51 protein-coding genes, 1 tRNA gene, 3 pseudogenes and 1 riboswitch (1 of these 56 only partly in view) are annotated in these 56391 nt (G+C 62.2%); of the genes and pseudogenes, 34 read left to right on the plus strand and 21 right to left on the minus strand.

The genetic code is table 11. The features are described from left to right. Positions 1-156 precede the first annotated feature (156 nt). The 5 genes from gfa (at position 157) to NKJ28_RS10650 (ending at position 3735) form a co-directional block, all read left to right on the plus strand. Positions 157-726, plus strand: a complete 570-nt coding sequence (gfa, locus tag NKJ28_RS10630; RefSeq protein ID WP_352451333.1) for an S-(hydroxymethyl)glutathione synthase — start codon at positions 157-159, stop codon at positions 724-726. Positions 727-792: 66 nt separating this feature from the next. Beyond that, entirely contained in the window at positions 793-1260 is a 468-nt protein-coding gene (locus NKJ28_RS10635) for a YaiI/YqxD family protein (protein WP_352635439.1), read from the plus strand. A gap of 5 nt (positions 1261-1265) precedes the next feature. Next, a complete protein-coding gene (locus NKJ28_RS10640) occupies positions 1266-1943 on the plus strand; it encodes a DUF1345 domain-containing protein (RefSeq protein WP_352454436.1) in 678 nt (225 codons plus the stop codon). A gap of 102 nt (positions 1944-2045) precedes the next feature. Continuing rightward, positions 2046-2924, plus strand: a complete 879-nt coding sequence (locus tag NKJ28_RS10645) for a cytochrome b/b6 domain-containing protein (protein ID WP_352454437.1) — start codon at positions 2046-2048, stop codon at positions 2922-2924. A 1-nt stretch (position 2925) separates the two neighbouring features. Next, positions 2926-3735 (plus strand): molybdopterin-binding protein, encoded by an 810-nt coding sequence (locus NKJ28_RS10650; protein ID WP_352635441.1) that lies wholly within the window; start codon positions 2926-2928, stop codon positions 3733-3735. 23 nt (positions 3736-3758) lie between these two features. On the opposite strand, the gene NKJ28_RS10655 is transcribed toward NKJ28_RS10650, so the two are convergent. Continuing rightward, entirely contained in the window at positions 3759-4361 is a 603-nt protein-coding gene (locus NKJ28_RS10655; protein WP_352635443.1) for a DUF3011 domain-containing protein, read from the minus strand. 86 nt (positions 4362-4447) lie between these two features. On the opposite strand from NKJ28_RS10655, the gene NKJ28_RS10660 reads away from it, so the two are divergent. Beyond that, positions 4448-5275 (plus strand): transporter substrate-binding domain-containing protein, encoded by an 828-nt coding sequence (locus NKJ28_RS10660; RefSeq protein WP_352635445.1) that lies wholly within the window; start codon positions 4448-4450, stop codon positions 5273-5275. A 12-nt stretch (positions 5276-5287) separates the two neighbouring features. On the opposite strand, the gene NKJ28_RS10665 is transcribed toward NKJ28_RS10660, so the two are convergent. Continuing rightward, positions 5288-6286 (minus strand): hypothetical protein, encoded by a 999-nt coding sequence (locus NKJ28_RS10665; RefSeq protein WP_352568820.1) that lies wholly within the window; start codon positions 6284-6286, stop codon positions 5288-5290. A gap of 204 nt (positions 6287-6490) precedes the next feature. Then, a riboswitch (glycine riboswitch) is annotated at positions 6491-6577 on the plus strand. A 148-nt stretch (positions 6578-6725) separates the two neighbouring features. On the opposite strand from NKJ28_RS10665, the gene gcvT reads away from it, so the two are divergent. The 3 genes from gcvT to gcvP are packed head-to-tail and all read left to right on the plus strand — an operon-like array spanning position 6726 to position 11045. Then, the gene (gcvT, locus tag NKJ28_RS10670; protein WP_352568821.1) at positions 6726-7844 is read left to right on the plus strand and encodes a glycine cleavage system aminomethyltransferase GcvT; all 1119 of its coding nucleotides are present in this window, start codon (positions 6726-6728) and stop codon (positions 7842-7844) included. Positions 7845-7849: 5 nt separating this feature from the next. Continuing rightward, positions 7850-8218, plus strand: a complete 369-nt coding sequence (gcvH, locus tag NKJ28_RS10675; protein WP_352568822.1) for a glycine cleavage system protein GcvH — start codon at positions 7850-7852, stop codon at positions 8216-8218. A 16-nt stretch (positions 8219-8234) separates the two neighbouring features. Then, positions 8235-11045: an aminomethyl-transferring glycine dehydrogenase gene (gene gcvP, locus NKJ28_RS10680; protein ID WP_352568823.1), complete on the plus strand. Its 2811-nt coding sequence runs from the start codon at positions 8235-8237 to the stop codon at positions 11043-11045. Between the two features lie 72 nt (positions 11046-11117). Here gcvP and NKJ28_RS10685 read toward each other — a convergent pair whose 3' ends face one another. After that, positions 11118-12287 (minus strand): GGDEF domain-containing protein, encoded by a 1170-nt coding sequence (locus NKJ28_RS10685; RefSeq protein WP_352635448.1) that lies wholly within the window; start codon positions 12285-12287, stop codon positions 11118-11120. Positions 12288-12560: 273 nt separating this feature from the next. Between NKJ28_RS10685 and parE the strand changes: the two genes are divergently transcribed. Together parE and NKJ28_RS10695 are read left to right on the plus strand one after the other, a co-directional pair. Next, positions 12561-14612: a DNA topoisomerase IV subunit B gene (gene parE / locus NKJ28_RS10690; protein WP_352635450.1), complete on the plus strand. Its 2052-nt coding sequence runs from the start codon at positions 12561-12563 to the stop codon at positions 14610-14612. Positions 14613-14654: 42 nt separating this feature from the next. After that, entirely contained in the window at positions 14655-16721 is a 2067-nt protein-coding gene (locus tag NKJ28_RS10695; RefSeq protein ID WP_352635452.1) for an FUSC family protein, read from the plus strand. On the opposite strand, the gene NKJ28_RS10700 is transcribed toward NKJ28_RS10695, so the two are convergent. After that, positions 16718-17839, minus strand: coding sequence for a DUF2336 domain-containing protein (locus tag NKJ28_RS10700; RefSeq protein WP_352635454.1), 1122 nt, complete (start codon positions 17837-17839; stop codon positions 16718-16720). The genes NKJ28_RS10695 and NKJ28_RS10700 overlap by 4 nt on opposite strands. Positions 17840-17949: 110 nt before the next feature. On the opposite strand from NKJ28_RS10700, the gene NKJ28_RS10705 reads away from it, so the two are divergent. Both NKJ28_RS10705 and NKJ28_RS10710 read left to right on the plus strand, forming a co-directional pair. Further along, entirely contained in the window at positions 17950-18441 is a 492-nt protein-coding gene (locus NKJ28_RS10705) for a MaoC family dehydratase (protein WP_502897363.1), read from the plus strand. Between the two features lie 3 nt (positions 18442-18444). Next, positions 18445-19326 (plus strand): HpcH/HpaI aldolase/citrate lyase family protein, encoded by an 882-nt coding sequence (locus tag NKJ28_RS10710; RefSeq protein ID WP_352635456.1) that lies wholly within the window; start codon positions 18445-18447, stop codon positions 19324-19326. Positions 19327-19346: 20 nt separating this feature from the next. Here NKJ28_RS10710 and NKJ28_RS10715 read toward each other — a convergent pair whose 3' ends face one another. Further along, on the minus strand, positions 19347-19931 hold the full coding sequence (locus tag NKJ28_RS10715; RefSeq protein ID WP_352568828.1) for a nitroreductase family protein: 585 nt from the start codon (positions 19929-19931) through the stop codon (positions 19347-19349). A 156-nt stretch (positions 19932-20087) separates the two neighbouring features. On the opposite strand from NKJ28_RS10715, the gene NKJ28_RS10720 reads away from it, so the two are divergent. Continuing rightward, positions 20088-21053 (plus strand): RgsD C-terminal domain-containing protein, encoded by a 966-nt coding sequence (locus tag NKJ28_RS10720; RefSeq protein WP_352635458.1) that lies wholly within the window; start codon positions 20088-20090, stop codon positions 21051-21053. Positions 21054-21212: 159 nt separating this feature from the next. Here the strand turns inward: NKJ28_RS10720 and thrS are convergent, their stop codons facing one another. The 4 genes from thrS to NKJ28_RS10740 form a co-directional block, all read right to left on the minus strand. Then, on the minus strand, positions 21213-23186 hold the full coding sequence (thrS, locus tag NKJ28_RS10725; RefSeq protein ID WP_352635460.1) for a threonine--tRNA ligase: 1974 nt from the start codon (positions 23184-23186) through the stop codon (positions 21213-21215). A 169-nt stretch (positions 23187-23355) separates the two neighbouring features. After that, the gene (blaOXA, locus tag NKJ28_RS10730; protein ID WP_352635462.1) at positions 23356-24171 is read right to left on the minus strand and encodes a class D beta-lactamase; all 816 of its coding nucleotides are present in this window, start codon (positions 24169-24171) and stop codon (positions 23356-23358) included. Between the two features lie 146 nt (positions 24172-24317). Further along, a complete protein-coding gene (gene yidD, locus NKJ28_RS10735) occupies positions 24318-24692 on the minus strand; it encodes a membrane protein insertion efficiency factor YidD (RefSeq protein ID WP_352635673.1) in 375 nt (124 codons plus the stop codon). Positions 24693-24771: 79 nt separating this feature from the next. Continuing rightward, on the minus strand, positions 24772-24939 hold the full coding sequence (locus NKJ28_RS10740; protein WP_352635464.1) for a hypothetical protein: 168 nt from the start codon (positions 24937-24939) through the stop codon (positions 24772-24774). A 91-nt stretch (positions 24940-25030) separates the two neighbouring features. Here NKJ28_RS10740 and NKJ28_RS10745 point away from each other — a divergent pair. Continuing rightward, positions 25031-25944: pseudogene (locus NKJ28_RS10745) on the plus strand (LysR substrate-binding domain-containing protein). Here NKJ28_RS10745 and NKJ28_RS10750 read toward each other — a convergent pair. Then, on the minus strand, positions 25941-26387 hold the full coding sequence (locus NKJ28_RS10750; RefSeq protein ID WP_023678879.1) for an iron-sulfur cluster assembly scaffold protein: 447 nt from the start codon (positions 26385-26387) through the stop codon (positions 25941-25943). The pseudogene NKJ28_RS10745 and the gene NKJ28_RS10750 overlap by 4 nt on opposite strands. Before the next feature lie 240 nt (positions 26388-26627). Between NKJ28_RS10750 and folE the strand changes: the two genes are divergently transcribed. From folE to NKJ28_RS10765, 3 genes are all read left to right on the plus strand, one after another. After that, the gene (gene folE, locus NKJ28_RS10755) at positions 26628-27290 is read left to right on the plus strand and encodes a GTP cyclohydrolase I FolE (RefSeq protein ID WP_023678880.1); all 663 of its coding nucleotides are present in this window, start codon (positions 26628-26630) and stop codon (positions 27288-27290) included. 10 nt (positions 27291-27300) lie between these two features. After that, the gene (gene hisI, locus NKJ28_RS10760; protein WP_352635466.1) at positions 27301-27771 is read left to right on the plus strand and encodes a phosphoribosyl-AMP cyclohydrolase; all 471 of its coding nucleotides are present in this window, start codon (positions 27301-27303) and stop codon (positions 27769-27771) included. An 84-nt stretch (positions 27772-27855) separates the two neighbouring features. Beyond that, complete coding sequence (locus NKJ28_RS10765; RefSeq protein ID WP_023678882.1) at positions 27856-28827, plus strand: patatin family protein; 972 nt, start codon at positions 27856-27858, stop codon at positions 28825-28827. 19 nt (positions 28828-28846) lie between these two features. On the opposite strand, the gene recJ is transcribed toward NKJ28_RS10765, so the two are convergent. The 5 genes and pseudogenes from recJ to NKJ28_RS10790 all read right to left on the minus strand — a co-directional run bounded on the left by recJ (position 28847) and on the right by NKJ28_RS10790 (position 35113). Beyond that, complete coding sequence (gene recJ / locus NKJ28_RS10770; RefSeq protein ID WP_352635468.1) at positions 28847-30631, minus strand: single-stranded-DNA-specific exonuclease RecJ; 1785 nt, start codon at positions 30629-30631, stop codon at positions 28847-28849. Positions 30632-30691: 60 nt separating this feature from the next. Further along, a pseudogene (gene glpX / locus NKJ28_RS10775) lies at positions 30692-31676 on the minus strand (class II fructose-bisphosphatase). Positions 31677-31878: 202 nt separating this feature from the next. Then, complete coding sequence (locus NKJ28_RS10780; RefSeq protein WP_352635470.1) at positions 31879-33192, minus strand: homoserine dehydrogenase; 1314 nt, start codon at positions 33190-33192, stop codon at positions 31879-31881. Positions 33193-33468: 276 nt separating this feature from the next. Further along, the gene (locus NKJ28_RS10785; protein ID WP_023678886.1) at positions 33469-34686 is read right to left on the minus strand and encodes an LL-diaminopimelate aminotransferase; all 1218 of its coding nucleotides are present in this window, start codon (positions 34684-34686) and stop codon (positions 33469-33471) included. A 40-nt stretch (positions 34687-34726) separates the two neighbouring features. Beyond that, complete coding sequence (locus tag NKJ28_RS10790) at positions 34727-35113, minus strand: hypothetical protein (RefSeq protein ID WP_023678887.1); 387 nt, start codon at positions 35111-35113, stop codon at positions 34727-34729. Between the two features lie 97 nt (positions 35114-35210). Here NKJ28_RS10790 and phaC point away from each other — a divergent pair, with 97 nt between their 5' ends. The 3 genes from phaC to NKJ28_RS10805 all read left to right on the plus strand — a co-directional run bounded on the left by phaC (position 35211) and on the right by NKJ28_RS10805 (position 38735). Then, a complete protein-coding gene (gene phaC, locus NKJ28_RS10795; protein ID WP_352568837.1) occupies positions 35211-37046 on the plus strand; it encodes a class I poly(R)-hydroxyalkanoic acid synthase in 1836 nt (611 codons plus the stop codon). Positions 37047-37316: 270 nt separating this feature from the next. Beyond that, positions 37317-38486 carry a YcbK family protein gene (locus NKJ28_RS10800; RefSeq protein ID WP_352635473.1) on the plus strand — a complete coding sequence of 390 codons (1170 nt, stop codon included), beginning with the start codon at positions 37317-37319 and terminating at the stop codon, positions 38484-38486. A gap of 174 nt (positions 38487-38660) precedes the next feature. Continuing rightward, positions 38661-38735: transfer RNA gene (locus tag NKJ28_RS10805), tRNA-Glu, on the plus strand. A 67-nt stretch (positions 38736-38802) separates the two neighbouring features. Here the strand turns inward: NKJ28_RS10805 and NKJ28_RS10810 are convergent. Together NKJ28_RS10810 and NKJ28_RS10815 are read right to left on the minus strand one after the other, a co-directional pair. Continuing rightward, on the minus strand, positions 38803-39591 hold the full coding sequence (locus NKJ28_RS10810) for a DUF4145 domain-containing protein (protein WP_352635474.1): 789 nt from the start codon (positions 39589-39591) through the stop codon (positions 38803-38805). A 127-nt stretch (positions 39592-39718) separates the two neighbouring features. Further along, on the minus strand, positions 39719-39913 hold the full coding sequence (locus NKJ28_RS10815; RefSeq protein WP_352568839.1) for a hypothetical protein: 195 nt from the start codon (positions 39911-39913) through the stop codon (positions 39719-39721). 217 nt (positions 39914-40130) lie between these two features. On the opposite strand from NKJ28_RS10815, the gene NKJ28_RS10820 reads away from it, so the two are divergent. Next, positions 40131-40619: a hypothetical protein gene (locus NKJ28_RS10820; RefSeq protein ID WP_352568840.1), complete on the plus strand. Its 489-nt coding sequence runs from the start codon at positions 40131-40133 to the stop codon at positions 40617-40619. A gap of 205 nt (positions 40620-40824) precedes the next feature. On the opposite strand, the gene NKJ28_RS10825 is transcribed toward NKJ28_RS10820, so the two are convergent. Then, positions 40825-41121: a DUF982 domain-containing protein gene (locus NKJ28_RS10825; RefSeq protein WP_023678889.1), complete on the minus strand. Its 297-nt coding sequence runs from the start codon at positions 41119-41121 to the stop codon at positions 40825-40827. A 294-nt stretch (positions 41122-41415) separates the two neighbouring features. On the opposite strand from NKJ28_RS10825, the gene map reads away from it, so the two are divergent. After that, positions 41416-42243, plus strand: coding sequence for a type I methionyl aminopeptidase (gene map, locus NKJ28_RS10830; RefSeq protein ID WP_352454462.1), 828 nt, complete (start codon positions 41416-41418; stop codon positions 42241-42243). A gap of 52 nt (positions 42244-42295) precedes the next feature. Beyond that, entirely contained in the window at positions 42296-43042 is a 747-nt protein-coding gene (gene radC / locus NKJ28_RS10835; protein WP_352568841.1) for a RadC family protein, read from the plus strand. Positions 43043-43130: 88 nt separating this feature from the next. On the opposite strand, the gene NKJ28_RS10840 is transcribed toward radC, so the two are convergent. The 3 genes from NKJ28_RS10840 to NKJ28_RS10850 form a co-directional block, all read right to left on the minus strand. Continuing rightward, on the minus strand, positions 43131-45710 hold the full coding sequence (locus NKJ28_RS10840; protein WP_036239064.1) for a bifunctional diguanylate cyclase/phosphodiesterase: 2580 nt from the start codon (positions 45708-45710) through the stop codon (positions 43131-43133). A gap of 350 nt (positions 45711-46060) precedes the next feature. Further along, complete coding sequence (locus NKJ28_RS10845) at positions 46061-46927, minus strand: class I SAM-dependent methyltransferase (RefSeq protein ID WP_023678894.1); 867 nt, start codon at positions 46925-46927, stop codon at positions 46061-46063. Between the two features lie 237 nt (positions 46928-47164). After that, on the minus strand, positions 47165-48259 hold the full coding sequence (locus NKJ28_RS10850) for a glycosyltransferase family 4 protein (protein WP_352451365.1): 1095 nt from the start codon (positions 48257-48259) through the stop codon (positions 47165-47167). Between the two features lie 494 nt (positions 48260-48753). Between NKJ28_RS10850 and NKJ28_RS10855 the strand changes: the two genes are divergently transcribed. The 10 genes and pseudogenes from NKJ28_RS10855 to NKJ28_RS10900 form a co-directional block, all read left to right on the plus strand. Then, a complete protein-coding gene (locus NKJ28_RS10855; protein ID WP_023678896.1) occupies positions 48754-49110 on the plus strand; it encodes an SPW repeat protein in 357 nt (118 codons plus the stop codon). Positions 49111-49241: 131 nt separating this feature from the next. Next, entirely contained in the window at positions 49242-49691 is a 450-nt protein-coding gene (locus tag NKJ28_RS10860) for a DUF2231 domain-containing protein (protein WP_352620501.1), read from the plus strand. Beyond that, positions 49691-51037 (plus strand): PQQ-dependent sugar dehydrogenase, encoded by a 1347-nt coding sequence (locus tag NKJ28_RS10865; protein WP_352635477.1) that lies wholly within the window; start codon positions 49691-49693, stop codon positions 51035-51037. The genes NKJ28_RS10860 and NKJ28_RS10865 overlap by 1 nt, the downstream gene beginning before the upstream one ends. Before the next feature lie 6 nt (positions 51038-51043). Further along, positions 51044-51236: pseudogene (locus NKJ28_RS10870) on the plus strand (efflux RND transporter permease subunit); the annotation flags it as partial. A gap of 167 nt (positions 51237-51403) precedes the next feature. Beyond that, entirely contained in the window at positions 51404-52219 is an 816-nt protein-coding gene (gene coxB / locus NKJ28_RS10875; protein WP_023678900.1) for a cytochrome c oxidase subunit II, read from the plus strand. A 91-nt stretch (positions 52220-52310) separates the two neighbouring features. Next, entirely contained in the window at positions 52311-54080 is a 1770-nt protein-coding gene (ctaD, locus tag NKJ28_RS10880) for a cytochrome c oxidase subunit I (protein WP_023678901.1), read from the plus strand. Further along, a complete protein-coding gene (locus NKJ28_RS10885) occupies positions 54077-54781 on the plus strand; it encodes a cytochrome c oxidase subunit 3 (RefSeq protein ID WP_352635480.1) in 705 nt (234 codons plus the stop codon). Before ctaD ends, NKJ28_RS10885 begins: the two co-directional genes overlap by 4 nt. A gap of 13 nt (positions 54782-54794) precedes the next feature. Further along, a complete protein-coding gene (locus tag NKJ28_RS10890) occupies positions 54795-55517 on the plus strand; it encodes a heme-copper oxidase subunit III family protein (protein ID WP_352635482.1) in 723 nt (240 codons plus the stop codon). A gap of 10 nt (positions 55518-55527) precedes the next feature. Continuing rightward, on the plus strand, positions 55528-55932 hold the full coding sequence (locus NKJ28_RS10895) for a cytochrome C oxidase subunit IV family protein (protein ID WP_352635484.1): 405 nt from the start codon (positions 55528-55530) through the stop codon (positions 55930-55932). A 144-nt stretch (positions 55933-56076) separates the two neighbouring features. Further along, positions 56077-56391 carry the 5' portion of an aminoacyl-tRNA deacylase gene (locus NKJ28_RS10900; protein ID WP_352577606.1) on the plus strand. It continues 159 nt past the right edge of the window, so the window shows 315 of its 474 coding nt (coding positions 1-315); its start codon is at positions 56077-56079; its stop codon lies beyond the right edge, outside the window.

A 56391-nucleotide genomic window follows, 5' to 3' on the forward strand; every position in this document is an offset into this window, starting at 1 on the left:
CCACACGCTGAAGCTCGAGGACATCAACAAGGGCTTTGACCTGATGCATGAAGGCAAGTCGATCAGGAGCGTGGTGGTTTACTGACGAGAAGAAAGCCGTCGGCTAACCAGCCAACGGCCGAAAAATGCAGATGTTCAACACGGGAGGAGACAAAAATGCCGGAAAAACTGCATCCTAAAATCGACAATGGACTGCCACGGGAAAAGGCCGACTTTGCCGGCGGCACGCTGGTCTGCGCCTGCACCAGCAACCCGGTCAAGGTGAAGGTCAAGGGCCAGATCGCCCACAACCATGCCTGCGGCTGCACCAAATGCTGGAAGCCGGAAGGCGCGCTGTTCTCGGTCGTGGCGGTTGCCGGTACAAACGACGTGACGGTGACCGAAAACGGCGACAAGCTGAAGATCGTCGATCCGGGCGCGCTGATCCTGCGCCATGCCTGCACCGGCTGCGGCGTCCACATGCACGGCCCGGTCGAGCGCGACCACGCTTTCAAGGGGCTGTCCTTCATCCATCCGGAACGCTTCCAGGAAGACGGCTGGTCGCCGCCGGGCTTCACCGCCTTTGTCTCCTCGATCATCGAGTCCGGTGTCGATCCGAGCCGCATGGACGGCATAAGGTCACAGCTGAAGTCGATCGGGCTCGAACCTTATGATTGCCTCAATCCAGGACTGATGGACTATATCGCCACCTGGACGGCCAAGCGATCCGGCGCGTTGCCGGCCTAGTAGCCGCTCGACTATCATCGATCGAGCCGGGCGACGCCGCCCGGCTCTTTCACATTTGGAACAACAATGCCCGCACCTGCTATTCTCGTCGATGCCGACGCTTGCCCGGTGAAGGCCGAGGTCGAAAAAGTCGCTGAGCGGCACGGCATCGTCGTCACCTTCGTCTCCAATGGCAGCTTGCGTCCGTCGCGCGATCCGATGGTCCGCAATGTCGTCGTCTCCAAGGGTGCCGATGCCGCCGACGACTGGATCGCCGAAAATGCCCGGTCCAACGACATTGTGGTGACCGCCGATATCCCGCTTGCCGCGCGCGCGGTGGCGCTTGGCGCCCATGTGCTTGGTCCGACCGGACGCCCGTTTACGCCCGAAACGATCGGCATGGCGGTGGCAATGCGCGATCTCAAGCAGCATCTGCGCGAGACCGGCGAAAGCAAGGGCTACAATTCGAGCTTCGCGCCGCAGGACCGCTCGCGGTTCCTCGGCGAGCTTGACCGCATCCTACGGCGGGCGCTGAAATCCGCGTCTGCGGACTGAAGGCCATGGCGACTGGTACCCCGACCAAAATGCCCATGCGACCCCACACGCCGTTCGCGGTGTCGGCCTGCATCGGCGTGGCAGCCTTTGGCGCCGCGCTGGTCTGGCGTGCGCCGCTTGCCTATTCGATCGGCGCCAATGTGTTCTTTGCCGCCTATCTCGTTCTTGTCATCGCCCATATGCCGCGGCTTACCGGCAGCTATCTGCGCAAGAATGCAGGCGACACGGACCTGCCGGTACTGGCCATCTTCGCGGTCACGCTGATTGTCGTCGCTATTGCCATCATTTCGTTGTTTCAATTGATCAACAGGGAGAAGAGCGCGGACACCGTCGAGCTTACGGTGGCGCTGCTGTCTATCCCGCTTGGCTGGTTGACCATCCATGCGATGGCCGCACTTCACTACGCGCATATCTACTGGTTGGATGGCGATGCGATGGATGGCGACACAAAAAAGAAAATTCCGGTCGGCGGCCTCGACTTCCCGGGCGGCAAGCGGCCGGAAGGCTCGGATTTCCTCTATTTCGCCACGGTGATCGGCATGACGGCGCAAACCGCCGACACCAACATCACGACCTCGCAAATGCGCCGTGTCGTGCTTGTGCACTCGATCCTGTCGTTCTTCTTCAACACGGTCATCGTGGCAGCCGCGGTCAACCTCGCCGTCAGCCTCGGCAGTCCGTAATAAATCCGTGATCGGGTGAAACATCGCTTAGGCTGGCGACGTATTGGGAGGAGAAGAGATCTGACGAGGCCGCGACGAACGCGCGGCCGGAGGGAACAACAAATGGAATCGCTTGCCAGAAACCAAGCCGCCGGAGCAGATACCGCCGCGCCGAGTGATGCGACGCTGATCTATCGGCAGTCGCGCTGGACGCGGCTGACGCATTGGCTGTGGGCGATCGCGCTGTTCTTCATGCTGCTTTCCGGCCTGCAGATCTTCAACGCCCGCCCGCAGCTCTATATCGGCAAGGAGTCGGGTTTTGGCTACAACAACACCGTCTTCGCCATTGGCGCCGAGAATACGGCGACTGGCCCGCGCGGCTATACCGAAATCTTCGGCAAGCGCTTCGATACCACTGGCGTGCTCGGCTGGTCGGGTCCGGCCGGCCAGGAGACCTCCCGTGCCTTCCCGTCCTGGGCGACGATCCCTTCCTATTACGATCTCGGCACCGCGCGCGTCGTTCATTTCTTCTTTGCCTGGGTGCTGACCACCACGCTGCTGGTCTGGCTGGTCGCCAGCCTGATCAACGGCCATTTGCGCCGCGATCTTGCCCCGCGCCTCGATGATTTCAGGCGCTTGCCGCGAGACATTGTCGAGCACGCCAAGCTCAGGTTCCATCACACGCGCGACTACAACACGCTGCAGAAGATGGCCTATGGCGGCGTGCTGTTCGTGCTGCTGCCGCTGATGATCATCACCGGCCTTGCCATGTCGCCGAGCATGGATTCGGTGCTGCCGTTCCTGAATGATCTGCTCGGCGGCCGGCAGACGGCGCGCACCATTCATTTCACGGTGATGCTGCTGCTCGTCGCCTTCTTCATTATCCACATCCTGATGATCCTGGCCGCCGGCCCGATTAACGAGCTGCGCTCCATCATCACCGGGTGGTACCGAACCGACCCGCCGGCGCATGGCGACAATGCGCCAGAGAGGAGTGCCTGACATGGCGAAATTCGAGATCAGCCCCAAGCTACAGATAAGCCGAAGAAAGTTCCTGACCTCGGCCAGCCTCGGCCTTTCCGGCATCATGCTGTCGGGCTGCGACGCCTTCGACAGCCAGCTTGGCGTCGGCGACAGCCTGCGCAGCTTCCTCGAAAGCGCCAATGGCCTGACCTGGCGGGCGCAGCGACTGCTTGCCGGCGCTGATGCGCTGGCGCCGGAGTTCACCGAGGCCGACATTCGCCAGCCGCAGCGGCCGAACGGTGTCACCGCACCGGACGACGATTTCTACAAGGGCCTGCTCGCCAGCGATTTCGCCGACTGGCGGCTGGAGGTTTCAGGCCTCGTCGAAAAACCGCTGTCGCTGAGCCGCGAGCAGCTGATGAACATGCCGAGCCGCACCCAGATCACCCGCCACGACTGCGTCGAAGGCTGGAGCTGCATTGCCAAATGGACCGGCACGCCGCTGTCGCTGGTGCTCGACCAGGCAGTGGTCAAGCCGCAGGCGCGCTACGTCATGTTCCACTGCCTCGATACGATCGACCGCAGCCTGGCCGGCGACATCAAATATTACGGCTCGATCGACCTGGTCGATGCCCGTCATCCGCAGACGATCCTTGCCTATGGCCTCAACGGCAAGCCGGTGCCGGTCGAGAACGGCGCGCCGCTGCGCGTCCGCGTCGAGCGCCAGCTCGGCTACAAGATGCCGAAATACCTCTACAAGATCGAGCTGGTCGACGGCTTCGCCAATATCGGCGGCGGCAGAGGCGGCTATTGGGAGGACAATGGCTACGACTGGTACGGCGGCATCTGACCGAAACCTGACCTAAGCTTCATCTAACTGTCGTCGTCGCTGTCGTCGCCGTCGCTGCGCAGGGCCGGATTCAGGTCAGGATTGTCGTCAGGGGTGACAAGCTTGCCCAGCCCATGCGGTCCCTGGTAGTTGCCGTGGGTATCGAAGTTGGGGTTGCCCTGATTGTCGAATTGCGGCGTCGGATCGATCAATTGGTCGTAACGGCGCGGGCGCGGCTTCGGATAGTAATTATCGGAATGATGGCGATGCGAATTGCCGTTGTCGAGAATGGCGCCTACCACGCCGCCGACGATAATGGCTGCGGCGACGTCGCCAGCAGAGGGATTGCGGTTGGGGCCGGCGACTGCGAATTCGGCCGAGCAACCATTGTCGACCCAGATGCCGCCGCCGTCATAGCCCCAGCTTCTACCGTATACGCAACGCGCCTTCGACAGCCTGGAGGTCAACTGCACGCCGCGGCGCGTATCGACCCCGCAATAGGAATAGCGGTAATCGGCGCTGGAGCAGACCACGCGTTTTGCCCCCGCAGCCTGCGCTGCCGCCGGCAGCAGCGAAAGCTTCGCCGGATTGCCCAGGATGCAAACCAGGAACATCATCGAACCGGTAACCGTCATCCGTGTCGACATCGCAACTCTCCATCAGGGTCCGCTATCGACAGAATGGCACCTCTGTGTAAATCTGACAACCGGACGGGCTCAGCGAGGTTATATTAATGCGCGCTAAGATGATCGCCACAACTATACTTGCCCTTTCTGCCTGGTTGGCTTTGTCGCTGCTGCCAGCCCGGGCGGACGACAGCCTCAAGCGCATCATCGACCAGAAGACACTGACGATCGGCGTGGCGCTCAACCCGCCATGGATCCTCAAGAAGGCCGACGGGAAGTTCGCCGGCTATGATGTCGACCTGACCAGTGCGCTGGCGTCTGATCTCGGCGTCGACCTGAAGCTGGTCGAGGTGCCCTGGAACGACCTCAAGACAAGACTGCTCAAGGGTGATTTCGACATGATCGCGGCGGGCTACGCCAGCACGCCGGAACGCGCACGCGAGGTGGTGTTCTCCAACCAGACCGGTACCGCCGATATCCGTATGGTTGCGACGATCGCCAGCCTTGGGAAAAGGCCGAGAAAGGCAGTGGCGGCGCCGGGATACAAGATCGCCGTGCTGTCCAATTCCACCGATGAAGCCGCCGCGAAGGAAGCTTTTCCCAAGGCGACCATCCTGTCTTTCGACAATACCTCAGATGTTTTCGCCGCGATCATCGGCGGCGACGCACAGGCAATGGTCGCGACATCGCCGACGCCGCAGATGGCCGCCAGGCTCTATGACGCGAAGTTGACGATGGTGGGCGGCCCGCTGTTGCGGACGCCGGAAGCGTTTGCGATGCGCCCGGACGATGTCCGCCTCATCCAATACGTCAACAACTGGATCGGCGCGCGCACCGCCGACGGCACCATAGGCGGCGTGCGCCGCTACTGGTTCGGCAGCTTCAAATGGATGTTGCGCTTCGAGACAGCTAAGTCCGAGCCCGCCAAGCAATAGGGTCGCGACCTGTTATGCAACCTTGTCGATCAGCGGCTTCAGCGCCGGGTGGATTTCCGGCGAGGCGTGCTTGATCAGCGTCAGCAGCGCGCGCTCGTTCTCCTGCAGCGGCCGGTCGCCTATGTGTTCAGCGAGCCATTTGGCCTCGCCGGCATCGACCGTCTCGGCGCGGCGGGCCAGTGCCTCGGCTGCCTTGTTCCTCGATTCCCATTCGGCCTCGACGTCGCCCGGTGAGAGATAGGCCTCCATAATGCCGGACAGGCCACCCGACACCATGCGGCTGAAGAACCCGCCGATCTCCGGATCGGCCTGTTCGAAAAAAGCATCCCGGCGCAGCGCCACGTCGCGCACCGGCGGTTCGTAGCCGGCCGAACACATGACGAAATTGGCGATCGCCTTGACGAACAGATCGTTCCAGGACGGATCGTTGTCGCCCGCCGCTGTCCGCTCGTTGATCTCGAACAGCACCTCGGCCTCGGCGCGGCTGATGGCGATGTTGCCATCGCCGCCGTAGGCGTAAAGGATGCGGCGCAACAGCTCGACCTCAGCCTTGGCAATCGACCCAGGGATAAGCCTGCCGCCGGTCATCAGCGGCCCCTTGCCGTCCACAACCGCATGAGCGACCTGCTCCAGCGCATAGCTGGAAAGCTTGCTCGGCGATGATTTGGCAACTTCCAGCACATGCACCAGCAGCTCGAGTTCGGTCTGGCTGTCGACCATGCCGTCGCGCGAAATCGTCCGGATCAGCCAGTCGGCATTGTCCTGCGAAACATAGCCCGCCGGCTTTTCCTGGTGGACGATGAAATCGGTGACGGCCTCGACGAAAAACTCGAGCCATTCCGCGCATTTGTCCCTCGCCGTCGCGTCGAGCGCAAACAGCGCCTCGGCCTCGCCGCGCGTTACTACGCCGTCGCCGAACACTTCGCCGCGCAGCATGACCACGTCTTCCGCCGTGATCCGATTTTTCGAGGTCAGCCCGGCCACCGGCGCGCTCATGATCAATTCGCCCATTGTCTTCCCCGCCCGCTGCCGGTAATTGCCGGCCCTTATGCGGTATATCGACAAGGTCTTGAGAAACCGGCAAGCGGCGTGGTTAGCGAAGGCTTGCCTGTAAAGAAGGCCCGCGGAAGACTTGCCAGTAAAAATGTCGCCGGCAGGTGACAAGGTGTCGTCCACGGGCTATGGATGACGAGTCGAGGGCTCTTGACCGAGTCCTACCTGTTTGCGGGAGAGAGCAGCGAGAGCTGCCGCCGAAGGGGAAATCGCCCGAAATCTCTCAGGCAAAAGAACCGTAGACGGGAAAGACACTCTGGAAAGTCGGGGCTTGCCCCCGCGCCGAAGGTGTAAGCGCTGCCGACAGAGTTACGGGGCGCGAGTCTCTCAGGCTTCAGACAGAGGGGCACGGACTGGTCGCCATTCGCGGCCGCTTGCGTGCGACTCTGGAGATGACATGACGGGCGACGACACCAAACACCTTCCCCTCGAAGATCTGCACATGGCAGCCGGTGCGCGTTTCGGCGCCTTCGCCGGCTGGTCGATGCCGCTGACCTATCCGGCCGGCGTGATGAAGGAGCACCTGCACAGCCGCGAGCATGCCGGCCTGTTCGACATCTCGCACATGAAGCTGTTCGAAATCAGCGGCCTGGGCGCAGCACCGCTTCTGAACCGCGCCTGCCCGTTCGATGCTGGCGCGCTTGAGATTTCCCAGTCCAAATACACGTTCTTCCTCAATGAGGCGGCCGGCATTCTGGACGATCTGATCGTAACCAGGCTCGGCGCCGAGCGCTTCATGATGGTCGCCAATGCCGGCAACGCCGCCGCCGACGAAAAGCATCTGCGCGCACTGGCCAAAAATTTCGGTGCAGAGGGCGATTTCGATGTAAAAGTGGATGCGCTCGACCGCGTCTTCTTGGCCATACAGGGCCCCGAGGCGTGGGCTGCCCTTTCCCGCGCCGGCATCGAGACCGGTTCGCTGGTGTTCATGCACGGCATCGAACCGCGCGAAAAATGGTTCATGAGCCGGTCCGGCTATACCGGCGAAGACGGCTTCGAGATCGGCCTGCCGGAAGCGGATGCAAGAAACCTCGTCGCCAGGCTGCTCGAGGACGAGCGGGTGATGTGGGTCGGCCTTGCCGCCCGCGACAGCCTGCGGCTCGAAGCCGGACTGTGCCTGCACGGGCTGGACATCACGCCGGAGATCGATCCGGCCAGCGCCGGGCTGATGTGGGCCATCCCCAAGGAGGTTCGCGCCTCTGGCGCCTTCATCGGCGCCGATGCGCTGCGCGCCATCCTGGAGCGCGGTCCGGCGCAAAAACGTGTCGGCCTGAAGCCGGAAGGCCGCCAGCCGGTGCGCGCCGGTGCTGCCCTTTTCGATGCTGACGGCAACCCTGCCGGCCATGTCACCTCAGGCGGCTTCGGCCCCTCGGCCGGTCATCCGGTCGCCATGGGCTACGTCCAGACGCCGCTTGCCAAATCCGGCGCAAAACTGTTCGCCGATGTCCGCGGGACGAAAATCCCGGTCGACATCCACCTCTTGCCCTTCACGCCCCATCGCTATCGCAAAGGATGATTTCAATGGCAAAGACCTATTTCACCGAAGATCACGAATGGCTGCGCGTCGAGGGCGGCATCGCCACGGTCGGCATCACCGATTACGCGCAGCAGCAGCTCGGCGATCTCGTCTTCGTCGAACTGCCGGAGCCGGGGAGGAAGCTGGCCAAGGGCGACACCGCCGTGGTGGTCGAATCGGTCAAGGCCGCATCGGATGTCTACGCGCCCGTCGACGGCGAGATCACCGAGGCCAACACCTCGCTGTCATCGGATCCTTCACTCGTCAATTCGGCAGCAACCAGCGACGGGTGGTTGTGGAAGATGAAGCTGGCCAATGAAAGCCAGCTCGACGGACTCCTCGATGAAGCCGCTTACAAAGCCCATATTGGTTGATAGCAGGACCAGGAAGATGACCGCAGCACCCTACCCCTTCTCGGCTCGCCATATCGGCCCGGGCCTCCATGACGTCAGAGCCATGCTGGCGACGATCGGCGTTCCTTCGGTCGAGACCCTGATCAGTCAGGCAGTGCCGAAGTCGATCCGGCTCGACCGGCCGCTGGCCCTGCCCGCCCCCGCAAGCGAAGCGGAAGCGCTGACCGAGCTCGCGGCGACGATGGCAAAGAACACGGTGCTGAAGAGCTTCATCGGTGCCGGGTATCATGGCGTCCACGTGCCGCCGGTGATCCAGCGCAACCTGTTCGAGAACCCGGCCTGGTATACGGCTTACACGCCTTACCAAGCCGAGATCAGCCAGGGCCGGCTGGAAATGCTGTTCAACTTCCAGACGCTGGTGACAGAACTGACCGGCCTGCCGGTGGCGTCGGCCTCGCTGCTCGACGAGGCGACGGCGGTGGCCGAAGCTGTCGGCATTGCGCTGCGCCATCATCGCGACAAGCGCACCAAGGTGGCACTGGCCGGCACGCCGCACCCACAGACGCTGGACGTCGTGCGCACCCGCGCCGAGCCGCTCGGCATCGAGGTCGACGGCGAGGTGATCGACGACAACACCGCCGCCCTGCTGGTCTCCTGGCCCGATACATTCGGCGTCTACGGCGACCACAAGGTAGCGATCGACAGGGCCCGTGCTGCCGGCGCGCTGGTCGTCTTCATCGCCGACCCGCTTGGCCTGACGCTGACCGATGCGCCGGCCAGGCTTGGCGCCGACATCGCCGTCGGCCCGATGCAGCGTTTTGGCGTGCCGATGGGCTTTGGCGGGCCGCACGCCGCCTATTGCGCCGTCTCCGACAGGCTGACGCGGCTGATGCCCGGCCGGCTCGTTGGCCAGTCGACGGATAGCAAGGGCCGTCCCGGTTATCGCCTCGCTTTGCAGACACGCGAGCAGCATATCCGCCGCGACAAGGCGACGTCCAACATCTGCACCGCACAGGCGCTGCTCGCCAATATGGCGACGGCCTACGCGATCTGGCATGGCCCTGCCGGGCTGCAGGCGATTGCCGGCCGCGTCCACACGCTGGCCAACCGCCTGGCTGCCGGCCTCAAGGCAGCGGGCGTTTCGGTGCTCGGCGACAGCCGCTTCGACACTGTGACCGTGGAAGTGAAGGGCAGAGCCGGCGCGATTGCCGCCGCCGCAGAAAAGACCAGCCGACTGCTGCGCGTCATCGACGCCGACCATGTCGGCATCAGCTTCGACGAGACCTCCACCGAAGCCGATCTGGAGGCGATCGCAGCACTTTTCGGCGCCAAGGCCGGCGTTGCCGCCAGCAGTTCCATGCCAGGAAAACCGCGCGGCAACGAGTTTCTCACCCAGCCCGTCTTCCGCGAAAACCACTCGGAAACCGACATGATGCGCTTCCTGCGCCGGCTGTCCGACAAGGACCTGGCGCTTGACCGCGCCATGATCCCGCTCGGTTCCTGCACCATGAAGCTCAACGCCGCCGCCGAAATGATGCCGGTGAGCTGGCCTGATGTCGCCAACCTGCATCCCTTCGCCCCGGCTGACCATTCGACAGGCTATCGCGCCATGATCGACGAGCTGGAAGGCTGGCTGGCGGAGATCACCGGCTTCGACGCGGTGACCCTGCAGCCCAACGCCGGCAGCCAGGGCGAATATGCCGGCCTGCTCGCCATTCGCGGCTACCACCGCTCACGCGGCGAAGGCCATCGCACCGTCTGCCTGATTCCGTCCTCGGCGCATGGCACCAATCCGGCAAGCGCGGCCATGGCCGGCATGAGCGTTGTCGTCGTGCGCTGCACCGAGGACGGCAATATCGACATGGAAGACCTGCAGGCCAAGGCGGCCGAGCATGCGCACAATCTCGCGGCGCTGATGTTCACCTACCCTTCGACGCATGGCGTCTTCGAGGAAGGCGCGCGCGATCTCTGTGCGCTGGTCCACAGCCATGGCGGCCAGGTCTATTTCGACGGCGCCAACCTCAACGCGCTGGTCGGCCTCGCCCGTCCCGGCGATATCGGCGCCGATGTCTGCCACATGAACCTGCACAAGACCTTCTGCATCCCGCATGGCGGCGGCGGCCCCGGTGTCGGCCCGATCGGCGTCAAGGCGCACCTGAAGCCATATCTGCCCGGCCACATCACCGAAGGCTCGGCCCATGCCGTGGCGGCGGCACCGTTCGGCAGTGCCTCCATCCTGCCGATCACCTGGATGTATATCCGCATGATGGGCGCTTCCGGCCTGAAGCAGGCGACCGAGACGGCGATCATCTCCGCCAACTATGTGGCGACGCGGCTCGGCGAGCATTTCCCCCTGCTTTACAAAGGGCGCAACGGACGCGTTGCGCATGAATGCATCCTCGACACCCGCGTGCTCAAAGACAGCGCCGGCATCAGCGTCGACGATATCGCCAAGCGGCTGATCGACTATGGTTTCCATGCACCGACCATGTCGTTCCCGGTGGCCGGCACACTGATGGTGGAGCCGACCGAGTCCGAGCCCAAGCGCGAGCTGGATCGCTTCTGCGAGGCGATGATCGCCATAGCCGGCGAGGCAGCCAAGGTGGCGAAGGGCGAATGGCCGTTGGGCGACAATCCTCTAGTCAATGCGCCGCACACCGCCGCCGAGGCGTTGGCCGGCCAGTGGACCCATCCCTATTCGCGCCTGGAGGCGGCCTACCCCGCCGGCGATGCCGACACGGCGGCAAAATACTGGCCGCCGGTGTCACGCATCGACAATGTCGCCGGCGACCGCAACCTTGTCTGCTCCTGCCCGCCGCTGTCGGAATATCTGGGTGCGGCGGAATAGATCATGATCCCGAAAAGTGGAATCCGGTTTTCGGACAAGATCATGGGTCTAACAAGAAGATAGAAACCTCAATCAGGCAGAACGCAAGGCCGGCCCGTCGGCCTTGCTCGCCCGGTCCCGGACGACGACGCGATTTCGCCCGGCGCGCTTTGCCGCATAGAGTGCTGCGTCGGCTTCGGCCAGCACATCGTCGAGACCGGTGCCGTTTGTTCCGCCAAAGCCGATGCCGCCGCTGACTGTGCTTCGCAACGGACCGAGTTGGGTGGCCACGACTTCCGTGCCGAAGGCGACGCTGATCTTGCTCGCAATGTCATAGGCCTTCTCTTCCGTCATCCGCGACATGACGAGCACGAATTCCTCGCCGCCCAACCGGAAGGCGTCGACGCCGGTCCGGGCGTATTTCCTGATGACGGCGGCAAAGCGGCACAGAACCTGGTCGCCGACCGGGTGACCAAATACGTCGTTCGTCCTCTTGAAATGGTCAAGGTCGAACATGGCAACGGACATGAACGGACCGAAGACCCGCTCGCCGTAGAGTGCCGTCAACGCCCGCCGATTCATCAGCCCGGTCAATGGATCGGTCATCGTCTCGGCCTTCAATTCGATCTGCGCCTGCAAATGGTGCAGGGAGAGCGTCAATGCGCCGAGCCCGGTCATGCAGGCGACGGCCACGACGGAATTCACCCGCTCGGCCCAATTGTCGGGCGCAACACCCAGCACCCATTGGCCCGTGACCAGCAGGACCGCGCCGCAAAGTCCGAACGACAGCGCACAGACGCCGCTCAGGAACGAGACGACCAGCAATATCCGGCGATCGTGACCACCCTCAATCCAGAACATCGCTCCGATGAGCGAGAGCAGCGCCGTTACCGTTGCGTAGGTGACAATAAAGCCGACACCATCAAATCCGAGATACGTCGCGCCTGTGCAAACAGCCATCGCAACCAAGGTCGGCAAGATGGCGCGCCTGTAGTCGCCTATGCCGAGATATTGCATGGCCGACAGGCAGATAATCAGGAAACCGAGGCTGAGAAGCGCAAGCACGATCTGGCAAAGCCAGGGGCTTGGATCTCTTGCGTAATGCCAAAACAACACGACATGTGCGACGAGCACGAGAATGCCGCAGGCCACCGTCAGCACAAAGCGTGCCTGTGGCGCGGTGAACCAGATCGCAAACATGGTGATGCTAAGGCACGTGCCCGACAGCGCCGCCGCGAGCAGGAGCGAACTGTAATCCAACATGCTTAAGCGACAGCCTCTTGAGGGTTCCGCTGCATTCTAGGTCAGCGACAGTCCGCAAATACCGTTTTTTCAGCCAATCTTGCGGCGTAACCTTCGGACAGGGTTTACAAAGCGTCGATGCTCCAGGCTTCGACCCATTTCCGCCGCTTGGTTGTCGAATGGTTTTGCAGTAAGAGGCTCTATCCTCGAACGTAACAGGAACCTCCGTCGCCTGCCCGCAAAAAGCGTGGCAGTATCGGGTGGTGATTCGCAGCATCGGAATCCAGGACCGGCATGGACGACAATAACGATCTTTTCGCCAAATTGGACAAGCAGCCGCAACCGGCTCGCGCCGCCGCGCGCCCGGCCGACCCGCTGGTGCAGGCGGCGAAGCGGCCGGCGCCCCGCGACGCCAGCGAGAGCTACAGTGCCGCCGATATCGAAGTGCTGGAGGGGCTGGAGCCGGTGCGCCGCCGCCCGGGCATGTACATTGGCGGCACCGACGACAAGGCGATGCACCATCTGTTCGCCGAGGTCATCGACAATTCGATGGACGAGGCGGTCGCCGGCCATGCGACCTTCATCGATGTCGAGCTTTCCGCCGACGGATACCTGTCCGTAACCGACAACGGCCGCGGCATTCCGGTCGATCCGCACCCGAAATTCAAGAAGCCGGCGCTCGAACTCATCATGACGACGCTGCATTCAGGCGGCAAGTTCGACAGCAAGGTTTACGAGACGTCCGGCGGCCTGCACGGTGTCGGCGTTTCCGTGGTCAACGCGCTGTCCGACCATCTCGAGGTCGAGGTCGCGATTGGGCGCAAGCTCTATCGCCAGCGCTTCTCGCGAGGCGTTCCGGTGACCGGCCTGGAGCAGCTCGGCGAGGTGCACAACCGCCGCGGCACGAAGATCCGCTTCCATCCAGACGAGCAGATTTTCGGCAAGGGTGCTGCTTTCGAGCCGGCGCGGCTCTACCGCATGGCGCGGTCAAAGGCCTATCTGTTCGGCGGTGTCGAAATCCGCTGGACCTGCGATCCGTCGCTGATCAAGGAAAAGGACACGACGCCGGCCAAGGCAGAATTCCATTTTCCGGGCGGCCTCAAGGATTATCTGAAAGCCTCGCTCGGCGACGAATTCCAGGTCACCCGTGAAATGTTTGCCGGTAAGAGCGAGAAGCAGGGTGGCCACGGTTCGCTCGAATGGGCGGTAACCTGGTTCGGCGGCGACGGTTTTATCAATTCCTATTGCAACACCATTCCGACCGCCGAAGGCGGCACGCATGAGGCCGGCTTCCGCAACGTCCTGACGCGCGGCTTGCGCGCTTATGCCGACCTGGTCGGCAACAAGCGCGCCTCGATCGTCACTTCCGAGGATGTGATGATCTCGGCGGCGGGCATGCTGTCGGTGTTCATCCGCGAACCGGAATTCGTCGGCCAGACCAAGGACAGGCTGGCGACGATCGAGGCGATCCGCATCGTCGAAAGCGCCATCCGCGACCCGTTCGACCACTGGCTGGCCGACAATCCGCAGGAGGCTTCGAAACTGCTCGAATGGGTGATCGCGCGCGCCGACGAGCGGGTGCGCCGCCGCCAGGAAAAGGAAGTGTCGCGCAAGAGTGCGGTGCGCAAGCTGCGCCTGCCCGGCAAGCTCGCCGACTGCACGCAGAATGCCGCCGCCGGTGCCGAGCTGTTCATCGTCGAGGGCGATTCGGCCGGCGGTTCGGCAAAGCAGGCGCGCGACCGCGCCAGCCAGGCGGTGCTGCCCCTGCGCGGCAAGATCCTCAACGTCGCCAGCGCCGGCAACGACAAGCTTGCCGCCAACCAGCAGATATCCGACCTCATCCAGGCGCTTGGCTGCGGCACGCGCTCGAGATACCGCGACGAGGACCTGCGTTACGACCGGGTCATCATCATGACCGATGCCGACGTCGACGGCGCCCATATCGCCTCGCTGCTGATCACCTTTTTCTACCAGGAGATGCCAAGCCTGGTCCGCGGCGGCCATCTCTATCTGGCGGTGCCGCCGCTTTATTCGATCCGGCAAGGCGGCAAGGTCGCCTATGCCCGCAACGACGCGCACAAGGACGAACTCCTGCGCACCGAATTCACCGGGCGCGGCAAGATCGAAATCGGCCGCTTCAAGGGGCTGGGCGAAATGATGGCCGCCCAGCTCAAGGAAACCACCATGGACCCGAAAAAGCGCACGCTGCTCAGGGTCGACGTTATCGATGCCGAGGCGGCGACCAAGGATGCGGTCGACGCATTGATGGGGACCAAGCCCGAGGCCCGTTTCCGGTTCATCCAGGAACGCGCGGAATTCGCCGAGACGGAAGTGCTGGATATCTGAGCTCCCGCCGCTAGCTTGGCCTTCTGAGCTGGAGACGAGCACTTGACCTGGGCGCGGCTGAAGGACGATATCGGCACGCGGATCGCTGGCCTGACGCGGCCGACGCGCTCGGACTGGATCTTTGCCCTGCGCACCGTTTCGGCCGGCCTCATCGCGATTTTGGCCGCCTATGCGCTGAAGCTCGACCACCCGCAATGGGCGATGATGACGGTGTTCATCGTCGCACAGCCGGTCGCCGGCATGGTGCTGGCGAAGGGGTTTTATCGTCTCCTCGGCACGCTTGCCGGCGCGCTGGCGGCGATCGGCATTACCACTGTTTTCGATGCCAACCCGTGGTTGCTGGTTGCAGTTCTTGCCGGCTGGATCGGCATCTGCTCGCTGGTGTCGTCGCTGCTACGCAATCCGGAAGCCTATGGCGCGGCGCTTGCCGGCTACACCGCGATGATCATCGGCCTGCCGGCTTTCGGCCAGCCGCACCTCGTCATCGATCTCGCCGTGGCGCGCTGCGCGGAAATCGTGCTTGGTATCGTCTGCGCTGCGCTGACCAGCCGGCTGATCCTGCCGAAACTGGCCGCCGACGCCATCATCTCAAGACTGAAACGCAGCATTCTCGACCTGGCGGCCTATGCGGACGGCGCTTTTTCCGGCGGCGATGCGGAAAAGCTTGCCGGGCTGCACCGCAAGCTGATCGGCGACGTCCAGACGCTCGGCGAGATGCGCACCTACGCAAGGCTGGAGGGGCCGAGCCTCGCCACCCGCGCCTATCCGGTCCGGCGTACCATCGGCCAGCTTCTGTCGGCCCTGTCGGCGGCGCGTGCGCTGCATGCCCACGCCGCGCCGAAGAATGCAGCCCTCATCCCCGTTCGCGCCGAGTTGCAGGCCGTTGTCGGCGAACTGGTAGCCAAGCCGGGCGCGCTGGACGATACGGCGCCCTGGGTGGCGCGGCTCGACGCAATCGCCGGCAAGGCACGGCAGATGCCTGACATCGCGGCCGGGCAAGACATTGACTGGGCTGGCACTGTCACCCGCCTAACCATTGCCGCCGACTTCGCCGAGGCAATGCAGCAAGTGCTGCGCGGCCTGGATGCACTCCGCTCTCCCCCGTCTCGTGCCAGTCGCGAACGGCGGCAGCCAGCGCTGGTGGTGCACCGCGATTACCGTGCGGCATCGCGCAATGCCGTGCGCGCAGCAATCGCCACGCTCCTGGTCGCCGGCTTCTGGCTGGCGACGAAATGGTCGGACGCGACCGGCACGGTCATTCTGGTCGCCGTCGTCTCCAGCCTGTTCGCCGCTCGCCCCGATCCGATCCGGTCGGCATGGAACTTCTTCGAGGGCACGTTGCTCGCCCTGCCCTTTGCGTTTCTCATCGGCCAGTTGGCGCTTCCGGCTTTGCCAGGCTTCGGATGGTTCATGGTCTTTGTCGTGCCGATCCTGGTGCCAGCGGCACTGGGCATGGCCAATCCGCGCTATGTCGGCGTGGCAACGGCCTTTGCGATCAATTTCCTCGCCTTCCTCAGCCCACATCAGGTCATGACCTACGATCCGGAGCCGTTCCTCGCCAATTCGGCAGCGGTCCTTGTCGGCATTCTTCTGGCGATCGGCGTCTTCGCCGTCGTGCTGCCCGCCGACCCCTGGGTTACAGTCAACCGCATCCTGCAAACCATGCGCGAAGATCTTGCACGCCTTTGCCTGCACGACCGCCTACCGCGGCGATCGGCCTTCGAAAGCCTTGCCTACGACCGGATCAACCAGTTGATGCCACTGCTGCAGAACGCCGGCAAGAAAGGCGATGCGGTTCTCGGCGGCGGCATAGCTGCGGTTACCGTCGGCCTCGAAATCCTGCGGCTGCGCAACGCGCAGCAAAGTTCCACGATGCCATCCGAAACGGCACTTTCCATCACCAATTTCCTGCGCGGGCTGGCACGCGAACTGCTGTTCAGGCGCGTCGGCGAGCCGCAGACGGCGACCGTCGCAGTCGCCAGGCAGTATGCAGCAGGCATCGCGGAGCGCAGCGTCGCGGCCGAAATGCTGCAGATCGCCGCCTCGCTGCGCATCATCGCCGCCGCGATCGAGGATTTTCCGGATTTTTTCGCGAAAGACCGGGTTTAGGCAGCAGCGATCGCCAGCGCGTGCCCGCGTGCGTTCTCGCGCAGCGCGTCGAGATGGATCGATTTGACCAGCCCGGCGAGATCGCCTTCGGCGGACTGTCCGCCCAATTCCTTCAGCATCAGCCAACTGACTTCCTGGACGCCGGCGAGGCGTTTGCCATTGGCGACCTCGCGCCAGACCTTCAGCGCGCGCAGAATGATGGCGTGGGTGGCGGCGGCAAGCCCGGCGCTGCGGAACAGTGCCTGCAACGCTATGTCATGCCCGCCGGCCAGCAGTGCTCTCACCCGTTGTTCGGACTGTTGGCTGAGCGCGACCAGCGCCGAACCAAAGAAGTCGACCTTGCCGTGCGCAATGGTGCGGACGACGAAGCTTGCGGTCAGGTCGCCGCGCAGGCGCAGATGTTCGACAAGTGCGGTATGTTCCTCTGTCCGCGTGCCTTCGATCAGCGTCACCGAAGCCTTGATGCAAGCATCGCGCGTGACGCGCTCGGCCCTGGCGGCGCCCATCAGCGCCAGCACCAGCGGCGACCCCTTGAGCATCTCCCCGAGCTTGACCAGCAGCATATGCCGGCAGTCGGCGGGCAGGCGCGCGTCGGCAATCAGCGCTTCGCGCACCAGAGGCAGATGGCCGTGCCGCTCGGCCATGCGCCGAAAGCTGATCGATGCGATATCGGCGCCGCTGTTGGCGAGCAGCGTGGCGCAGGCTTCCGGCTCGCCGATCTCGGCGATCGCCGCCGCAACCGACATCGAGACGCGTGGCCGGTCGGCGATCACCTTCTGCGTCGCCTTCTGGCCGCCGACAACCCGATCGATCAGGTCGGCATCGGCAAGCAGCGGCGACCGCGCCAGTACCAAGGCTGCGACTTCCGGTTGGTCCGAGGCCAGCGCGCTGACGATCTGCGGCGGCGCATGATGGCTCATGGAAAGCGCGTCGGCGATCGCCAGCCGCACCTTCGACGATACGTCATCGAGCAGCAGCGTCAGCGCCGCCTCGGCAGCGCAGCGGTCCTCGAAAGGCAGGTCCGAGTCGACATAGGCGCGAGCCAGCGCGCTTGCCGCCGCAGCACGCTCCGACACCTTCGCCGTATGGATCCATTTCAGGAAATGCGAAACGACCATGTCGCCTGCTTACGCCCCTTGCCAGAACGCTTCTGACCCTGGCGGAGACCGTAGGCACAAATGGTTTACGAACGGTTCACCATGTTCGTTAACTGGCTTGCGAGCGCGATATGCAACGCCTATCAACCCTGAAGCAGCGGAGGAGATCGACCATGGCCGGGCTTTATCTTGAGGAGTTCGCTGTCGGCCAAGTGTTCACGCACACGCTGCGCAAAACCGTGACCGAAAGCGACAACATGTTGTTTTCGGTGATGACGTTGAACCCGCAGCCGCTGCACATCGACTTCGACTTCGCGGCGAAGAGCGAATGGGGCAAGCCGCTGGTCAATTCGCTGTTCACGCTTGGCCTGATGATCGGCATCTCGGTCAATGACATCACCGTCGGCACCACCATCGCCAATCTCGGCATGAAGGAGACAGTGTTTCCGCACCCCGTCTTCCATGGCGACACCATTCGCGTCGAGACCACGGTGGTTTCGGTGCGCGATTCCAGGTCGAAACCGGACCGCGGTATCGTCGAGTTCGAGCACCGCGCCTATAACCAGAACGATGTGCTGGTTGCCAAATGCACGAGGCAAGCCATGATGATGAAAAAGGCATAGCCGATGCGTTCTCTGCTCTTCGTTCCCGGCGATTCGGAAAAGAAGCTGGAGAAGGGCTTTGGCGTAGGCGCCGACGTGGTCATCGTCGACCTCGAGGATTCGATTGCTGCGCAGAACAAAGGTCTGGCGCGCGACACAGCGGCGCGTTTTATCGCCGAGCACAGGCACCGGACCAGCTCCGCGATCTATGTGCGCGTCAATGACCTTTCGACCGGACTGACCGACGACGATCTGGCGGCGCTCGTGCCAGCAAAACCAGACGGCATCATGCTGCCTAAGTCGAACAGCGGACTGGATGTCCAGCATCTCTCGGCCAAGCTCAGGGTGCACGAAGCCGAAAGCGGCCTGCCGGATGGAGGGATAAGGATCCTGCCGATCATCACAGAAACGGCCGCAGGCGTCTTGGCCGCAGCGACCTACGCCCGTGCAAGCGCGCGGCTTGTCGGCGTCACCTGGGGGGCGGAAGATTTGTCGGCGGCGATCGGCGCGCGCGCGACGCGCGACGGGAATGGCCGCTACACGGATGTGTTCCGCTTCGCCCGCACCATGACCATGCTTGCCGCAAGTGCCGCGGAAGTCGCGGCAATCGACACCGTGTTTCCGGATTTTCGCGACATGGCCGGCTTCGAGGCCGAATGCGCCGAGGCCGAGCGCGACGGTTTCACCGGCAAGATGGCGATCCATCCGGCGCAGGTGCCGGTCATCAACGCCGCCTTCACACCTTCGGCGCAAGCGGTGAAAAGCGCCCTGGCGATCGTCGAGGCGTTCGAGGCGGCAGGAAATCCCGGCGTCGTTGGCATGGATGGCAAGATGTACGACCGGCCGCATCTCAAGCTCGCAGAGCGGCTCCTGGCACGAGCCAAGGCATCGGAGCTTGATCCTTAGGGGTCTGTTCCGCGCCGAAATTATCCCACCCACGGCCCTGAATAGTCGGCATAGAGCTTTGCCGGATCGGGCCGCGGTCGTTCCGGCGCTGGCCCCTGGTAGGAGCCGATATGGACGAAGCCGACGACCCGCTCATGCGGCGCCAGGCCGAGGATCGCCCTGCCCTCGGGCACGTCGGAATACCAGTTGCTGATCATGTTGGTGCCGTAGCCCAGCGCATTGGCGGCAAGCATCAGGTTCATCGCCGCCATGCCGCCGGACAGGAACATCTCCCATTGCGGGATCTTTGGATTTTCCCTGGGGATAGAAATCACGCCGATGACCAGCGGCGCCCGCGAAAAGCGCGCCAATTCCTGGTTGCGCCGGCCTTCCGGCAGCGGCCCTTCGCGCTGTTCGGCAAGTTCTGCCAGCTTCTTGCCGATCTCGATGCGGGCCTCGCCGCGATAGAGGATGAAACGCCAAGGCTCCAGCCGGCCATGGTCCGGCACCCGCGAGGCGGCGGCGATCATCGTCGCGATCTCCGCATCGCCCGGTGCCGGTTCTTTCAAATCCGGGATCGGCGCGGAATTTCGGGTCAGCAGAAGATCGATGATCGGCGACGCCATGGGCGCAAGTCTCCTGGAATTTGAGCTGAAGCGCACCATCGGGACATCGGGCGGCTTGGGCATTGGCGCGGCGCGCCGGACAAAGAGCCCTGTAGCAGAAGCCGACCGGACTCTTAAGCCTTGAAATTGCCACCGCCTTGGGCTTCAACGCAAGGCATGTTTGAGGGGACATTGCGTCTTTTCCTGATATGGCTCGCTGCCGCACTGTTGATGGTGCCGGTTTCGCTTGCCGTCGCCCAGGATGTGGACGGCCTCGGCGAGCTGAAGCTTCCCGGAATTTCGGGCTATGCGCCTCCGAAAAGCGAGACATCGCTGGCATTGGGCAACAGCGGGGCGATCACGCTGTCAGCGCAATTGACCGACAAGGGCGCCGACATCACGCGCGGCATCGTCTGGCGCGTCTTCAAACCCGAATCGGCCAGCGACGGCAAGCTGCCGATGGTCGCCTCCGCTCATGGCGGCACCGCCATATTCCAGCTCGAGCCGGGTTCGTATCTGGTCCACGCCTCCTACGGGCGGGCCGGCGCCACCAAGCGCATCACCGTCGGCAAGGAAGCCAAGCGCGAGAGCCTCGTGCTCGATGCCGGTGGCCTCAAGCTCGATGCCGTGCTGTCCGGCGGGGTACGCATACCGCCGAAGAAGCTGCGCTTCTCGATCTATGAGAGCCACGCCGCGGCCGATGGCGATCGCGCCCTCATCATACCCGATGTCGAGCCGAACAGCGTCGTGCGGCTCAATGCCGGCACCTACCACGTCGTGTCGACCTATGGCGCGGTGAACGCGGTCATCCGCTCCGACATCCGCGTCGAGGCCGGCAAGCTCACCGAAGCGACGGTCGAGCACCGTGCCGCCGAGATGACCATGAAGCTGGTGCGCGAACCAGGCGGCGAGGCTATCGCCGACACCTCCTGGTCGTTGCTCAATGAATCCGGCGATCCGATCAAGGAAACCGTCGGCGCCTTTGCCTCGATGGTGCTGGCCGAGGGCGACTACACCATCATCGCCAAGAACCGCGACCGCATCTACCAGAAGGATTTTACGGTGGTGGCTGGGCACAACCAGGACATCGAGGTTCTGGCCACCGAGGCTTCGGCCATCGATTCCGAGGAAGGCGCCGACTGAGGCGCGCCCCTCTAAGCTGCCTTGCGCATGCGTCGCGCCAGCGCGTTGCCGACGCGCGCGTCGATCGATTTGCCAGATAGGCGCGCGGCGTGACAGGCATATAAAATATAAAAAATGGCGGTGGATCGCTCCACCGCCATTCGTTGCTGGTCGACTGGTTCAGGCCGCGCGGCGCTTGCGGTCGGGTGTCACCGCCTCGTCGGCAAGCAGCTTCACGGCGGCTGCGAGGCCGAGCGATTCCTGGTCGCGCGACCCGAGACGACGGATATTGACCGTTTCTTCCTCGGCCTCGCGCTTGCCACAGACCAGTATGACCGGGACCTTGGCCAGCGAATGCTCGCGGACCTTGTAGTTGATCTTCTCGTTGCGCAGGTCGGCCTCGGCGATCAGCCCGGCCGCCTTCAGCTGCGCGACGACCTTTCGCGCGTAATCGTCGGCATCGGAAGTGATCGTCGCCACCACCACCTGCAGCGGCGCGAACCAGAGCGGGAAATGGCCGGAATAATTCTCGATCAGGATGCCGAGAAAACGCTCCATCGAGCCGCAGATGGCGCGATGCACCATCACCGGCTGCTTCTTTTCCGAATCCGAGCCGATGTAGAAGGCGCCGAACCGTTCCGGCAGGTTGAAATCAACCTGCGTGGTGCCGCATTGCCAGTCGCGGCCGATGGCGTCCTTCAGCACATATTCGAACTTCGGCCCGTAGAACGTGCCCTCGCCCGGATTGACGCCCGTCTTGATCCGGTTGCCCGACCGCGCCGCGATCTTGTCGAGCACGTCCTGCAGCACGCCCTCAGCATGATCCCACATCGCGTCGGTGCCGACCCGTTTTTCGGGGCGGGTCGCCAGCTTGACGGTGATTTCGTCGAAGCCGAAATCGGCATAGGTCGAGAGGATCAGATCGTTGATCTTGATGCACTCGTCGGCGAGCTGTTCCTCGGTGCAGAAGATGTGCGCATCGTCCTGGGTAAAGCCGCGCACGCGCATCAGCCCGTGCAGCGCGCCGGACGGCTCATAGCGATGCACATTGCCGAATTCCGCAAGTTTTACCGGCAGATCGCGGTAGGATTTCAGCCCGTGCTTGAAGATTTGGACGTGACCGGGGCAGTTCATCGGCTTCAGCGCAAACACCCGGTCGTCGTCGGTGTCGTCGCCAGCAACCGTCACCTTGAACATGTTGTCCCGGTACCAGCCCCAATGGCCTGACGTCTCCCACAGGCTCTTGTCGAGCACCTGCGGCGCGTTGACCTCCTGATAGCCCTGCTCGTCGAGGCGGCGACGCATGTAATTGACCAGGTTCTGGAACATCCTCCAGCCCTTGGCGTGCCAGAACACGACCCCGGGGCCCTCCTCCTGGAAGTGGAACAGGTCCATCTCACGGCCGAGCTTCCTGTGGTCGCGCTTCTCGGCCTCCTCCAGCATCGTCTGATACGCTTCGAGCTGCGCCTGGTCGGCCCAGGCCGTGCCGTAGATGCGGGTCAGCATCGGGTTGTTGCTGTCGCCGCGCCAATAGGCGCCGGCGACCTTCATCAGCTTGAAGGCGTTGCCGATCTGGCCAGTCGCGGCCATATGCGGGCCGCGGCAAAGATCGAACCAGTCGCCCTGTGCATAGATCTTGAGATCCTGATCCTCGGAGATGGCGTCGATCAGCTCGAGCTTGTAGCGCTCGCCCTTGTCGGCGAAGATCCTTTTCGCCTTCTCACGCGACCACACCTCTTTGGTGAACGGCTTGTTGCGCGCGATGATCTCGCGCATCTTCTTCTCGATCACCGGGAAATCGTCGGGCGTGAACGGCTCGTTGCGGGCAAAATCGTAGTAGAATCCGTTTTCGATCACCGGCCCGATGGTCACCTGCGTTCCCGGCCAAAGTTCCTGCACGGCTTCGGCCAGCACATGGGCTGCATCGTGGCGGATGAGCTCCAGCGCACGCGGGTCCTCGCGGGTGATGATCTCGACTTTGCCCGATCTGCCGATCGGGTCGGAAAGATCGCGCACTGTGCCGTCGATCGAATAGGCAACGGCCTTCTTGGCCAGCGACTTCGAGATCGATTCCGCCAGGCCGGCGCCGGTCATCGCCGCGTCGTAATCGCGAACGGAACCATCGGGAAATGTCAGGGAAACGGAATTCAGCATAAGATTCTCCTATCCAGTCCCGCAAACGAGCGCGGGTGGTGAAAATGCATGTCGCCCAAAAGTGCGCAGCGGTTTTGGGGTAACGACATGCATCAGGCAAAAGCCGGATGCGTCCGGCGGCGAGCGGTCTTTTATGGGCAGTTTTCGGCGCCGTAAAGCCGGATGTAGGTCACCTGAGGAGATTCGGCAGATCTTTCAGGAACATCGCCCGCGTCTTGAGCCCCTTTGGCGTGTCGGAACGTTTCGTATCGACTGCCAGGCGGGCAAAGACGATCTTGCGAGCATCGGTCTGCGCCCAGCCGACAAACCAGCCAAGCGAGCGCTTGTCGGCGCTGTCGCCGAGCCTGGTCGTTCCAGTCTTGCCCTGCACCGTCCAGCCGCCTGCCCGGAAGGTCGGGACAATCGCGCTGGTCATCGCATGGGCCTTGTCCGAGACCGGCAGTTTCCGCGCCAGCAGCTTGCGCAGGAAATCGACCTGCTCGACCGGAGATATCTTGAGCGAAGAATTCACCCAGGAATGGGTGAGGCCGTCATTCTTGCCGGCAGTGCCGGAGACTTCGGTGTTACCATAGTCCAATCTGGACACATAGCCGGCAAACTGTTTGCTGCCGAGCCGGCGCGTAATCTCGCGTGAGAACCAAAGGACCGAATCCCTTTCCCAGATCGTCGGGTCGACGGTCTTGCGGTCCCGTTTCGGGGCATTGAACTCTGCCTTGTACTCCCAGGTTGGCGTATGCTCGTCGCTCAGGATTCCAGCATCATAGCCGATCAGCGCCAGCGGAACCTTGAATGTCGAGGCGGGGCTGAAGCGTTGATCGCAGGTCCCTTGGCGATACAGCGTCTCGCCGCTTGCGGCGTCGACGATCAGCGTGCATTCGACGTCCCCGAGCGGCGCCGATTGCGTACGGATCGGAAAACCCATCAGCCACGCCAGGACATAGAGAACCACGGCGAAAACGAAGGGAAGACGATCTATCCGGCGCATTTGGTAATCTCTCCTGAAGGGTGTCAGGAGCGGCTTAGCGAGGTGTCTTGTCTCGATTTTGTCTCAAATGCGCTGTGTCAGCGCAAGCTGCGGTTAACCCTACCAGAGCGTAGAAAGCGATCCCTTTGTGCACCGCACAGTTGCGGTCAACTGTCCAGCTCGCCACGTTTTTTCCCGATCCGCCAGTACCGCCATGGCGTGAACCAGAGGTAGCGATCAGCCAGTGCCTCAGGCACCCGGTCGATGCCGTGCGTGCCGAACGGTCCGCAGCGCAGCACCCGGAAAAACCCCATCCAGCCGCCGGCCCACAGCCCGTGGCGGGCGATCGCTTCGTGCGCGTATTCGGAACAGGTCGGCAGATGCCGGCAGGAATTGCCGACGAAGCCGGACAGCGTCAGCTGGTAGAGTCGGACAAGCGACGTGCCGAAGACGCGGCCCGGCGTCTTGCGCCACGGGCCGGGCCAATTGCGTCCTTGTCGAATCGGTCTGGCGCCGTGCGCTTGCCGATGTTGGCCGACCACCGCAGTCTCCACATCGCGTTTCCCTACGCGATAGATGTGCGCATCGGGCCAGGAACGCAATGCCGTTCCGGCAATCCCATCATGGCCTGGTACGGCGAACCGGGTAGCGGTCGGGCGTCGGCCTTCGACATACGGCGACGCTGGTCGGCGGCCTCTCCTCGCACCAATCCCTATGCGGTTTCTCGTCGTACCACTGAAACGTCGCGATCCGCAGGACATCGCCCAGAACGTTGAGAAACTGGATCATGGCGGCACTCCTTGAGCACCGATTAGAGCGCCGCTGGCCTTGCTCTTCAAACGAGTATAACGTCCACGTCAGATAACTCTGAGTTATGCGAATGAAGCGCGGACACCTCCCCCTGACGGCTCTCAGAAGCTTCGAAGCAGCCGGTCGTCACCTGAGCTTCAGCCGTGCGGCCGAGGAGCTTTATGTTTCGCAGGCGGCGATCAGCCGACAGATCCGCGAGCTCGAAACCTTCCTGCGCCAACCTTTGTTCTTCCGCCATCATCGCCGCGTCGAGTTGACCGACACCGGCCGGCGGCTGCACGACCAGTTGGTCAGAAGTTTCGAGGGCATCGACAGGCTGCTTTCGGAATTGACGGCGGCCCCGACGCAGTCCTGGTACGTGTCAGCGTCGAGCCATCGCTCGCATCCGTATGGCTGGTGCCGCGGCTCAACCGGTTTCGCGAGTTGCGACCCGACATCGACGTTTCCCTTGAGGTCGACCCGAGGTTGATAGAGTTTCGCAGCGATCAGCCCGAACTTGCCCTACGTTTCAGTGCGCACGCCACCTCATGGCCACGCAGCGAAGCCGAACAGCTTGCCGCGGTCGTCGATTCCCCAGTTCTGTCGCCGGCACTTCTTGCATCCGGCCCAGCTCTGGAAAAGCCGATCGACCTTGGTCGCTATACATTGCTGCACGAAGAAAACCGTCAGGCTTGGGCGCGCTGGTTCGAAGCGGCGGGCGTGACGGCTGATGCCGTGCCTGCGCGCGGCCCGATGCTGGCCGATGCTTCGCTTTCGAAGCAGGCAGCCTTGCTTGGACATGGTGTCGCGCTGGGCGATCTTTTGCAGATCGGCGAAGAACTTGCGTCCGGCGCGCTGATCAAGCCTTTCGACATCGACGTCGCGTCGGGCGCCTATTGGCTAGTGGCCAGAAGGCTGAATGACCTTTCCGAGCCGGCCAGGGCTTTTGCCGACTGGGTCCGGGCGGAATTCGCCGAAAGCCGGCGTTTTCTCGCCAAGGTTTAGGCCGCCTCTTCCGCCCGCTTCTTTTCGATCTGGCCGATCGCGTCGACCACTGCGTCGAAGGTCAGCATGGTCGAGGCGTGGCGCGCCTTATAGTCGCGCACCGGCTCCAGGTATTTCAGGTCGGCGAAGCGGCCTTCGGGCGGCGGGCCATTTTCCTTCAGCATCTTCAGCATCGTCTCGCGCACGCTGCGCAATTCTTCTGCACTGGCGCCGACGACGTGCTGCGCCATGATCGAAGACGACGCCTGGCCAAGCGCACAGGCTTTCACGTCATGCGCGAAATCGCTGACGACGCCGTCATCCATCTTCAGATCGACGGTCACCGTCGAGCCACACAGTTTGGAATGTGCTCGTGCGGTTGCGTCGGGCCGGTCGAGCCGGCCGATCCGTGCGATATTTCCGGCAAAACCCAGAATTTTCGCATTGTAGACATCGTCGATCATATTTTTCCAATCCGTCGCCGCCCAGCGAACAGCGATTGCCGCTCTGGCGTCTTCCTTTCGCTCGGCACGAACATATATAATGGCGGTAGTCGGGTATCGACAAGGCGACCACAAACCTCGTCATGCCCAAATCTGTTCACGCCACTTACGGGCTGGAAACCGGGCGAGTTTCTAACACCCGAAAGGTCGTGGTCCGTTCAACTCGTTCCTCCTAAGAGAGGAACTACGGGAGACGCCTTTATGGACGCCGTTATCAAGAAACTCATGCCGCAGTCGGCCTATATGGAAAAGCCGGTCACCGACCGGCCAAGCGAGGCCGAAGTCGAAGCCGCGGTGCGCACCTTGCTGCGCTGGACCGGCGACAACCCTGACCGCGAGGGTCTGATCGACACGCCGAAGCGCGTCACTAAGGCGTTCCGCGAAATGTTCAACGGCTACGACATGTGTCCGGCCGAGGAACTCGGCCGCACCTTCGAGGAAGTCGCCGGCTACGATGACCTCGTGATCGTCAAGGACATCACGTTCCACTCGCATTGCGAGCACCACATGGTGCCGATCATCGGCAAGGCGCATGTCGGCTATCTGCCGGACGGCAAGGTCGTCGGCCTGTCCAAGATCGCCCGCGTCGTCGACATCTTCGCCCATCGTCTGCAGACCCAGGAAGCGATGACGGCGCAGATTGCCGGGGTCATCCAGGACGTGCTCAATCCGCGTGGCGTCGCCGTCATGCTCGAGGCCGAGCATATGTGCATGGCCATGCGCGGTATCCGCAAACAGGGCTCCACCACGCTGACCTCGACCTTCACCGGCGTCTTCAAGGATACACCCGAAGAGCAGGTCCGCTTCGTCACCATGGTGCGCGGCGGCGGAACTGATCAGACCCGCCCCACCTTAGTTAAATAAGGACCGGCGAATGTCGGCATTGGAGTTCCCGAAAGCTCCCTCAGACAAGAAGGCGCTTGAGGAAGGCACGGTCCTTTCGCCGCGCTTCGATGCCGGCGGCCTCGTCACCGCCGTCGTCACCGATGCCAAAGACGGCATGCTGCTGATGGTCGCGCACATGAATGCCGAGGCACTGGCGCTGACGCTCGAGACCGGCATCGCGCACTACTGGTCGCGTTCGCGCAACGCGCTGTGGAAGAAGGGCGAAACCTCGGGCAATGTCCAGGAGGTTGTCGAGATGCTCACGGATTGTGACCAGGACGCGATATGGTTGCGCGTCAAAGTGCTGGGTCACCAAGCAACTTGTCACACCGGCCGACGTTCATGCTTTTATCGGACGGTGGGGCTGAGCGATGGCAAAGGGACGCTTGCCAGCGACGGCAGCAAGCCGCTGTTCGATGCGGAAAAAACGTATCGAAAGCCCAATACACCATCAATATGAACCATTCGCAGCACTTCAGCCACGTATATTCATGATTTCGATACGGCCCGCCTATAGGATGACCGTGGGACAAGGGAGATTGTGATGCTCGACTGGGCGTCATTGCGCAACAGACCTGACGTTCGGGAGGCCAATGGCCTCTCCTCGGCCGCGGGCGCATCCGAAACCAAATCTCCGGGCAAAACTGGGATTTCGCTGGCATTGGGTGGCGGCTGTGCGCGCGGCTGGGCGCATATCGGCGTGCTGCGCGCGCTTGACGAAGCCGGCATCGAAGTGTCGATGATCGCCGGAACATCGATCGGCGCGCTGGTCGGCGGCTGCTATGTTGCCGGCAAACTCGACGAATTGGAAGAATTCGCGCGCAGCCTGACCAGGCGGCGCATTTTTGGCCTTCTCGACCTCAATCTACGCGGCAGCGGCCTGTTCGGTGGCATGAAGCTCGATGCGCGGCTGCGCGAGCACATAGCCGGCATCCGCTTCGAGGACCTGCCAAAACCATTCGTCTGCGTCGCTTCGGAAATCCGCACCGGCCATGAGATCTGGCTGTCGAGCGGCTCGTTGAGCACCGCAATGCGCGCCTCCTACGCGCTGCCCGGCGTGTTCGAGCCGGTCGCCTGCAATGGGCGTGTGCTGGTTGACGGCGCACTGGTCAATCCGGTGCCGGTCTCGGTCTGCCGTGCCTACGAGCAGCCGCTCGTAGTTGCGGTGAACCTTCACTACGATCTGTTCGGCCGCGCCGCGGTGATCAAGCACAATGCCGGCGAGCTGGTCATCGAGAAAGACGCGCCGAGGGCCGGCCACGCCGATCCCGAACGCCAGTCGCGCGAGACGCGGCTCGGCATTACCGGCGTCATGGTCGAGGCCTTCAACATCATCCAGGACCGCATTTCGCGCGCCAGGCTGGCCGGCGACCCGCCGGACATATCGCTGCAGCCGAAGCTCAGCCATATCGGCCTGACCGAATTCCACCGCGCCGACGAAGCGATCCGTATCGGCTACCAGGCAACGATGGCGCAGATCGGCGACCTGACCCGGCTGCAGACCGTCCTCGCTTAGGCAGGGCGGCAGCGAGCTCTCAGGCAAGCGCCGCGTCGACGATACGAAATTGCACCGTGCGGTTGCCGTTCCAGTGGTTGCCCGACAGCGAGCCGGCGACATGCACCGGCTTACCCCTGTTCTTGAACAGGAATTCGCCAAGAGCCGTGTCGACGGCGCGAAAGGCGATCGCCTGGATGCGGCCGCCGCTTTCCGACTGCAGGTCGGCGCGGATGTGGTTGCTGCCGACCGCCCGCGCATCGACAAGCCGGTGGCGCGGCAGCGCGAACACCGGCGCAACATGCCCGGCGCCGAACGGCCCTGCCTTCTCAAGCGCATCGAGCAGCGCAAGCGTCGCGCCCTCGGCGGCAAGCGCGCCGTCGATCGCCAGGCTCTCCTCGCCTTGCAGGCGGAACACATCCACCGCCGCGCGCTCTTCGAAGAAAGCCCTGAGTTCGCCGAGCTTCGCCCGCTCGACAGTGATGCCGGCCGCCATTCCGTGGCCGCCGCCCTTGACGATCAGTCCGGCATCGGCAGCCTCGCGTACCAACCGGCCGAGGTCGAAGCCAGACACTGAACGGCCTGAACCGGTACCGACACCATTGGCGTTGAAGGCGATGGCAAAGGCCGGCCGTCTTGCATGGTCCTTGAGCCGCGAGGCAAGCAGGCCGACAATGCCCGGGTGCCAGTTGCTGCTGGCTGTGACCACGATGGCCGGACCATTGCCGCCGGCAAGCTCGGCGTCGGCCTCTGAGCGCGCCGCGGCCAGCATCTCCTGCTCCATCGACTGCCGCTCCTGGTTGAGCCGATCCAGCGTCTCGGCGATGGTGCGGGCTTCGACCGGGTCGTCGGTTGCAAGCAGGCGGCTGCCAAGTGCTGCGTCGCCGATGCGCCCGCCGGCGTTGATACGCGGACCGATCAGAAAGGCCAGATGGAAAGTGTTGATCGGCTCGCCGATACGCGAGACCCGCGCCAGTGCCGCCAGCCCTTCGTTCCTCTGCTGCCGCGCAACCTGCAGCCCCTTGACAACGAAGGCGCGGTTGATGCCGGTGAGCGGCACCACGTCGCAGACGGTGCCAAGCGCCACCAGATCGAGCAGGCCAAGCAGGTCCGGCGGTGCGGCATCCGGCAGGCGGCCGCGCAGGATCTTCGCGGTCTGCACCAGGCAAAGGAAGACGACACCGGCCGCACAAAGATGGCCTTGTCCGGAAAGGTCGTCCTCGCGATTGGGGTTGACGACCGCAGCCGCCGCCGGCAACGGCCCGCCGACCTGATGGTGATCGAGCACCGCGACGTCGGCGCCGGCGGCCTTCGCCGCGTCGATGGAAGCAGCACTATTGGTGCCGCAATCGACGGTGACGATCAGCGTCGCGCCGCGCGAAACGAGTTCGCGCATCGCTTCCGGATTGGGGCCGTAACCCTCGAAGATGCGGTCCGGTATGTAGATCTCCGACGGCACCGAGAAATGTGCGAGAAAGCGCTTGAGCAGCGCCGATGAGGCGGCGCCGTCGACATCGTAGTCGCCAAAGATCGCCACCTTTTCCCTGGCCATCACCGCCTGGGCGATGCGAGAGGCGGCCTTGTCCATGTCGGTCAGCGATGCCGGGTCGGGCAGCAGGTTGCGGATGGTCGGATCCAGAAACCGCTCGGTCTGCTCGGCGGTGACGCCACGCCCGGCCAGCACGCGTGCCACGATGTCAGGCACGCCATACCCTTGCGCGATGGCGAGCGCGGCCATGTCCTGCCGCTCGGTCAGCCGGTGTTCCCAGGAAACGCCGGTGGCCGACTGCCTGACATCGAGGAAAAAGCGTCTTTCCCCCGTCACGTGACGCGCCGTCTGCAATTTGTCATTGCGCACAGTATGCAACGGCTAACTGAGTCGAAATCAAAACTTTTCCAGATCCTGGTGCCTGGCCTTGATTTCGCGCACGGTCCGCGATGACGATCGCAGGACGATCGTGTGCGTGGTGATGAAATTGCGGCCGAACTTGACGCCGGCCAGCATATTGCCGTCGGTGACGCCGGTCGCGGCAAACAGCACGTCGCCGCGTGCCATGTCTTGCGTGTGGTAGATCCGTTTAGGGTCGGAGATGCCCATCTTGGCGGCGCGCGCCAGCTTTTCCGGCGTATCGAGGATCAACTTGCCCTGCATCTGGCCACCGGTGCAGCGCAAGGCGGCAGCTGCGAGCACGCCTTCCGGCGCGCCGCCGGTGCCGAGATAGATGTCGATGCCGGTCTCGTCCGGGTCGGTGGTATGGATGACCCCGGCGACATCACCATCGCCGATCAGACGAATTGCGGCTCCGGTCGCCCGCACGGCTTCGATCAAGGCGCCATGGCGCGGCCGGTCGAGAATACAGGCGGTGATCTCCGCCACCGGCACGCCCTTGGCCCTGGCCAAGGCTGGCGATGTTTTCGGCCGGCGAGGCATCGATGTCGATGATGCCGTCGGCATAGCCCGGGCCGATCGCGATCTTGTCCATATAGACGTCCGGCGCGAACAAAAGGTTGCCTTTTTCGGCAATGGCGATAACGGCCAATGCGTTGGGCAGGTTCTTGGCGCAGATCGTCGTGCCTTCGAGCGGATCGAGCGCTATGTCGACAGCCGGGCCTTTGCCGGTACCGACCTCCTCGCCGATATAGAGCATCGGCGCCTCGTCGCGCTCGCCCTCGCCGATCACCACCGTGCCGTTGATGGCAAGACGGTTGAGCTCCTGCCGCATGGCATCGACCGCGACCTGGTCGGCGGCTTTCTCGTCGCCACGTCCGCGCAATCTGGCGGCCGCGACCGCGGCGCGTTCGGTGACGCGCACCAATTCCATGGTCAGTATCCGGTCGAGGCCGGCGACAATGTTCTGGGCCACATTCATCGATGGACAATCCTCGTTGGCACTTTGTTTTTATTATGCATGTCGTTGTCCCAAAACCGCTGCACACTTTTGGGCGACATGCATTAGCCTCCCGCCAGAGACGCGCTTCTTGTGTCAAAGCCCCGTGACAACAGCAAGACCTGCGCTGGGCCTTTTTGAAAGCGCAGCAATATCAATCGATTAAACGCAAAATGTGAGACTGCTATCCGGCCCGCTCGATGCGGATGACTTGCGGCTTGTCGGTCAGAAGGCTGTCCCTGGTGATGCCGTCGACGGCCTTGCGCACCGCCGCCTCGGTCGTCTCGTGGGTCACCAGGATGACGGTCTTCTGTGCCTCGGTTTCCGGCCCGGCGGCATGCTGGACGATCGATTCCAGCGAAATGTCGTTGTCGGCCATGCGCTTGGCTATTGCCGCGAAGACGCCGAGGCGGTCGTGTACGGTCAGCCGGATGAAATAACCGCCGGCATGGCTGCGCATCTGCGCTTTCTTATAAGGCTTCAATTCCTTCGCCGGCCGGCCGAAGACCGGACCATGCTGGAAGCCAGGCCGGCTCTTGGCGATGTCGGCAATGTCGCCGATCACCGCCGACGCGGTGGCGTTGCCGCCGGCGCCAGGGCCGGAAAGCAGCAATTCGCCGAGGATGTCAGTTTCGATCGCCACCGCATTGGTGACGCCGTGCACCTGCGCGATGACCGAGGCCGTCGGCACCATGGTCGGGTGCACGCGCTGCTCGATGCCGCTTTCGGTGCGTTGGGCGACGCCAAGCAGCTTGATCCGGTAGCCGAGATCGCTGGCCGCGCGGATGTCCGCCTGGCTGATGTTGGAGATGCCTTCCATGTAGATATCGTTGGCGGCGATCCTCGTGCCGAAGGCAAGGCTGGTCAGGATCGACAGCTTGTGCGCGGTGTCGTGACCCTCGATGTCGAAGGTCGGGTCGGCTTCGGCATAGCCCAGCCGTTGCGCATCCTTCAGGCAGGCATCGAAAGACAGGCCCTCGGCTTCCATGCGCGTCAGAATGTAGTTGCAGGTACCGTTGAGGATGCCGAAAACGCGGGTCACCGAATTGCCGGCCATCGCCTCGCGCATTGTCTTGATAACCGGAATGCCGCCGGCCACCGCCGCCTCGTAGTTGAGCAGCACGCCTTTCCTCTCGGCGATCTCGGCCAATGCCACCCCGTGTTTGGCAAGCAACGCCTTGTTTGCGGTGACGACATGTCGGCCGGCCTCGAGCGCCGCTTTGACGGACGAACGTGATGGGCCTTCGTCGCCGCCGATCAGCTCGACGAACACGTCGATCTCGGCGGTCTGCGCCATCTTGACGGCGTCGTCGAACCACTGTGCTGTGCCAAGATCAACGCCGCGGTCGCGTTTGGGATCGCGGGCGGAAACCGCCGACACGACGATGTCGCGTCCGCACTGCCGCGTCAGTTCAGCCGCCTTGTCGCGCAGCACGCGGGCCACCGACGCACCGACGGTGCCGAGGCCGGCAATTCCAACACGCAACGCTTCAGTCATCCGAGAGTCTGTCCGCCAGCTAGAATTGATTTTCGACCGCAACCAGATAGTCGTCGTTTTCATCAGGCTTCCGGGTCACGGTGACTATAGTCCCGGGCTGAAACTCCCACACTTCCGAGGCTGGTATGGGCTGGTCCAAGATGAGGTATGTGGTCGGACTAATTTGTTTTGCTTGTACGGGCCGCCAAACGGAAACCGACTCATCGATTAGCCTGACATAAACGACGGCCTGGACGTTCATGCTGGCAGGGTCGGTCATGGCTGTGACTGAACCACTCAGCGATGCGCGGCGAGCGGCACGACGTTATTCGGCTGCTTGGCGCTGGATGCGAGGAAGCGCTTGATATTGCGCGCCGCTTGCCGGATCCGGTGCTCGTTTTCGACCAGCGCGATGCGCACGTGATCGTCGCCATGCTCGCCGAAGCCGACGCCCGGCGCCACCGCGACGTCGGCGTGCTCGATCAGGAGCTTGGAGAATTCAAGCGAGCCCAGGTGCTTGAACGGCTCCGGGATCGGCGCCCACGCGAACATCGAAGCCGCCGGTGCGGGAATGGTCCAGCCGGCGCGGCTGAAAGCGTCGACCATGACATCGCGGCGTTTGCGGTAGACGTCGCGCACTTCGGCGATGTCGGCGCCGTCGCCGTTGAGTGCATGCGCCGCCGCCACCTGGATTGGCGTGAAGGCGCCGTAGTCGAGATAGGATTTCACTCGCGTCAGCGCCGAGATCAGCCGTTCATTGCCGACCGCAAAACCCATGCGCCAGCCCGGCATCGAAAAGGTCTTCGACATCGAGGTGAACTCGACGGCGACGTCTATGGCGCCCGGCACCTGCAGCACCGAAGGCGGCGGATTGCCGTCGAAATAGATCTCCGAATAGGCAAGATCCGACAGGATGATGATGTCGTTCTTCCTGGCGAAGGCCACCACCTCCTTGTAGAAATCGAGCGAAGCGACCAGTGCCGTCGGGTTGGATGGATAATTGAGGATCAGTGCCAGCGGCTTCGGGATCGAATGGCGGATGCCGCGCTCCAACGCCGGGATGAAGCCGTCGTCCGGCTCGACCTGCAGCGAGCGGATGACGCCGCCTGACATAATGAAGCCGAAGGCGTGGATCGGATAGGTCGGGTTGGGGCACAGGATCACATCGCCGGGGGCGGTGATCGCCTGCGCCATATTGGCAAAGCCCTCCTTCGAGCCGAGCGTCGCCACCACCTGGCTGTCCGGGTCGAGCTTCACACCGAAGCGGCGGGCATAGTAGTTGGCCTGGGCACGACGCAGGCCCGGAATGCCGCGCGACGACGAATAGCGGTGCGTGCGCGGATCGCGTACCACCTCGCAGAGTTTGTCGACGATGGCCTTGGGCGTCGGCAGGTCCGGATTGCCCATGCCAAGGTCGATGATGTCGGCGCCGCGCGAACGGGCGCTGGCCTTCAGCCGATTGACCTGTTCGAAGACATAGGGCGGAAGCCGGCGGACCTTGTGAAATTCTTCCATGGCAGTTCCAGACAGTGAGGTTGCGGTCGCGCGTATAAGCTTATTTGCAACTAGGGTCGAGAGCGGGGTCGCATTTGCCTTCGATCTGCTTCAGCGCCTCGGCGCCGTGTTTTTTGGCCAGCTGGTCCAGCGCTGCCTGGTCCGCAACCTTGACGCCGCCGCCCTTGGCGGCCTGGCTCTGCTCCTCGGCCTTCAGTTGGGCGAGCTTGGCATTCTTTTCCTCGTCGGTGAATTGCTCGGCCGCCACCTGCGGCCGGATGTTCAGGTTCGGATAGGAACCGGTGTCCTTCGCGCCGACAAGGCCGGTGGCGGGCGCTGCACCTTCTATGTTGCTGCTCGTGCAACCGGCCATCGCCAACAGGACGAGCGCCATGCGGCAAAAACGACCAGTGCCGGAAAAAACGTTCTTGCCAATATTAATCGTCATATTGTTTTCCTGGCGGCCGGGTTAGAGCACATTGGACCCTGTTCGATATCCCATGGTAATATGTCAACAAAACGCTTCGGGAGGAACCCCGCGAACCATGTCCAAAACACCCGATTCGGGCAAAGCGGAAGATGACCAACCTTCGACCGTCGAGCAATATCTGGTGAAGGACCCGGAACGCTTCGCCCTGAACATGGCCCGCATGATCGAGCAGGCCGGCAAGGCCGCCTCGGCATGGGCCGAGCCGCGGGAAAAGGGCGAGGTGCGCGATCACGTCGCCGAGCCGGTCGTCGACATGGTGAAGACGTTCTCCAAGCTCACCGAATACTGGCTCTCCGACCCGCAGCGCGCGCTGGAGGCGCAAACGCGGCTGTTTTCCGGCTACATGACCGTCTGGGCCAACGCCGTCCAGCGCATCGGCGCCGGCGCCGAGGACGCCGAGGACGCGGTCAAGCCCGAGCGCGGCGACAAGCGTTTCCAGGACCCGGAATGGGGCCGCAACGCCTTCTTCGATTTCCTCAAACAGGCGTATCTGGTCACCTCGCGCTGGGCGGCCGAACTGGTCGAGCACGCCGACGGCCTGGACGAGCACACCCGCCACAAGGCCGGCTTTTATGTCAAGCAGGTGTCCAATGCCATCTCGCCGTCGAATTTCATCCTGACCAATCCGGAATTGTTTCGCGAGACTGTCGCCTCCAACGGCGAAAACCTGGTGCGCGGCATGAAGATGCTGGCCGAGGACATTGCCGCCGGCAAGGGCGACCTGAAGCTGCGGCAGGCCGATTATTCGCCTTTCGAGATCGGCAAGAATCTCGCCACCACGCCGGGCAAGGTGGTCGGCCGCAGCGACGTCGCCGAAATCCTGCAATACGAACCGACTACCGACACCGTGCTCAAGCGGCCGCTGCTGATCTGCCCGCCATGGATCAACAAATACTACATCCTCGACCTCAACCCGCAAAAATCCTTCATTCGCTGGGCGGTCGAGCAAGGCCACACCGTCTTCGTCATCTCCTGGATCAACCCGGATGAGCGGCACGGCGCCAAGAGCTGGGAGGCCTATATCAGGGAGGGCCTGCAATACGGCCTCGACACGATCGAGAAGGCCACCGGCGAAAGGCAAGTCAACGCCATCGGCTATTGCGTCGGCGGCACGCTGTTGGCGGCAGCGCTGGCCTTGATGGCGCAGGAAGGCGACCACCGCATCAAATCGGCGACCTTCTTCACCACCCAGGTCGATTTCACCTATGCCGGCGATCTAAAAGTGTTCGTCGACGAGGAACAGGTCGCGGCCGTCGAAAAGGCGATGAACGAAAAAGGCTATCTCGACGGCACCAAGATGGCGACTGCATTCAACATGCTGCGCTCGGGCGACCTGATCTGGCCCTATGTCGTCAACAACTACATGCGCGGCAAGGATCCCCTGCCCTTCGACCTGCTCTACTGGAATGCCGATTCGACCCGCATGGGCGCTGCCAACCATTCCTTCTATTTGCGCAATTGCTATCTCGAGAACAGGCTTTCGCAAGGCATGATGGAACTGGCGGGCCGCACGGTTTCGCTGAAGGACGTTACCATGCCGGTCTACAACCTCGCCTCTAAGGAGGACCATATCGCGCCGGCGCTGTCGGTATTCCTCGGCTCGAAATATTTCGGCGGCGAGGTCGATTACGTCATGGCCGGCTCCGGCCACATCGCCGGGGTCGTCAATCCGCCGGCGGCGCAGAAATATCACTACTCGACCGGCGGCAAGCCGGCCGGCGACTTCGACCAGTGGCTCGCCGGGGCCACCGACCATCCCGGTTCCTGGTGGCCGCACTGGCAACGCTGGATCGAAGCCAGGGACAATACCCGCGTACCGGCCCGCAAACCGGGCGAGCATATGCAAGTTCTAGGCGAAGCCCCCGGCACCTATGTCAAGGTGCGCGTGTAACCATCTGTAATGTGTGGTGAGTTGACGCGCCGCCAAAAGCGGGCGAAATGGTGCCGTCAACCCTGAGCAGCCTTGATTCATCCTCTAGCCGCCAAATTACTTTGAGGCTTGCAGATTTGACACAGGTCTCGTTTCCGGTTCGGGGAACAAGGGTCATTTCGACGAGACGTTTCGACGCCGCGCCAATGACGAACCGGTCGGATATCGAGGGGGAATTTTGTTTTGAGATCAGCAGGATCGCGCCTCGCGAAGGGAGAAAGCCGCGCCATTGTGGCGGCGCTTTTCTCGGTGCTCCTGGCGTCCTGCACCTCGGCCGGCGACCCGACCATGTCGGTCGGCATGCCAGGCTATAATACCTCGGCTACCGAAATCAGCACGGCCGCCGGTGCGCCCCAGGCCAGCACGGCCGCATCATCGTCGCAGATGACGACCGCACAAATGACGATGAATGCCGACGGTGACGCCAACCTTCCCGAGCAGGTGGCCTATGTGCCAGTGGCCAAGCCAGGGGCCAAGCCCGATGCCGGCTTCCCGATCGCCGTTCCCACGGCAGCCGAGACGATCGCGGGACACACGCCGCAGCCGCTGCAACCAAACGCCCAGACGGCCGATCAGGCCGTGGCACAGAACAGTGCTGATGCATCGAAGCCCGACGCCAAGGCCGCAGCGCCGGCGATGAACAACCCGGTCTATGTGACCGCCGGCGAGATGCCGCAGCCACAGGCCTACGCACCGAAGAAAAATTTCCTGGCCTCGCTGTTCAGCGCCACCCCCGCTTCGGCAGCATCGCCGGCCAACAGCAGATCGGGCGGGCAGCCAACGGTCGTGCAGGCCAAGGCGACGCCTGCGGCAAAACCCACCGTTACCCTGGCCTCGGCCAATCCGGCTGAAAAGCCGGTGCAGCTGGTGTCGACGGGCGATACCAGCCACTTCACGGCCGATGCGCTGCCCGGCGTGCGACAGACGGCGCTGTTCGAGATCAAGCGCAAATCCGGCCTCGACGATGAGAGTGACGTCGATCTCAACGAAGACGAAGGTTCGGGTGGCGCCTACCAGGTCGCCTCCGCCGCCGGCCTCGCCCGGCTGGCGCCCAACGGCCTCCTGAAACAGAACGAAAGCGTCGATGTCGCCTGCTTGAAGCCGTCGCTGGTTCGCGTGCTGAAGACGATCGAAGGCCACTACGGCCGCAAGATGACGGTCACCTCCGGCTACCGCGATCCGGCCCGCAACCGCCGCGCCAACGGCGCCAAGAATTCGCTGCACATGTACTGCGCCGCCGCCGACATCCAGGTCCCCGGCGTCTCGAAGTGGGAACTGGCGAGCTACATCCGCACCATGCCGGGCCGCGGCGGCGTCGGCACCTACTGCCACACCGAATCCGTTCACGTCGATGTCGGACCGGAGCGCGACTGGAACTGGCGTTGCCGCAGGCGCGGCTAGGGCGAGGATCTTCCGTCACCGCGAAGGCCCTTCGGCGGCGTTGCATCATGCCGCAAAAACCAGCTTGGCTGTCGGAAAGACGCGGTTTGGAGCCAAAGGAAAAAAGTTGTCGCAGCCGGCGGCAGACGGGTTGCCGGTTTGTCGCGACGCAACTATAAGCGCTCACATCTGAGCGCGCCCATCGTCTAGCGGTCAGGACACCGCCCTTTCACGGCGGTAACAGGGGTTCGATTCCCCTTGGGCGTACCAGAAAATCCACAAGAAATCAGGTACTTACCGGATGCATCGCGGTCCCTCTCGCCTTCGCAGGCTGATTCTAGGGTAATATGGGCGGCAGTGTGGATGGCGCGGGGGGATTCGCGTCAGGTACGCTGAGGGGCGGAGTTGCGGGAAATTTTATGGTGGCTCTCGGCGGAACAAGGCTCTTCATTTTATCGATCTTGGCATCGAGGTGCGAATTAAGCGCCGGCCTGACGAATGCCTCGTGGAGAAAGTGCTCCAACACGTCCATCATCGTGTTCAAGTCATGACCACTTGGCTTCCAGCCTCGATGCGCTGAAGCGTTGCCCGCCTCGACAAGCGCGAGGAGGCGCTTCTCGTCGATAACGCCGATGTGGCCTTTATGGGCCAACTCACCCAGTTTCTCTTTGAATGTCATATTCTGACTGACCCCTAGTCGGCCCGAAGCCACATCGAATGTCGTTCGCATTCCGATGGCCGCCAGAGTGTTGAGGTCGTTGTCGAGCGCGCCGTAGAGCTCGGTCAGAGCTTCACTCAAGTCCCCGCCTATCAGCAACACGTTCGCAAACCAGTCAGGTCGATTTCTCTTCAGCTGTGCGGGCCACGTGTCGTTGTAGACATTGTGATCCAAGATCTCTTCGCCGTTCGGCAGATATACGACCTCGAAGTCTTCGCTGCTGGAGAACGATGTCTGCGCAAATACATGTTCGCAACCACGGCACTCGAGGATGTACCACTTCTTTGACCAGTGGCGGTAATCATCGTCGCCGCGCTGATCGTGATATCCGCGGACCTCGCAGTTGCGCTCCCCGCCGCAGCTCGAACAGTTCGCCTTGATGACGGTCGGAGGAGTCTCCGTGGACATGCAGCCGTTCTCTCATTCGATGCCGACCCTCGGCATTAGACCCGACGAGAGACGAAATCAACGCTAGGGCCGCCCGGCCGCGAGGCGGGCGGCCCTAGCCGCGCTGCCGGGGAAGGAGCGATGGGAGTCAGCTGTTGATGGCCCCGGAGACGGCCCGCTGGGCGGCTTCGGCCTTCGCCACGATCTCGGTGCTGCTGAGCTGGGCGGTGTACTTGACCACCAGCTGGCCGCCGCGCTCGGTGTCCACCACCGCCTTGGAGATGCGCTCGATCCTGTCGAGCTCCGCCCAATGGCGGCTGCGGCGCCAGCGCAGCCTCAGCATCTCTCCTCCGGGGCTCCCAGGGCTCGGCACTCAGGTCACGGAGCTTGCCGCTGTTATTTCACGGCGTCTGGAAGATGGGAGACTTCAGCGCGAACGTGAGCTTCCGCTCGGAGTAGGTGAGACGGCACTAAAGCGCAGCAAATAACTACGCATAGCTACGATTGACTACTATTTTTAACTCTGCCATAAAGCCCCTACTCGAACAGGGAGAGCGCTGGTGGATTACGTTTCGATTCCCTTCCCGCAGGATCTATACAACCGCATTATCCTTCGATCCGGGGGCAAGCTTGACCCGGTCAGCCTAGCCGTCGATCAGGTGGAACAGTTCATCGAGCGAACGCGGGACGAGCCGCTTGTGTGGACCAGGGAGGGCGTTGCCCAGTTCGCAGCAGAGCAGGCCGTTGCTGGAGCTGAGTTCGGCGACCCCGATCGCGGCCATCAGTGGAGCTTTGTGTTCCTGCCCAACGGAACCGAGCTTCGCATGAAGTACCTGGGTAAGACACACTACGCGACCATCAAGTCCGAGAATGTGGTAAGCGATGCGACCACATTTTCTTCGGTGTCTCAATGGGTCAGGAACGTGGCGCGCGGCACGTCTCGGAACGCATGGCACGATGTCTGGATTCGCTTTCCTAAGGAATCGGAGTTCCGATACAGCGACACCGTCAGAGACGCGAAACGCAAGGAGCTTGTCAGAAAGCTGTAGGCCTTCGGTCCGGACCGCCAGCGCTCGCCGGTTACGGCCCGCCATAGCCGCGCAAGCCGGTGCGAAGCCGTCATCTCCTGTAGACACCCTTCCCACCCGGCAAGCAAAGGCCGCCAAATGTCAACGATCGCGGGTATGATCGAGCTTCGCATGGAGCGCTTCGTCAACTTCCAGATGGAACGCCGGCAGAAATCGAACCGGCTCCCTACGCCCGCAGTCCCCTCGCCTCGCCGCCGCGCTTGCGCGGAACCATCATGTCCCTGGCAAGCAGGCCGCTCACCCGGCAAAAGGCCATGAAGGCCCGCCATGCGTCCTCGGTCTCGACGATGTCCACCGTGGCGCCAAAACAGGCATTGAACGCGGCCTGGTAGGTTGGTCCCTTCCGGCGAACCGGCCACGTTTGCAGGAAATCGAGCGCCTGCTCGACACTGTAGATTTCCTCGACCGGCTGGCCGGGCACAGGCGCGATCCGCACCGGCACCTCGAATTGCAGTCTGTCCATTCGATCTCTCCCGAACCGACCCCCGCAGCAGCGCCGTTCGTCGCAAAAAGTTGCCGTGGCGGCTAACGCTTGGGCCGACTTCTCGCCTAGAAATGTGTCGTCACTACGGTGGTCAATGAACCCGGCGAAGCATGGGCCGCTAGAGGCAAGGAGAATGCTCCCAGGCGTGAATATCGCCGGTCTTCGGCCGTCGCCGGCAGTTCGTCCTTGAACCTTGCGCTTTCCAGTGCCAAATCTGGGAAGGTTTCTCTCGCGGAGGCTCATCCAGCCCCGCATCCTGCAAGACGGATAAAAATGGTCACCTATCTCGACGCCGCCACGGCACCGCTCAGAAACACCGGCCAGATCCGTCTTTACGACGAGGAAGGTTTTGTCGGCATGCGCAAGGCTTGCGATCTCACCGCGCGCTGCCTCGACGAACTGGTACCGATTGTGGCGCCCGGCGTCACCACCGAAGCGATTGATCGCTTCGTCTTCGAGTTCGGGATGGACCATGGCGCGCTTCCGGCGACGCTCAACTACCGTGGCTACACGAAATCATCCTGCACCTCGATCAACCACGTCGTCTGTCACGGCATACCCGACAGCAAGCCATTGAAGGATGGCGACATCGTCAATATCGACGTCACCTATATCCTCGACGGCTGGCATGGCGACTCCTCGCGCATGTATCCGGTGGGTACGATCAAGCGTGCCGCGGAGCGGCTGCTCGAAGTCACGTATGAGTGCCTGATGCGCGGCATCGCGGCAATCAAGCCGGGCGCCCGAACCGGCGCCATCGGCGCCGCCATCCAGACCTATGCCGAAGCCGAGCGTTGCTCGGTGGTGCGCGATTTCTGCGGCCACGGGGTTGGCCGGCTGTTTCACGACGCGCCGAATATCCTGCATTACGGCAGCGCCAGCGAAGGCGTCGAGATGCGGCCGGGCATGATCTTCACCGTCGAGCCGATGATCAATCTCGGCCGGCCGCATGTGAAAGTGCTGTCGGACGGCTGGACCGCGGTGACGCGCGACCGTTCGCTGTCGGCGCAGTACGAGCACACGATCGGCGTCACCGAGACCGGCTGCGAGATCTTCACGCTGTCGCCAAAAAACCTCGACCGCCCCGGCCTGCGGGCCTAGTGTCTGGCAGATCGGGCGTTACCTTGCCCGGCAAATGCTGGGTGGGGCAGCCATGAACGGTGACGATGACGAGCGGGCCTTCTTTCCCGAAAGGCCAGTGCGATCGCCCGCGAAGGCGGTGGCCGCCGACAAGCCGCATTATCTCGGCCATCGCGACCGCCTGCGCGAGCGCTTCGCCGCCGGTACCAACACCCTCCCCGACTACGAACTGCTCGAGCTTTTATTGTTTCGGCTGATCCCGCGCGCCGACACCAAGCCGGTCGCCAAGGCATTGCTGGCACGCTTCGGTACATTGGCCGAGGTCCTCGGTGCGCCCGTCGAGCGCCTGCAGGAGGTGAAGGGCATCGGCCCGGCGGTGGCGCTCGACCTCAAGGTGGTTGCGGCAACGGCGCAGCGCATGGCGCGCGGCGAGATCGTCGGCCGCGAGCTGTTGTCGACCTGGACGCAGGTTCTCGAATACTGCCGGTCGGTGATGGCCTTCGAGGAGCGCGAGCAGTTCCGCATCCTGTTCCTCGACAAGAAAAACGCGCTGATCGCCGACGAAGTCCAGCAGGTCGGCACAGTCGACCACACACCGGTCTATCCGCGCGAGGTGGTCAGGCGCGCCTTGGAGCTCTCCGCCACGGCGATCATTCTGGCGCATAACCATCCGTCGGGAGACCCGACGCCGTCGCGCGCCGACATCGAGATGACCAAGCTGATCATAGAAACGGCCAAACCGCTTGGCATTGCCGTTCACGACCACATCATCATCGGCAGGAAAGGCCACTCCAGCATGAAGGGCCTGCTGCTGATCTGAGGTTTGGCGTTGTTTTCAGCTTTGTCCGCTGTGCGCCTCTGTACCGCAACGTCAAGGCGGTCGGCTCGATAAATTCTGGCGCCGAGGCTCAGCTGGCCGTGCGCAGGCGTCGCGATCGGACAAAGGTCTTAAGTCCCTCGGAATCGAATGCGTGGCCGAAGGCATAACCCTGCAATATGTCGCAGCCCAGGCCCTTGAGTAGCCGTGCATGCTGCATCGTCTCGACGCCTTCCGCCACGACCTCGATACCCAGCGACTTGCCGATTTCAATGATCGACGAGACAACCTGCCTTCTCTGCGGAGATTTGACGATTGGGGTGACCAGCTGCCGATCTATCTTCAGCCGGCGCGGCTGCAACTTCAGCAAACTGACCATCGAAGCGTAGCCGGTACCAAAATCGTCTATTTCGACGTCAATCCCCAGCTCTTTTATCTGCTCGATATTCCAGGTGACAAGGTCGTCGTTCTCGTCCAGGAAAATCGACTCAACAAGCTCGAACGAAACTGTTCCTTTCTTGATATTTTGTTCTCGCAGGCTCTTGATGAGCTCCTCGTCTTGAAGGCGCCTGGCCGAGACATTGACCGACACCCGCGGAATGTGAAGTTTTGCAGCGGACCACTCTTCGAAATCCGAAAGCGATTGCTTCAATATGGCTTGGTCGATAATCGAGACGACGTTCAGTTCTTCTGCAATCCTCAGGAAGATGTCGGGCGCCAAAATACCCTTTATTGGATGTTTCCACCTCGCCAGCGCCTCAACCCCAACGATTTCGAGCGTCTTTGCGTCAAATTGGGGCTGGTAGAAGGGGATGAACTCGTTGCGCTCGAGGCCGCCGAGAATTTCGTCGGCAATCCGCTTAGTATCGACGATTTCGCTTTGCATCGCGTCGGTGAAGAATTCGTATCGATTGCGGCCCCGCCCCTTTGCTCGGTAAAGCGCGATATCGGCGTTCACCAGCAGGTGTTTGGCTTCGACATCTTTTGCGTTATCGACAGCGATTCCCACGCTGACACCAAAACGGCATCGATGACCCTGATAGTAGACGGGTTCGCGCATCTGGCTGATGATGCGGTCGGCGAGCAGCGCCAGTTGCTTGGTATCGTCGCGCACCACGCACAGAACGATGAATTCGTCTCCCCCGATACGGGCGACGAATCCCTCGTCGCCGACCTTCGACCTGAGCACGGTTGACGCGTGAACCAGCATCGCGTCACCGGCGGCGTGGCCCAGCGTATCGTTGATGTGCTTGAACCGATCCAGATCTATGTGAAGCAGTGCCGCGTGCCCGCCTGAGCGCCTGGCGTTTGCCGCGTAATGTTCCAGTACCTGGTCGAGGTAACGCCGGTTGGGCAAGCCGGTCAGCGAATCATGAAGCGCGATGTGCTCTATGCGCGCTTTGGCCGACTCGAGTTCTGCATTTTTCGACTCGGACAGCTGTTTTGCACGAACCAGATCCTTGTTCAGCAGGACGTCGGCAGTCACGTCCCATTCCGCGCCGATCATTTTTGGGGTGTCGTTTGCGACCCGGTAGAGGATCGCCTTGGACCGGACATGACGGATCTCGCCATCCTGACGCACAATCCGGTACTCCGACAAATATGGTCGTCCGCTGGCCACCGCCCTGTCGAAGTCCGCGTTGGCGCCAGCCAAATCATCTGGGTGGATTGCTCCCGCCCAGTCTGGGTAGCCCCGGTGCTCGCCGGTTGGTTTGCCATATATTTCGTTGACGCGATCATCCCACGTAAGCTCGTTGGTCGCGAGATCGTGTTCCCAAACCCCAATAGCCGAAGCTTCCAGAGCGAGTTCCAAGCGTCGTGACAATCGACGCAATTCCGCATAATTGCGCTGTCTTTCGCCAATCAGGCGGCCTGTGACCAGGAAAGGGAACACAACCAAGGCTCCGGCCGTCGCCATGATCGCGCGCAACAACCATGCGTTGCTTGGCGTCGAAGGCCAGCCGTTTTTGGGAATGGCCGCGAGCTGCCACGAGCCGGAAGGAAGCAAAACGTCAGCCGTCACCGGATCGCTTTTGCTGATCTCCTCATTGCCGTAGAATTGACCACCTCGGTGACCGAGGGCGTCCCTGCCGATCAGCGCTACGTCGATCCCGAGATCGTCGTCAAGCAAGCCGCTCGCTCTGTAAAGGCGCTGCACGTCGACAACGGCGGAAATGATACCCCAGAACCTTTCCGTATTGCCAGCGCTCGGCACGAAGACCGGAAAGCGGCCGATGAAGCCTTGTCCTCCCTGTTTCAGGTCGACGGGACCGGCAAGCACCAGCTTGCGTTCGTCTCGCGCCCTTAGCGCAGCCGCACGCTGCCGCTCGTTCTTGCGGTAGTCCAGACCCATCGCCTGCTCGTTACCCTCCATCGGATACATAAGGGAAACGACCAGATCAGGCGCGCCGGCAATATCGTTCAATTGCGAGTCGGCGCCAAACAGATTGCTCGCGAGCGAGGCGAAGCGTTGCTGTCCCATATAGGGCTCGGTCACGACCGCGGCGACCAGTCCACGCACGAGTTGAAGGTTTCCGTTGATATTGCCTTCGAGCTTGGCGCGGATGAGATTGACCTTGGTCAGCACGTCCGCACGGACGGCCTGGTCCGAGACGATTTTGTTCTGGTGCTCCGCGAACGCTGCGCTGACAAGGATGACGACAAACGCGATCGCCGCCGGAATATTTGCCGACGAAAAGACGGCCTCCTTGATGCCGTTGAACCTAGCGCGGAAAAAAGCCAATAGGCGATTCCTCAAGTGCCATTTTCAGGTTCTCGGGGTCGACCCGATGAGGAACATTAGCTTTCAATGTTTAATTTGACCTTCATACTCCTGAGAAATTTCATTTTCCGACGGCTGACGCCGGCTGCGATACCGACAGCGATGCTGAAGGCGGGCTGCACGATGCGGACCAACATGAAACGCCAGCTAGATCAGCCTTGCTCGGAAGATCGAGGCGCACGAGCGCCATTGCACATTTCGACGCTCCGACCCGAGTACTCTGGAGCGTTGACCTTGGACTAGTGCCCCTCAATCGCCTTGGGAGACACAAGGTATGGTATCTTGCCGACGCTGCGCTTCGTCGCGCCAATGGAATAGGCCATCGGTATCTTGGGAGAGTTCTCGGGTAGGCCGTACATATCCTTGCCGGCGCGCACGGCAAATGAAAAGTGCTGCCACGAAACCGTATCATGCTCATTGAGAAAATCGAGCGTCAGACCAGCTGAAATCAGCGCATTCACCACGTCACTGATCGGGTGGATCCATTCATAATAGCGAGGATGCTTCAAGATGCGATCATCGCCGGTGTAGGTCAGTTCCTCGTTCCAGGCGAGCGGCCGAGCTATCGGCGTTCGCCAGTCGTGCTTCAATTCCAGGGCCGCGGCCTTTCGATCGCACTGAAACATCAATGGATGGCCCTCGGCCATGTAGAGGCGGCCGCCGGGTCGCAGAAGATCGGCAACCACCCGCGCCCAACGGAACACGTCGTCCAGCCAGTTTACCGAGCCCCAAGTAACGTAAGCGATGTCAAAGGTCCGGCCGAGCGCTTCCACCGCCTCGAACAGTGGCGCTTCCACGAAGCGCACGTCGGTGCCTGCCTTCGCAGCAAAATCCCGCGCCGCCACGATCGCCGTCGGTGAAAAGTCGAGCCCGGTCACGCTGCCTGCGCCGAGATTCTTCAGGCTGATCGTGTCAAGACCGATGTGACACTGCAGGTGGACGATATCCTTGCCGGCGATATCGCCGAGCTCGCGTGTTTCCAGCTCATAGAGATTGGATCCGCCGGCCAGCACATTCTCGATGTGGTAGCTGCCCGTTGTGTCGGTCGAGTGCAGTTCGGCCCGATCATCCCAATTAAGGCGGTTCGCGCCCAGAAAGCGTTCCAAATTCCCCCCACCCCTGACTGACGCATGGTAAACAAGTCGTTAAAGCACCTTTGCAGCGAAAGTAGCGCGCGTCAATCCGGACCGGGCGGCAGTGCGCCGCCGCTCGCGAAAGCATCAGCCCCGGGAAGGCTTGCTGCTGATCAAAGGCTTCTGGCGCGATCGCCGCGCCCGGCGACAGGACCCCGCAGGCGCTCCCGGACTCCGCCGTCGTGGTCTGTATGTGGATTAGTCGGTTCCTCAGCCCGGCACAGCCACCATCGCGATATTTCTGGAGAGCTCGTTTGTGGGGGCAACTGCGTCTGCCGTGCCGCTCGTGAGTGCTCGGTAGAGTGCCACATAATCGCTGCACATGCGCTCGACCGTGAACCGCTTCTCGAACGTCTGCCGCACTCGTGCGCGATCGAGGCTGTCTATGCGCCGGAGCGCGCCCACGGCTTCCTCCACCGTATCCACGATCCATCCGGACACACCGTCATCGATGATCTCCGGGACGGCGCCACGCCGGAACGCAACCACCGGCGTACCGCAGGCCATTGCTTCGATCGTTACGAGCCCGAAGGGTTCCGGCCAGTCGATCGGAAACAAAAGCGCTATCGCATTGCCCAGAAAATCCGCCTTTTGCCGCTCATCGATCTCGCCAATGAACTCCACGTTCGAATGCCGCAGCACTTGCGGCTCGACCCTTTCCTTCCAGAACGACTGGTCCACCTTGTCGATCTTGGCGGCGATCTTCAGGGGAAACCCGGCCCGCGCTGCTATTTCTATGGCCGCTTCCGGCCCCTTTTCCGGCGAGATGCGACCGAGAAACGCAAGATAGCCAGAGGTGTTCGGGTGGAATGGCAGAAGATCGCGGGGCAGGCCGTGATGCACGGTTCCAACCCAATTGACGGGCGGCATGGGCCGGCGCTGGTCGAAGGAGATCGAGACCAGGGGAACGTCGTCGAACATCGCATAAAGCTGCGCCAGATCGGGCAGGTCGAGCCTGCCGTGAAGCGTGGTAACCGTTCGTCTGGCAAAATCCCGAATTATGGGGAAGTGCAGGACATCGACGTGGAAATGTAAAACGTCGAATTCATCGGCTCGCCGGCGCACCCGTTCAAGCATCATAACATGGTGCGGACCACCGTCCTGGACCCTGGGGTTCAGGCGCAGCGCGACGTCGCAACACCGCACCAGCTCGGCTGAGGTACGAGAATCGGCGCTGGCGAACAGCGTCACCTCGTGGCCCTGTCGGACAAGTTCTTCGGTCAGATACGAAACAATTCGCTCCGTTCCACCGTAGGTTCGGGGCGGCACGGATTCGGTTAGCGGTGCGATCTGGGCTATTTTCATTTAGAAATCTTTTCGGCGGCGACCGCCGTCTTTCAAACAAGCTTCGGCGACAACCAAGACAAGCGAGAGCTTCCAGTTGCGAAGTATTCTATGCAGAGCGTATTTATAGTTGTGCCGTCCGCGCTCCTCCCGTGCAATCAGGTTGCCCTTATTCAACTCCTCTGGATCCAAGAACTGCGATCCATGAGAAATGTTTCACCGGCTCGATAAAAAGACAGAATGAGCTACGCGCCGCCGTCCCGCCGCCCCCTGACAGGCAGGTTTGGATTTGTTCGATCACCATCAATTGATCCAGGCGTGCCGGTGCCCAATGGAACATAAAGCCCGGAATTCAGTTAGATAGCTGGATTTGACTGGAGTTCGCCACATGCGCAACTCCGGCCGGGCAAGGGCACTGCCGTGACACGGAGTGAGCGGCTTCGGGCGTATCGCGCCGAACTCAGGCACCACCTTGCCGAACTCGGGAGCCATAAACGCTCCTTATGGAGGATGCCATGAACCAGTGGACAAACGCCAGGCTCTGTGACGTAGCCAACCTGATCCTTGGGGCAATTCTGTTCTTCTCTCCCTGGATCTTCGCATTTGCGGCAGGCCCGCAGACGCAGAACGCCCTCGGCAGCGGAATCTTGATCGTCGTGCTTTCGGTTGCCGCCCTCGCAGCATTTGCCGTGTGGGAAGAGTGGGTGAACCTGGTCGTCGGACTGTGGGTTCTCGCATCGCCTTGGGTGCTTGGATTCCAGGCGACCACGGCGATGACCGTGCATGTCGTGATCGGCATTCTGGTCGCCGTGCTGGCGGCGATCGAGCTCTGGATGATGTATCAGAACCCGCCGACCCAGTCCGCCGCCTAACAGGCGCAGCCAGCCAGCGCCCTTTTTTGGGCCTGACGGATCTATCGGTCGTCTGCCGGTCTCTCGGCAACAGCCGCCGGAGGCCGGGCAGGCGGCGTTTGTTTGGACGAGAATAGGAAGGATGGCGCATTATGGTCGGTGACAATCCGCGTTCGACGGCCAGGATTGCGGGACATCCTATTCATCCGATGCTCGTGCCATTTCCGATCGCCTGCTTCGTCGGCACCCTGCTGACGGATCTAGCCTATTGGCGAACAGCGGAGATGATGTGGGCTGACTTCTCCGCTTGGCTGGTTACCGTCGGCGTGATCATGGGCTGCCTAGCAGCGATCGCGGGGCTGATCGATTTCCTGGCCAATCCGCTGATAAGGGCACAGCCCCCCGCCTGGCCACACGTGCTCGGCAATCTTCTGGCGCTGGCGTTATCCATTATCAACATGCTCGTGCACACCCGCGATGCATGGACCTCCATCGTTCCTACCGGCTTGATCCTCTCGGCGGTTGTCGTGCTCATCCTCATCTTCACTGGTTGGCTGGGCTGGTCCATGGTGTACCGGCATCACGTCGGAGTGGCGGATTGATGCGCATAGCAAGCTCCATCGGTCAGACCAGGCGCATCGCGGTGTCCGTCCTCATTTGCACTGCGGCGATCACTCTTGCAGCGTGCAGCGGCAACGACCCGGATCCCAGCAGTCAGATAGGGCCGAATCCAAACCTGCCGGAGCCGATCCAATATTTCTTCCCGCCCATGCATCTCGCTTCCGTGGTCGGATGGAAGAACGACGAAAAGCCGACCGTCGCGCAGGGGCTGCAGATCCAGGCTTATGCCCACGGCTTGCAGCATCCGCGGTCGCTTTACGTGCTGCCCAATGGCGACGTCCTGGTGGTCGAGTCCAAGGCGCCGGGTGGCGAACCGATCAAACGGCCCAAGGATTTGGTGATGGGCTGGATCGAATCCTGGGTCACCTCGGGCGGCGACAGCGGCCCAAGCAACCGCATTACGCTGCTGCGCGACACCGATGGCGATGGCAAGCCGGAGCTGACCAGCGTATTCCTCGACCACCTGAGCTCCCCCTTTGGCGTGGCGCTGGTGGGAAGCGATCTCTACGTCGCCAATACCGACTCCATCGTCCGCTATCCCTACAACACCGGTGACACAAAGATCACCGTGCCCGGAACGCCGCTAACCGCCCTGCCCGGCGGCCCGATCGACCACCATTGGACGAAGAGTCTGGTGGCAAGCCCCGACGGCTCGCTGCTCTATGTCGGCATCGGCTCGAACAGCAACGTCGCCGAAAACGGCATCGAGGCAGAGAAGAACCGCGCCGCCATCTGGCAGGTAGACAGGGCCACCGGCCGGTCGCGCATTTTCGCCAGCGGTTTGCGCAATCCAAACGGCCTGAGCTGGGAGCCGCAGACCGGGGCGCTCTGGGCAGTGATCAATGAGCGCGACGAGCTCGGCCCCAATCTCGTGCCGGATTATCTGACCTCGGTAAAGGATGGCGGCTTCTACGGATGGCCATACAGCTATTACGGCCAGCATCTCGATCCCCGCGTCATGCCCCAACGTCCGGACCTGGTCGCAAAAGCGATCGTTCCGGATTATGCACTGAGTTCCCACGTCGCCCCTCTGGGACTGGCCTTCTATACGGCAACCAGCCTTCCCGAGGCATATCGCGGCGGCGCCTTCGTTGGCGAGCATGGCAGCTGGAACCGCACGCGCTTCAATGGCTACAAGGTAGTGTTCGTACCATTCAGCGGCGGCCGTCCGAGCGGCGTCGCTACCGACGTGGTGACTGACTTCCTGGACAAGGACAACAAGGCGCGCGGCCGGCCTGTCGGCCTGGCTGTCGACAAAACCGGGGCCCTGCTCATCGCCGACGACGTCGGCAACACAGTTTGGCGGGTGACATCTGCCGGCCAATAAAGTGGCTCCACTCCCTTCGTCGAGCGTCGAGCAGGTGAACGGACACTGGTCGAAGCAATCGTGCTGACGTGCTTCGTCATGCTGCTGTTCCTGCAGAACCTGCGCGCGACGATCCCCGACGATCGCCGTTCCGGTGACTCTGCCGGGCACATTCGGCGTGCCCGCCCTTGCCGGTTACTCGACGCTGACGATGTTTGCCACGCGCTGCCGCTGATCACCGCCGAACCGAAGGACCGCCAGCCCCGAAATGGTATTTTTGCCCTTCCCACAGCCGGCTCTAGAATTTTCATCGCAAATCAAGTTATGATGCACTTGGTATTTCCCGGGACGGCTTGCGCCGCTTGGAATACCGGGAGGAACCGGGACATGGCCGTTGCGCTTGTACTCGTTCTGATAGTCGTGGGCTCGGTGTTGTTCCACTTCCTGAGCCCATGGTGGTGGACGCCGATTGCCTCGAACTGGGACTATATCGACAACACCATCATCATAACTTTCTGGATCACCGGTGTCGTCTTCGCCGCCGTGGTTCTTTTCATGGCCTATTGCGTCTTCCGCTTCCGTCATCGGGAAGGCAATCAGGCGGCATATGAACCTGAGAACAGGCGGCTCGAATCCTGGCTGACGGTCGTCACCGCGGTTGGCGTCACCGCTTTGCTCGTTCCAGGCCTGTTCGTCTGGAGCCGGTTCGTTAACGTTCCAAGCGACGCAACCGAGGTCGAAGTCGTCGGCCAGCAGTGGCAATGGAGTTTCCGCCTCCCCGGCAAGGACGGCAAGCTCGGCACATCCGACACTCGCGACGTCAACGCTGAAAATCCACTCGGCGTCATCGCCACCGATGCCAACGGCCAGGACGATGTCGTAGTGGAAGCGGCCGACCTGCACCTCCCGGTAGGCAAACCGGTCAAGATGCTGCTCCGCTCGGTCGATGTGCTGCACGATTTCTACGTGCCGGAATTCCGCGCCAAGATGGACATGATCCCGGGCTCGGTCACCTATTTCTGGTTCACTCCGACCAAGACCGGAACCTTCCAGGTCCTGTGTGCCGAACTCTGCGGCCAGGGACATCCGATGATGCATGGCGTGGTCATGGTCGATACTCAGGAAGACTATCTGGCGTGGCTTGGCCAGCAGCAGACTTTTGCGCAGCTGTCCGCCCCCCAGCAGATGGGCTCGGCAGAGTAGGAAACCGGAACGACGGCGCGCCGTCGGGATTGAAATTAGTGTGGCAAGCCCGAACTGTCGGGCTGGCCGAAAAGGGCACGGAGGTGTTCCTATGGTCGATATCACACCTGCAGATGCGGTACCGCCGGCCGAAGTCGCGGAAATGGAACTCTACCATCCGCACAGCTGGTGGACGAAATACGTTTTCTCGCAGGACGCCAAGGTCATCGCCATCCAGTATTCGGCGACGGCGACAGCGATCGGCATGGTCGCGCTGGTGCTATCCTGGCTGATGCGGCTGCAACTCGGCTTCCCCGGCACATTCGACTTCATCACCCCGGAAGCCTACTACCAGTTCATCACCATGCACGGCATGATCATGGTGATCTACCTGCTCACGGCACTCTTCCTGGGCGGCTTCGGCAACTATCTGATCCCGTTGATGGTTGGTGCTCGCGACATGGTCTTTCCCTATGTCAACATGCTGAGCTACTGGATCTATCTGCTCGCCGTGCTGGTCCTGGTGTCGAGCTTCTTTGCGCCCGGCGGACCGACGGGTGCCGGCTGGACGCTCTATCCGCCGCAGGCAATCATGACCGGTACGCCAGGCGGCCAGGACTGGGGCATCATCCTGATGCTTGTCTCGCTGATCCTGTTCATCGTCGGCTTTACCATGGGCGGCTTGAACTATGTCGTGACGGTGCTGCAGGGGCGCACGCGCGGCATGACGCTGATGCGCCTTCCGCTTACTGTCTGGGGTATTTTCACCGCCACCATCATGGCGCTGCTCGCCTTCCCGGCGCTGTTCGTCGCCTGCGTGATGATGCTGCTCGACAGGGCGCTCGGCACCAGCTTCTTCATGCCGGCGATCGTCGAGATGGGCGAACAGTTGCAGCACGGCGGCGGCAGCCCGATCCTGTTCCAGCATCTGTTCTGGTTCTTCGGCCATCCGGAGGTCTACATCGTGGCGCTTCCGGCCTTCGGCATCGTATCCGACCTGATCAGCACCCATGCGCGCAAGAACATCTTCGGCTACCGCATGATGGTCTGGGCCATCGTCGGCATCGGCGCGCTGAGCTTCGTGGTCTGGGCGCACCACATGTATGTCAGTGGCATGCATCCCTATTTCGGCTTTTTCTTCGCCACAACGACATTGATCATCGCCGTCCCAACAGCCATCAAGGTCTATAATTGGGTGCTGACGCTGTGGCGCGGCGACATCCACCTCACGATTCCGATGCTTTTTGCCCTGGCCTTCATCGTCACCTTCGTCAATGGCGGGTTGACCGGCTTGTTCCTCGGCAATGTCGTCGTCGACGTTCCGCTGTCGGACACGATGTTCGTCGTCGCCCATTTCCATATGGTCATGGGGGTTGCCCCGATCATCGTAATCTTCGGCGCGATCTATCACTGGTATCCGAAGGTCACCGGCCGGATGCTGAACGAGACACTGGGCCGGTTCCATTTCTGGGTCACCTTCCTCGGCGCCTATCTGATCTTCTTTCCCATGCACTATCTCGGCTTGATGGGCGTGCCGCGGCGGTACAACGAATTGACCGACATGACGATCATGACGGAATCGGCCCACCACCTGAACTCGTTTATCAGCATCATGGCTTTTATAGTCGGTTTTGCTCAGATTGTGTTTCTGTTCAATCTCATCTGGAGCATCCGCCATGGCCGTGAGGCTGGCGGCAATCCGTGGCGGGCAACGACGCTCGAGTGGCAGACGCCCGAAACACCGCCCGCCCACGGCAATTTCGGCAAGGATCTGCCGATCGTCTATCGCTGGGCCTATGACTACAGCGTACCGGGAGCCAAGGAGGACTTCATACCGCAAAACGTTCCGGGCTCCTTCGCGCCCTCCAGGGAGCCGGCATGAGCGTAATCCTGGTCTTCCTGCTCGTGATCGCCGGTATTGCCGGGTGGTGGCTTTCCCATCAGCGGCTAATGACGAAGCCGTGGCTCGAGCCAGGTATGATCGGGGATTTTGTCGCTCTGGACCGATCGGCGCTGCCGACCGCAAAGATCGGTCTCGGCGTCTTCCTTGCCGTCGTCGGCTGCCTGTTCGCGCTGTTCACCAGTGCTTACTTCATGCGCATGGCGCTGTCGGATTGGCGGCCGCTGCCCATCCCGCCCCTGCTCTGGCTTAACACCGGCGTACTGGTCTTGAGCAGCATTGCGATACAGTGCGCTTCGCTCGCGGCGCGCAAGGGTCAAGTGGACATGGTCAGGCTTGGCCTCGCCACCGCTGGACTCACGGCGCTCGTCTTCCTGATTGGACAGCTTGTGGCATGGCGGGAACTGAGTGCGGACGGCTATTTTCTGGCATCCAATCCGGCCAACAGCTTCTTCTACCTGCTAACGGGAATGCATGGCCTGCATATACTGGGAGGACTGGTCGGGCTGGGCAGAACGAGCGTCGGCGCCTGGAACGGAGCGCAGCCGCAGCGGCTTCGCCTCAGTGTCGAGCTGTGCGCCATGTACTGGCATTTCCTGCTTTTCGTCTGGCTCGCCATCTTTGCGCTTCTGGCCGGGTGGGCTTCGACTTTAATCGACATTTGCCGAGGGTTGCTGACCTAGGAGGAACGGGCGGATGGCAGAGACGACACTGGTCCACATCGGCCGAACAGAGCCGCGGCCCGCAGGCTGGCAAGGCATCGCCGCCGACTGGTCCTCGGATCAGCGGGCGTTCAAAAACGTGTCCTGGGGCAAGGCCATGATGTGGATCTTCCTGCTCAGCGACACGTTCATCTTCGGCTGCTTCCTGCTCTCCTACATGACCGCGCGTATCTCAACACGCGTGCCGTGGCCCAATCCGAGCGAGGTCTTCGCCCTGCGCATCGGCGGCTCCGACATTCCACTGATCCTTATCGCCATCATGACCTTCGTGCTGATCTCGAGCAGCGGAACGATGGCCATGGCGGTCAATTTCGGCTACCGCCGCGACCGCCGCAAGACGGCAGTGCTGATGCTCTTGACCGCAGCACTCGGCGCGACCTTCGTCGGCATGCAGGCCTTCGAATGGACCAAGCTGATCACCGAGGGCGTGCGGCCTTGGGGCAATCCCTGGGGCGCTGCCCAGTTCGGCGCATCCTTTTTCATGATTACCGGCTTTCACGGCACGCACGTGACGATCGGGGTGATCTTTCTGATCATCGTGGCGCGAAAGGTCTGGCGCGGAGACTACGACGTCGGACGGCCCGGTTTCTTCACCAGCCGAAGGGGCCGCTACGAGAACGTCGAAATCATGGGGCTTTACTGGCATTTCGTCGACCTGGTCTGGGTGTTCATTTTCGCATTTTTCTATCTTTGGTGAGAGGCAGGACATGGCTGAAGCAACCGCAAACGGCCTGGGACAGCATGCGCTGGACAGCGCCCGTACCCATGATGCGACGACGACCGGGTTTACCCCGGCGGAGGTTCATCAAGAGCACCCGATCAAGCTCTATCTGGTGGTCTGGGCGTGGTTGTTCATCCTCAGCACCTGCTCCTATCTGGTCGACTATTTCGGTCTCCACGGCTATCTCAGATGGTCGCTGATCCTGATCTTCATGATCCTCAAGGCAGGACTGATCGTCGCCATCTTCATGCACATGGCCTGGGAACGGCTGGCACTGGCATATGCAATTATCCTGCCGCCGGTGCTGGTTCTGGTGTTCGTGACGATGATGGTCTTCGAAGCGGACTACACGCTTCTCACCCGAATGGCGTTTTTCGGGGCCGGGCCCTGACATGCAATCCGGATCCAGGCCGTCCGGTCCTGGAGCCTTCGCCTTGAAACAATCCACGGCTGGTCCATTTCTGTTGGTATCGGAAACGACAGGCGATGCCGGCGTTTCCACATGCGTCGCGAACACCAGCAAGGGGCGCCCAAGATGACCATCGCAAACAGACTGAAGGACTTCATCGATAGGAAAGGAATTTCCTACGACACCGTCGAGCACCACCGCACGGCGACAAGCAGACAATCCGCCATTGCGGCACATGTGCCTGGCAGCATAATGGCCAAATCGGTGGTCGTTCACCACGACCGTGGCTACGCGCTCGCCGTGGTTCCAAGTACGCACAGGATAGAACTCGCGACATTGCAGGATGTCATGGAGAAGCCTCTTGGACTTGCCTCCGAAGACGAGGTGGTCTCGTTGTTCGGCGATTGCGACGTCGGCGCTGTGCCGCCGATCGGCGCTGCC

This window comes from Mesorhizobium sp. M0145, from assembly GCF_040322355.1.
GTDB lineage: Bacteria > Pseudomonadota > Alphaproteobacteria > Rhizobiales > Rhizobiaceae > Mesorhizobium.

Excerpts from the sequence above, each read along its gene's own strand:
- gfa (WP_352451333.1), top strand. The coding sequence starts at position 157 with ATGCCGGAAAAACTGCATCCTAAAATCGACAATGGACTGCCACGGGAA.
- NKJ28_RS10635 (WP_352635439.1), top strand. The coding sequence starts at position 793 with ATGCCCGCACCTGCTATTCTCGTCGATGCCGACGCTTGCCCGGTGAAG.
- NKJ28_RS10640 (WP_352454436.1), top strand. The coding sequence starts at position 1,266 with ATGGCGACTGGTACCCCGACCAAAATGCCCATGCGACCCCACACGCCG.
- NKJ28_RS10645 (WP_352454437.1), top strand. The coding sequence starts at position 2,046 with ATGGAATCGCTTGCCAGAAACCAAGCCGCCGGAGCAGATACCGCCGCG.
- NKJ28_RS10650 (WP_352635441.1), top strand. The coding sequence starts at position 2,926 with ATGGCGAAATTCGAGATCAGCCCCAAGCTACAGATAAGCCGAAGAAAG.
- NKJ28_RS10655 (WP_352635443.1), bottom strand. The coding sequence starts at position 4,361 with ATGTCGACACGGATGACGGTTACCGGTTCGATGATGTTCCTGGTTTGC.
- NKJ28_RS10660 (WP_352635445.1), top strand. The coding sequence starts at position 4,448 with ATGCGCGCTAAGATGATCGCCACAACTATACTTGCCCTTTCTGCCTGG.
- NKJ28_RS10665 (WP_352568820.1), bottom strand. The coding sequence starts at position 6,286 with ATGGGCGAATTGATCATGAGCGCGCCGGTGGCCGGGCTGACCTCGAAA.
- gcvT (WP_352568821.1), top strand. The coding sequence starts at position 6,726 with ATGACGGGCGACGACACCAAACACCTTCCCCTCGAAGATCTGCACATG.
- gcvH (WP_352568822.1), top strand. The coding sequence starts at position 7,850 with ATGGCAAAGACCTATTTCACCGAAGATCACGAATGGCTGCGCGTCGAG.
- gcvP (WP_352568823.1), top strand. The coding sequence starts at position 8,235 with ATGACCGCAGCACCCTACCCCTTCTCGGCTCGCCATATCGGCCCGGGC.
- NKJ28_RS10685 (WP_352635448.1), bottom strand. The coding sequence starts at position 12,287 with ATGTTGGATTACAGTTCGCTCCTGCTCGCGGCGGCGCTGTCGGGCACG.
- parE (WP_352635450.1), top strand. The coding sequence starts at position 12,561 with ATGGACGACAATAACGATCTTTTCGCCAAATTGGACAAGCAGCCGCAA.
- NKJ28_RS10700 (WP_352635454.1), bottom strand. The coding sequence starts at position 17,839 with ATGGTCGTTTCGCATTTCCTGAAATGGATCCATACGGCGAAGGTGTCG.
- NKJ28_RS10705 (WP_502897363.1), top strand. The coding sequence starts at position 17,950 with ATGCAACGCCTATCAACCCTGAAGCAGCGGAGGAGATCGACCATGGCC.
- NKJ28_RS10710 (WP_352635456.1), top strand. The coding sequence starts at position 18,445 with ATGCGTTCTCTGCTCTTCGTTCCCGGCGATTCGGAAAAGAAGCTGGAG.
- NKJ28_RS10715 (WP_352568828.1), bottom strand. The coding sequence starts at position 19,931 with ATGGCGTCGCCGATCATCGATCTTCTGCTGACCCGAAATTCCGCGCCG.
- NKJ28_RS10720 (WP_352635458.1), top strand. The coding sequence starts at position 20,088 with ATGTTTGAGGGGACATTGCGTCTTTTCCTGATATGGCTCGCTGCCGCA.
- thrS (WP_352635460.1), bottom strand. The coding sequence starts at position 23,186 with ATGCTGAATTCCGTTTCCCTGACATTTCCCGATGGTTCCGTTCGCGAT.
- blaOXA (WP_352635462.1), bottom strand. The coding sequence starts at position 24,171 with ATGCGCCGGATAGATCGTCTTCCCTTCGTTTTCGCCGTGGTTCTCTAT.
- NKJ28_RS10740 (WP_352635464.1), bottom strand. The coding sequence starts at position 24,939 with ATGATCCAGTTTCTCAACGTTCTGGGCGATGTCCTGCGGATCGCGACG.
- NKJ28_RS10750 (WP_023678879.1), bottom strand. The coding sequence starts at position 26,387 with ATGATCGACGATGTCTACAATGCGAAAATTCTGGGTTTTGCCGGAAAT.
- folE (WP_023678880.1), top strand. The coding sequence starts at position 26,628 with ATGGACGCCGTTATCAAGAAACTCATGCCGCAGTCGGCCTATATGGAA.
- hisI (WP_352635466.1), top strand. The coding sequence starts at position 27,301 with ATGTCGGCATTGGAGTTCCCGAAAGCTCCCTCAGACAAGAAGGCGCTT.
- NKJ28_RS10765 (WP_023678882.1), top strand. The coding sequence starts at position 27,856 with ATGCTCGACTGGGCGTCATTGCGCAACAGACCTGACGTTCGGGAGGCC.
- NKJ28_RS10780 (WP_352635470.1), bottom strand. The coding sequence starts at position 33,192 with ATGACTGAAGCGTTGCGTGTTGGAATTGCCGGCCTCGGCACCGTCGGT.
- NKJ28_RS10785 (WP_023678886.1), bottom strand. The coding sequence starts at position 34,686 with ATGGAAGAATTTCACAAGGTCCGCCGGCTTCCGCCCTATGTCTTCGAA.
- NKJ28_RS10790 (WP_023678887.1), bottom strand. The coding sequence starts at position 35,113 with ATGACGATTAATATTGGCAAGAACGTTTTTTCCGGCACTGGTCGTTTT.
- phaC (WP_352568837.1), top strand. The coding sequence starts at position 35,211 with ATGTCCAAAACACCCGATTCGGGCAAAGCGGAAGATGACCAACCTTCG.
- NKJ28_RS10810 (WP_352635474.1), bottom strand. The coding sequence starts at position 39,591 with ATGTCCACGGAGACTCCTCCGACCGTCATCAAGGCGAACTGTTCGAGC.
- NKJ28_RS10815 (WP_352568839.1), bottom strand. The coding sequence starts at position 39,913 with ATGCTGAGGCTGCGCTGGCGCCGCAGCCGCCATTGGGCGGAGCTCGAC.
- NKJ28_RS10825 (WP_023678889.1), bottom strand. The coding sequence starts at position 41,121 with ATGGACAGACTGCAATTCGAGGTGCCGGTGCGGATCGCGCCTGTGCCC.
- map (WP_352454462.1), top strand. The coding sequence starts at position 41,416 with ATGGTCACCTATCTCGACGCCGCCACGGCACCGCTCAGAAACACCGGC.
- radC (WP_352568841.1), top strand. The coding sequence starts at position 42,296 with ATGAACGGTGACGATGACGAGCGGGCCTTCTTTCCCGAAAGGCCAGTG.
- NKJ28_RS10850 (WP_352451365.1), bottom strand. The coding sequence starts at position 48,259 with ATGAAAATAGCCCAGATCGCACCGCTAACCGAATCCGTGCCGCCCCGA.
- NKJ28_RS10855 (WP_023678896.1), top strand. The coding sequence starts at position 48,754 with ATGAACCAGTGGACAAACGCCAGGCTCTGTGACGTAGCCAACCTGATC.
- NKJ28_RS10860 (WP_352620501.1), top strand. The coding sequence starts at position 49,242 with ATGGTCGGTGACAATCCGCGTTCGACGGCCAGGATTGCGGGACATCCT.
- NKJ28_RS10865 (WP_352635477.1), top strand. The coding sequence starts at position 49,691 with ATGCGCATAGCAAGCTCCATCGGTCAGACCAGGCGCATCGCGGTGTCC.
- coxB (WP_023678900.1), top strand. The coding sequence starts at position 51,404 with ATGGCCGTTGCGCTTGTACTCGTTCTGATAGTCGTGGGCTCGGTGTTG.
- ctaD (WP_023678901.1), top strand. The coding sequence starts at position 52,311 with ATGGTCGATATCACACCTGCAGATGCGGTACCGCCGGCCGAAGTCGCG.
- NKJ28_RS10885 (WP_352635480.1), top strand. The coding sequence starts at position 54,077 with ATGAGCGTAATCCTGGTCTTCCTGCTCGTGATCGCCGGTATTGCCGGG.
- NKJ28_RS10890 (WP_352635482.1), top strand. The coding sequence starts at position 54,795 with ATGGCAGAGACGACACTGGTCCACATCGGCCGAACAGAGCCGCGGCCC.
- NKJ28_RS10895 (WP_352635484.1), top strand. The coding sequence starts at position 55,528 with ATGGCTGAAGCAACCGCAAACGGCCTGGGACAGCATGCGCTGGACAGC.